This is a genomic window from Pseudomonas sp. S3_A09, assembly GCF_054668065.1.
The window spans coordinates 1,507,501-1,562,933 of record NZ_CP162752.1 but is presented as its reverse complement, the minus strand read 5'-3'; the positions used below and the strand labels follow the sequence as shown (position 1 = coordinate 1,562,933).

General features: G+C 60.2%; 57 protein-coding genes and 2 pseudogenes (2 of these 59 only partly in view). 33 read left to right on the top strand and 26 right to left on the bottom strand.

Translation table 11 applies throughout. The annotated features are described in order from the left end of the window. Positions 1–107 carry the 3' portion of an FKBP-type peptidyl-prolyl cis-trans isomerase gene (locus AB4N92_RS07445; RefSeq protein WP_010206497.1) on the top strand. It extends 511 nt beyond the left edge of the window, so the window shows 107 of its 618 coding nt (coding positions 512–618); the start codon falls outside the window, past its left edge; its stop codon occupies positions 105–107. A gap of 135 nt (positions 108–242) precedes the next feature. On the opposite strand, the gene AB4N92_RS07440 is transcribed toward AB4N92_RS07445, so the two are convergent. The 3 genes from AB4N92_RS07440 to AB4N92_RS07430 form a co-directional block, all read right to left on the bottom strand. Continuing rightward, complete coding sequence (locus AB4N92_RS07440) at positions 243–500, bottom strand: PA4570 family protein (protein WP_003194088.1); 258 nt, start codon at positions 498–500, stop codon at positions 243–245. Between the two features lie 161 nt (positions 501–661). After that, positions 662–1,003 carry a zinc ribbon domain-containing protein YjdM gene (locus AB4N92_RS07435; protein ID WP_010206496.1) on the bottom strand — a complete coding sequence of 114 codons (342 nt, stop codon included), beginning with the start codon at positions 1,001–1,003 and terminating at the stop codon, positions 662–664. A gap of 195 nt (positions 1,004–1,198) precedes the next feature. Continuing rightward, positions 1,199–2,167: a polyprenyl synthetase family protein gene (locus tag AB4N92_RS07430; RefSeq protein ID WP_010206495.1), complete on the bottom strand. Its 969-nt coding sequence runs from the start codon at positions 2,165–2,167 to the stop codon at positions 1,199–1,201. A gap of 239 nt (positions 2,168–2,406) precedes the next feature. Between AB4N92_RS07430 and rplU the strand changes: the two genes are divergently transcribed. The 7 genes from rplU to AB4N92_RS07395 all read left to right on the top strand — a co-directional run bounded on the left by rplU (position 2,407) and on the right by AB4N92_RS07395 (position 8,046). Then, positions 2,407–2,721, top strand: coding sequence for a 50S ribosomal protein L21 (gene rplU, locus AB4N92_RS07425; protein WP_007950961.1), 315 nt, complete (start codon positions 2,407–2,409; stop codon positions 2,719–2,721). A 34-nt stretch (positions 2,722–2,755) separates the two neighbouring features. Then, positions 2,756–3,013 carry a 50S ribosomal protein L27 gene (gene rpmA, locus AB4N92_RS07420; RefSeq protein WP_003176049.1) on the top strand — a complete coding sequence of 86 codons (258 nt, stop codon included), beginning with the start codon at positions 2,756–2,758 and terminating at the stop codon, positions 3,011–3,013. A gap of 192 nt (positions 3,014–3,205) precedes the next feature. Then, a complete protein-coding gene (gene cgtA / locus AB4N92_RS07415; RefSeq protein ID WP_010206489.1) occupies positions 3,206–4,429 on the top strand; it encodes an Obg family GTPase CgtA in 1,224 nt (407 codons plus the stop codon). 109 nt (positions 4,430–4,538) lie between these two features. Continuing rightward, the gene (gene proB / locus AB4N92_RS07410) at positions 4,539–5,657 is read left to right on the top strand and encodes a glutamate 5-kinase (protein WP_031290869.1); all 1,119 of its coding nucleotides are present in this window, start codon (positions 4,539–4,541) and stop codon (positions 5,655–5,657) included. A 15-nt stretch (positions 5,658–5,672) separates the two neighbouring features. Further along, positions 5,673–6,137, top strand: a complete 465-nt coding sequence (locus tag AB4N92_RS07405; protein WP_010206487.1) for a CreA family protein — start codon at positions 5,673–5,675, stop codon at positions 6,135–6,137. A 101-nt stretch (positions 6,138–6,238) separates the two neighbouring features. Further along, a complete protein-coding gene (locus tag AB4N92_RS07400) occupies positions 6,239–6,721 on the top strand; it encodes a glutathione peroxidase (protein WP_010206483.1) in 483 nt (160 codons plus the stop codon). A 221-nt stretch (positions 6,722–6,942) separates the two neighbouring features. After that, positions 6,943–8,046: an NADH:flavin oxidoreductase gene (locus AB4N92_RS07395; RefSeq protein ID WP_021492154.1), complete on the top strand. Its 1,104-nt coding sequence runs from the start codon at positions 6,943–6,945 to the stop codon at positions 8,044–8,046. Here AB4N92_RS07395 and AB4N92_RS07390 read toward each other — a convergent pair. Continuing rightward, positions 8,015–9,216: pseudogene (locus AB4N92_RS07390) on the bottom strand (glycosyltransferase family 4 protein). The gene AB4N92_RS07395 and the pseudogene AB4N92_RS07390 overlap by 32 nt on opposite strands. A gap of 54 nt (positions 9,217–9,270) precedes the next feature. Continuing rightward, complete coding sequence (gene cysZ, locus AB4N92_RS07385) at positions 9,271–10,038, bottom strand: sulfate transporter CysZ (RefSeq protein WP_010206475.1); 768 nt, start codon at positions 10,036–10,038, stop codon at positions 9,271–9,273. Between the two features lie 283 nt (positions 10,039–10,321). On the opposite strand from cysZ, the gene trxB reads away from it, so the two are divergent. Then, a complete protein-coding gene (trxB, locus tag AB4N92_RS07380; protein ID WP_010206474.1) occupies positions 10,322–11,284 on the top strand; it encodes a thioredoxin-disulfide reductase in 963 nt (320 codons plus the stop codon). A gap of 186 nt (positions 11,285–11,470) precedes the next feature. Here the strand turns inward: trxB and AB4N92_RS07375 are convergent, their stop codons facing one another. Genes AB4N92_RS07375 through AB4N92_RS07350 form a run of 6 tightly spaced genes read right to left on the bottom strand, consistent with a single transcriptional unit; the run spans position 11,471 to position 14,396 of the window. Then, a complete protein-coding gene (locus AB4N92_RS07375; protein ID WP_010206473.1) occupies positions 11,471–11,809 on the bottom strand; it encodes a HopJ type III effector protein in 339 nt (112 codons plus the stop codon). After that, a complete protein-coding gene (locus tag AB4N92_RS07370) occupies positions 11,802–12,098 on the bottom strand; it encodes a DUF1244 domain-containing protein (RefSeq protein ID WP_010206472.1) in 297 nt (98 codons plus the stop codon). Before AB4N92_RS07370 ends, AB4N92_RS07375 begins: the two co-directional genes overlap by 8 nt. A gap of 23 nt (positions 12,099–12,121) precedes the next feature. After that, positions 12,122–12,493, bottom strand: a complete 372-nt coding sequence (gene folX, locus AB4N92_RS07365) for a dihydroneopterin triphosphate 2'-epimerase (protein WP_003176029.1) — start codon at positions 12,491–12,493, stop codon at positions 12,122–12,124. 2 nt (positions 12,494–12,495) lie between these two features. After that, a complete protein-coding gene (gene folE, locus AB4N92_RS07360; RefSeq protein ID WP_010206467.1) occupies positions 12,496–13,050 on the bottom strand; it encodes a GTP cyclohydrolase I FolE in 555 nt (184 codons plus the stop codon). A gap of 20 nt (positions 13,051–13,070) precedes the next feature. Next, entirely contained in the window at positions 13,071–13,781 is a 711-nt protein-coding gene (folM, locus tag AB4N92_RS07355; RefSeq protein ID WP_042571629.1) for a dihydromonapterin reductase, read from the bottom strand. A gap of 57 nt (positions 13,782–13,838) precedes the next feature. Continuing rightward, positions 13,839–14,396 carry an antibiotic biosynthesis monooxygenase gene (locus AB4N92_RS07350; protein WP_010206465.1) on the bottom strand — a complete coding sequence of 186 codons (558 nt, stop codon included), beginning with the start codon at positions 14,394–14,396 and terminating at the stop codon, positions 13,839–13,841. A gap of 216 nt (positions 14,397–14,612) precedes the next feature. On the opposite strand from AB4N92_RS07350, the gene AB4N92_RS07345 reads away from it, so the two are divergent. Beyond that, entirely contained in the window at positions 14,613–15,563 is a 951-nt protein-coding gene (locus AB4N92_RS07345; RefSeq protein WP_236267048.1) for a MerR family transcriptional regulator, read from the top strand. Positions 15,564–15,565: 2 nt separating this feature from the next. Here the strand turns inward: AB4N92_RS07345 and AB4N92_RS07340 are convergent, their stop codons facing one another. Both AB4N92_RS07340 and AB4N92_RS07335 read right to left on the bottom strand, forming a co-directional pair. After that, positions 15,566–16,171 (bottom strand): hypothetical protein, encoded by a 606-nt coding sequence (locus tag AB4N92_RS07340; protein ID WP_010206462.1) that lies wholly within the window; start codon positions 16,169–16,171, stop codon positions 15,566–15,568. 64 nt (positions 16,172–16,235) lie between these two features. After that, a complete protein-coding gene (locus tag AB4N92_RS07335) occupies positions 16,236–16,703 on the bottom strand; it encodes a PAS domain-containing protein (RefSeq protein ID WP_010206458.1) in 468 nt (155 codons plus the stop codon). Between the two features lie 137 nt (positions 16,704–16,840). On the opposite strand from AB4N92_RS07335, the gene AB4N92_RS07330 reads away from it, so the two are divergent. Then, complete coding sequence (locus AB4N92_RS07330; protein WP_021492149.1) at positions 16,841–17,296, top strand: flavodoxin; 456 nt, start codon at positions 16,841–16,843, stop codon at positions 17,294–17,296. Here AB4N92_RS07330 and AB4N92_RS07325 read toward each other — a convergent pair. Continuing rightward, positions 17,277–18,173 (bottom strand): LysR family transcriptional regulator, encoded by an 897-nt coding sequence (locus AB4N92_RS07325; protein ID WP_137206600.1) that lies wholly within the window; start codon positions 18,171–18,173, stop codon positions 17,277–17,279. The genes AB4N92_RS07330 and AB4N92_RS07325 overlap by 20 nt on opposite strands. Positions 18,174–18,271: 98 nt before the next feature. Between AB4N92_RS07325 and AB4N92_RS07320 the strand changes: the two genes are divergently transcribed. From AB4N92_RS07320 to AB4N92_RS07285, 8 genes are all read left to right on the top strand, one after another. Continuing rightward, positions 18,272–18,643: a CidA/LrgA family protein gene (locus AB4N92_RS07320; RefSeq protein WP_010206454.1), complete on the top strand. Its 372-nt coding sequence runs from the start codon at positions 18,272–18,274 to the stop codon at positions 18,641–18,643. Beyond that, the gene (locus AB4N92_RS07315; protein ID WP_010206453.1) at positions 18,633–19,319 is read left to right on the top strand and encodes an LrgB family protein; all 687 of its coding nucleotides are present in this window, start codon (positions 18,633–18,635) and stop codon (positions 19,317–19,319) included. Before AB4N92_RS07320 ends, AB4N92_RS07315 begins: the two co-directional genes overlap by 11 nt. 149 nt (positions 19,320–19,468) lie before the next feature. Then, a complete protein-coding gene (locus AB4N92_RS07310; protein WP_010206451.1) occupies positions 19,469–20,251 on the top strand; it encodes a class II aldolase/adducin family protein in 783 nt (260 codons plus the stop codon). After that, positions 20,251–21,156, top strand: coding sequence for an alpha/beta fold hydrolase (locus AB4N92_RS07305; RefSeq protein ID WP_236267049.1), 906 nt, complete (start codon positions 20,251–20,253; stop codon positions 21,154–21,156). The genes AB4N92_RS07310 and AB4N92_RS07305 overlap by 1 nt, the downstream gene beginning before the upstream one ends. A 173-nt stretch (positions 21,157–21,329) precedes the next feature. After that, entirely contained in the window at positions 21,330–22,241 is a 912-nt protein-coding gene (locus AB4N92_RS07300) for an SDR family oxidoreductase (RefSeq protein WP_010206449.1), read from the top strand. 483 nt (positions 22,242–22,724) lie between these two features. Beyond that, complete coding sequence (locus tag AB4N92_RS07295) at positions 22,725–24,515, top strand: DUF1302 domain-containing protein (protein WP_080662775.1); 1,791 nt, start codon at positions 22,725–22,727, stop codon at positions 24,513–24,515. Positions 24,516–24,541: 26 nt separating this feature from the next. Next, the gene (locus AB4N92_RS07290; RefSeq protein ID WP_042571625.1) at positions 24,542–25,900 is read left to right on the top strand and encodes a DUF1329 domain-containing protein; all 1,359 of its coding nucleotides are present in this window, start codon (positions 24,542–24,544) and stop codon (positions 25,898–25,900) included. Between the two features lie 168 nt (positions 25,901–26,068). Further along, entirely contained in the window at positions 26,069–28,570 is a 2,502-nt protein-coding gene (locus AB4N92_RS07285; protein WP_236267050.1) for a LuxR C-terminal-related transcriptional regulator, read from the top strand. Here the strand turns inward: AB4N92_RS07285 and AB4N92_RS07280 are convergent. Next, the gene (locus tag AB4N92_RS07280; RefSeq protein ID WP_010206444.1) at positions 28,567–29,442 is read right to left on the bottom strand and encodes a helix-turn-helix domain-containing protein; all 876 of its coding nucleotides are present in this window, start codon (positions 29,440–29,442) and stop codon (positions 28,567–28,569) included. The genes AB4N92_RS07285 and AB4N92_RS07280 overlap by 4 nt on opposite strands. 138 nt (positions 29,443–29,580) lie before the next feature. On the opposite strand from AB4N92_RS07280, the gene AB4N92_RS07275 reads away from it, so the two are divergent. Then, positions 29,581–30,492 carry a DMT family transporter gene (locus AB4N92_RS07275; RefSeq protein WP_010206442.1) on the top strand — a complete coding sequence of 304 codons (912 nt, stop codon included), beginning with the start codon at positions 29,581–29,583 and terminating at the stop codon, positions 30,490–30,492. 71 nt (positions 30,493–30,563) lie between these two features. Here AB4N92_RS07275 and norR read toward each other — a convergent pair whose 3' ends face one another. Next, positions 30,564–32,087 carry a nitric oxide reductase transcriptional regulator NorR gene (gene norR, locus AB4N92_RS07270; protein ID WP_045791643.1) on the bottom strand — a complete coding sequence of 508 codons (1,524 nt, stop codon included), beginning with the start codon at positions 32,085–32,087 and terminating at the stop codon, positions 30,564–30,566. Between the two features lie 147 nt (positions 32,088–32,234). Here norR and hmpA point away from each other — a divergent pair, with 147 nt between their 5' ends. From hmpA to ptaA, 8 genes are all read left to right on the top strand, one after another. Beyond that, positions 32,235–33,416, top strand: a complete 1,182-nt coding sequence (gene hmpA, locus AB4N92_RS07265; RefSeq protein ID WP_460129680.1) for an NO-inducible flavohemoprotein — start codon at positions 32,235–32,237, stop codon at positions 33,414–33,416. A gap of 214 nt (positions 33,417–33,630) precedes the next feature. After that, the gene (locus AB4N92_RS07260) at positions 33,631–34,137 is read left to right on the top strand and encodes a disulfide bond formation protein B (protein WP_010206438.1); all 507 of its coding nucleotides are present in this window, start codon (positions 33,631–33,633) and stop codon (positions 34,135–34,137) included. Between the two features lie 792 nt (positions 34,138–34,929). After that, a complete protein-coding gene (cyoA, locus tag AB4N92_RS07255; protein ID WP_010206437.1) occupies positions 34,930–35,871 on the top strand; it encodes a ubiquinol oxidase subunit II in 942 nt (313 codons plus the stop codon). Between the two features lie 3 nt (positions 35,872–35,874). Further along, complete coding sequence (gene cyoB / locus AB4N92_RS07250; RefSeq protein ID WP_010206436.1) at positions 35,875–37,893, top strand: cytochrome o ubiquinol oxidase subunit I; 2,019 nt, start codon at positions 35,875–35,877, stop codon at positions 37,891–37,893. A gap of 3 nt (positions 37,894–37,896) precedes the next feature. Next, entirely contained in the window at positions 37,897–38,523 is a 627-nt protein-coding gene (locus AB4N92_RS07245; protein WP_010206435.1) for a cytochrome o ubiquinol oxidase subunit III, read from the top strand. Further along, positions 38,523–38,864 (top strand): cytochrome o ubiquinol oxidase subunit IV, encoded by a 342-nt coding sequence (cyoD, locus tag AB4N92_RS07240; protein ID WP_010206434.1) that lies wholly within the window; start codon positions 38,523–38,525, stop codon positions 38,862–38,864. The genes AB4N92_RS07245 and cyoD overlap by 1 nt, the downstream gene beginning before the upstream one ends. 11 nt (positions 38,865–38,875) lie before the next feature. Next, a complete protein-coding gene (cyoE, locus tag AB4N92_RS07235) occupies positions 38,876–39,763 on the top strand; it encodes a heme o synthase (protein ID WP_003194050.1) in 888 nt (295 codons plus the stop codon). 145 nt (positions 39,764–39,908) lie between these two features. Continuing rightward, complete coding sequence (gene ptaA / locus AB4N92_RS07230; RefSeq protein ID WP_042571620.1) at positions 39,909–41,003, top strand: pyoverdine biosynthesis transaminase PtaA; 1,095 nt, start codon at positions 39,909–39,911, stop codon at positions 41,001–41,003. Positions 41,004–41,134: 131 nt separating this feature from the next. Here the strand turns inward: ptaA and AB4N92_RS07225 are convergent, their stop codons facing one another. After that, positions 41,135–41,854, bottom strand: a complete 720-nt coding sequence (locus tag AB4N92_RS07225) for a hypothetical protein (protein WP_010206432.1) — start codon at positions 41,852–41,854, stop codon at positions 41,135–41,137. Positions 41,855–42,053: 199 nt separating this feature from the next. Here AB4N92_RS07225 and AB4N92_RS07220 point away from each other — a divergent pair. Continuing rightward, positions 42,054–42,170 (top strand): annotated as a pseudogene (locus AB4N92_RS07220) (hypothetical protein); the annotation flags it as partial. A 27-nt stretch (positions 42,171–42,197) separates the two neighbouring features. Here AB4N92_RS07220 and AB4N92_RS07215 read toward each other — a convergent pair. Together AB4N92_RS07215 and AB4N92_RS07210 are read right to left on the bottom strand one after the other, a co-directional pair. After that, entirely contained in the window at positions 42,198–43,448 is a 1,251-nt protein-coding gene (locus AB4N92_RS07215) for a 2-aminoadipate transaminase (RefSeq protein ID WP_047543870.1), read from the bottom strand. An 83-nt stretch (positions 43,449–43,531) separates the two neighbouring features. Beyond that, on the bottom strand, positions 43,532–44,431 hold the full coding sequence (locus AB4N92_RS07210) for a LysR substrate-binding domain-containing protein (RefSeq protein WP_010206430.1): 900 nt from the start codon (positions 44,429–44,431) through the stop codon (positions 43,532–43,534). A 144-nt stretch (positions 44,432–44,575) separates the two neighbouring features. Here AB4N92_RS07210 and AB4N92_RS07205 point away from each other — a divergent pair, with 144 nt between their 5' ends. Next, the gene (locus AB4N92_RS07205; protein ID WP_010206426.1) at positions 44,576–45,604 is read left to right on the top strand and encodes an amino acid ABC transporter substrate-binding protein; all 1,029 of its coding nucleotides are present in this window, start codon (positions 44,576–44,578) and stop codon (positions 45,602–45,604) included. Positions 45,605–45,616: 12 nt separating this feature from the next. On the opposite strand, the gene AB4N92_RS07200 is transcribed toward AB4N92_RS07205, so the two are convergent. The 5 genes from AB4N92_RS07200 to AB4N92_RS07180 form a co-directional block, all read right to left on the bottom strand. Further along, positions 45,617–46,630 carry a sensor domain-containing diguanylate cyclase gene (locus tag AB4N92_RS07200; RefSeq protein WP_031290864.1) on the bottom strand — a complete coding sequence of 338 codons (1,014 nt, stop codon included), beginning with the start codon at positions 46,628–46,630 and terminating at the stop codon, positions 45,617–45,619. A 137-nt stretch (positions 46,631–46,767) separates the two neighbouring features. Beyond that, positions 46,768–48,654: an alkaline phosphatase D family protein gene (locus AB4N92_RS07195; RefSeq protein WP_010206424.1), complete on the bottom strand. Its 1,887-nt coding sequence runs from the start codon at positions 48,652–48,654 to the stop codon at positions 46,768–46,770. Between the two features lie 592 nt (positions 48,655–49,246). Continuing rightward, positions 49,247–51,490: an ATP-binding protein gene (locus tag AB4N92_RS07190; protein WP_460129670.1), complete on the bottom strand. Its 2,244-nt coding sequence runs from the start codon at positions 51,488–51,490 to the stop codon at positions 49,247–49,249. After that, positions 51,487–52,101, bottom strand: coding sequence for a biliverdin-producing heme oxygenase (locus AB4N92_RS07185; protein ID WP_010206418.1), 615 nt, complete (start codon positions 52,099–52,101; stop codon positions 51,487–51,489). The genes AB4N92_RS07190 and AB4N92_RS07185 overlap by 4 nt, the downstream gene beginning before the upstream one ends. Positions 52,102–52,296: 195 nt before the next feature. Further along, positions 52,297–52,677, bottom strand: coding sequence for a response regulator (locus tag AB4N92_RS07180; RefSeq protein WP_010206417.1), 381 nt, complete (start codon positions 52,675–52,677; stop codon positions 52,297–52,299). Positions 52,678–52,886: 209 nt separating this feature from the next. On the opposite strand from AB4N92_RS07180, the gene AB4N92_RS07175 reads away from it, so the two are divergent. Continuing rightward, the gene (locus tag AB4N92_RS07175; protein ID WP_236298241.1) at positions 52,887–53,318 is read left to right on the top strand and encodes a bleomycin resistance protein; all 432 of its coding nucleotides are present in this window, start codon (positions 52,887–52,889) and stop codon (positions 53,316–53,318) included. A 43-nt stretch (positions 53,319–53,361) separates the two neighbouring features. After that, positions 53,362–53,739 carry a c-type cytochrome gene (locus AB4N92_RS07170; RefSeq protein WP_010206414.1) on the top strand — a complete coding sequence of 126 codons (378 nt, stop codon included), beginning with the start codon at positions 53,362–53,364 and terminating at the stop codon, positions 53,737–53,739. Between the two features lie 291 nt (positions 53,740–54,030). Here AB4N92_RS07170 and AB4N92_RS07165 read toward each other — a convergent pair whose 3' ends face one another. Further along, positions 54,031–54,402, bottom strand: a complete 372-nt coding sequence (locus AB4N92_RS07165; protein ID WP_010206413.1) for a PH domain-containing protein — start codon at positions 54,400–54,402, stop codon at positions 54,031–54,033. A 127-nt stretch (positions 54,403–54,529) separates the two neighbouring features. Between AB4N92_RS07165 and AB4N92_RS07160 the strand changes: the two genes are divergently transcribed. Then, positions 54,530–55,165, top strand: a complete 636-nt coding sequence (locus AB4N92_RS07160; RefSeq protein ID WP_069673208.1) for a LysE family translocator — start codon at positions 54,530–54,532, stop codon at positions 55,163–55,165. Positions 55,166–55,173: 8 nt separating this feature from the next. Here the strand turns inward: AB4N92_RS07160 and AB4N92_RS07155 are convergent, their stop codons facing one another. Next, positions 55,174–55,433, bottom strand: partial view of a hypothetical protein gene (locus AB4N92_RS07155; RefSeq protein WP_236267730.1) — the 3' portion only. 70 nt of this gene lie beyond the right edge of the window; only the last 260 of its 330 coding nucleotides appear in the window; its start codon lies off the right edge, out of view; the stop codon is at positions 55,174–55,176.

The following is a 55,433-nucleotide window of genomic DNA, read 5'->3' as shown; positions in this document are numbered from 1 at the left end:
GGCGCCTTTACGTGCCGAGCGAACTGGCTTACGGCGCTCAAGGCGTTGGCAGCATCCCGCCGCACAGCGTTCTGGTGTTCGACGTCGAACTGCTCGACGTTCTGTAAGACCTGTTGTTGATTACCTGTAGGAGCGAGCTTGCTCGCGAAAAACGTTAACGATAACGCCGCGCGTCTGGTGTAGCGCGGCGGTTTCAAGTTCTTCGCGGGCAAGCTCGCTCCTACAGTGTTTTGCGCGGTCGCTCATGGATGGAACTTGCCATTCAGCTCCGTCGCCGGGCGCAACGCTCGGGCATAGCAGAACAGAAACAGATTGCGCACCACTTCCTTCAACACACCGGGTTCGCTCGAACTCAGCCCGTTGACGTCCAGGTCACCCTGGTCCTGCAGTTCGTTCAGCGCTTCTTCTTCCAGCACCGCACAGACTTCACCGGTTTCCCGATGCAGGATCCGCAGGTAAGGGTGTGGTCGGTCCAGCCAGGCGTCTATCAAATAAGTCATGGGTCTCATCTCCTTGATGGGTTTCAATGAGAATAATTCTTATTCGTAGAATAGCAAGTGCCTATTGGCGGTTTCTGGTTTTTTCTGTGTGGATATTGCGCGGGATCAAACGGGAGGGCGAAACGCCATCCCGCGGCGGGCGCGGGATGGAGGCAATACGTTCAGACTTTGCGCACGAACTCGGATTTGAGCTTCATCGGACCGATACCGTCGATTTTGCAGTCGATATCGTGGTCGCCATCGCACAGGCGGATGTTCTTGACCTTGGTGCCGACCTTCACGACCAGGGAAGTGCCCTTGACCTTGAGGTCTTTGATCACGGTGATGGTGTCGCCGTCCTGCAGTACATTGCCGACGGAGTCTTTCTTCACGGTTTCGTCGCTGGCCGCTTCGGCCTCGCTATTGGCGGACCACTCATGGGCGCATTCCGGGCAGATCAGCTGGGCGCCGTCTTCGTAGGTGTATTCGGAATTGCATTTCGGGCAGGGTGGCAACGTGCTCACTAAAGCTCCTTAAAGGTCAGGATGGCTAAAGTCGCACATTATATAGGGAATTGTAGGGAGGCAGGGCGCGGTCTTGGATGGGTAATACAAACTAAATGTGGGAGGGGCTTGCCCCCGATGGCGGTATTCCAGTCGATACAGTTGGCGACTGATACTCCGCTATCGGGGGCAAGCCCCCGCCCACATTTGGTATTTCTAGTGCGTACGCGCGACCGCAAACTCACTCAGCTCGACCAAGGCGTCCCGGTATTCGCTGGCGGGAAGGGCTTCCAGGCACTGAATGGCACGGGCCACGTAGTCACGCGCCAGTTGAGCGGTGTACTCCAGGGAACCCGATGCTTCCACGGCGGCGCGGATGGCCTCCAGGTCTTCGATCCCGCCTTTCTGGATCGCCTTGCGCACCAGGGCGGCCTGTTCCGGCGTGCCTTCGCGCATGGTGTAGATCAATGGCAGGGTTGGCTTGCCTTCAGCCAGGTCGTCACCGACGTTCTTGCCCAGGGTTTCGGCGTCGCCCTTGTAGTCGAGCAGGTCGTCCACCAGTTGGAACGCCACGCCCAGGTGGTCGCCAAAGGTACGCAGGGCTTCGGCCTGCTCGGCCGTTGCGCCGCACAACGCAGCGGCGCTGTGGGTGGAGGCTTCGAAGAGCATCGCGGTTTTGCCGCGAATCACTTCCATGTAGGTTTCTTCGGTGGTACTGGCGTCGCGGACCTTCGACAGTTGCAACACTTCGCCTTCGGCGATGATGCGTGTGGCCTGCGAAAGAATCTTCATCACCGGCATCGAGCCGAGTTCAACCATCATTTCGAACGAGCGCGAGTACAGGAAGTCACCTACCAGCACGCTTGGAGCGTTGCCCCACATCGCATTGGCGGTCTCGCGGCCACGGCGCATGCCGGACATGTCGACCACGTCGTCATGCAGCAGGGTGGCGGTATGCAGGAATTCGATAGTGGCGGCCAGCAGGCGCAGGTCATCGCCTTCGCGACCCAGGGCCTTGCCGCACAGCAGCACTAATAAAGGACGCAGGCGCTTACCGCCCGCCGACGTAATATAGTCGCCAATTTTGGAGACCAGCGGCACTTTAGAAGTCAGCTGCTTCTTGATGATGCCGTCGACGGCGCTAAAATCGTCCGCGACCGCGCGGTAGAAAGCTTGGGGTTGCATCAGCGACAGTCGCTCCAGAAGGGTTGCGCGGCATGCTAGGACCCAGGCCCCCCAGTGTCAAGGCGCGATAGACGGCCCCTTGCAACACCCATTTACCTTGCGTACAATCGCGCACCCTGAACTTCCTGGGCAGCACCTGCCTTACGCAATTGCATTTGGGACGTCCATCCCATGCAGCCATGCCAGCCAATACCTCTTCTTATAAAGCGCTGGGTGAGCAGGATTATCGGAGAAATACCATGTCGTACGCAGTAATTGTTACTGGTGGCAAGCAATACAAAGTCGCCCCAGGTGAATACCTGAAGATCGAAAAACTGGAAGTCGCTACCGGCGAATCCGTTACTTTTGATCGCGTTCTGTTGGTCGCCAATGGCGATGACGTGAACATCGGCGCTCCAGTTGTTGCTGGCGCTACCGTTGTGGCTGAAGTGATCTCCCAAGGTCGTCACGATAAAGTCCGCATCATCAAGTTCCGTCGTCGTAAGCACCACATGAAGCGTATGGGCCACCGCCAGTGGTACACCGAGATCAAAATCACCGGTATTCAGGCTTAATTTCAGCCTAATTCCTCACTAGGAGAATTGACTCATGGCACACAAAAAAGCTGGTGGTAGTACCCGTAACGGTCGCGACTCAGAAGCCAAACGCCTTGGCGTTAAGATGTATGGCGGCCAGAAAATCATTCCGGGCAACATCATCGTGCGTCAGCGCGGCACCCAATTCCACGCCGGTTACGGTGTAGGCATGGGTAAAGATCACACCCTCTTCGCGAAAATCGAAGGCGTGATCAAGTTTGAAGTAAAAGGCGCGTTCAACCGCCGTTACGTGAGCGTTGTCGCAGCTTAATTGCGAGATCGCTGGAAAAGCCCTGTCTTGCGACGGGGCTTTTTCGTTTGTGGAGTGAGTCTCTTGCAAAGCTGTTTGTAATGGGCTCAGGCGCTGGTTTGCGGTCGCTGATTGAGGTCGCTGCGCTCATTTTTGCAAGAGTCTTATGTCTTGGTTTCTTAAGCTCGTCCATGCGACGAGAGGCGTTTTGTTATGAAGTTCGTTGATGAAGTTTCCATCCGAGTAAAAGCAGGCGACGGCGGTAACGGTTGCATGAGTTTCCGTCGCGAAAAATTCATCGAAAACGGTGGCCCCAACGGCGGTGACGGCGGTGACGGCGGTTCCATCTACATGATGGCCGACGAAAACCTCAACACCCTGGTCGACTACCGTTACACCCGGCACTTCGATGCCGAGCGTGGCTCCAACGGCGGCAGCACCGACTGCACCGGTAAAAAAGGCGAAGACCTGGTACTGCGCGTACCGGTCGGCACCACGATCATCGACTCTGCCACCCAGGAAGTGATCGGCGACCTGACCAAGGCTGGCCAGAAACTGATGGTGGTGCAGGGCGGCTGGCACGGTCTGGGTAACACCCGATTCAAGTCCAGTACCAACCGTGCGCCACGCCAGACCACGCCAGGCAAGCCGGGCGAGCAGCGTGACCTCAAGCTGGAAATGAAAGTACTCGCTGACGTGGGCCTGTTGGGTCTGCCGAACGCTGGTAAAAGTACCTTCATCCGTTCGGTCTCGGCCGCCAAGCCGAAAGTCGCCGACTACCCGTTCACTACCCTGGTGCCAAACCTGGGTGTGGTCAGCGTCGACCGCTGGAAAAGCTTTGTGATCGCCGACATTCCCGGCCTGATCGAAGGCGCTTCCGATGGCGCAGGTTTGGGGATTCGCTTCCTCAAGCACTTGTCGCGTACCCGTCTGCTGCTGCACCTCGTCGACATGGCCCCGTTGGATGACACCAGCGCGCCGGACGCCGCCGAAGTGATTGTCAGCGAGCTGACCAAGTTCAGCCCGTCCCTGGCTGAGCGTGATCGCTGGCTGGTGCTGAACAAGTGCGACCAGATTCTTGAAGAAGAGCACGAAGAGCGCGTCAAGGAAATCGTTGACCGCCTGGAGTGGGAAGGTCCGGTCTACGTGATCTCGGCTATCGCCAAAGAAGGCACCGAGCGCCTGACCCGCGACATCATGCGTTACCTCGAAGACCGCGCCGACCGCCTGGCGGCCGACCCGGTGTTCAAGGCCGAACTGGCCGAACTCGACCAGCGCATCGAAGACGAAGCCCGTGCCCAGTTGCAAGCCCTGGACGACCAGCGTGCCTTGCGCCGCAGCGGCGTGAAGTCGGTCCATGACATCGGCGACGATGATTGGGACGAGGAAGATGTGGATGATGAAGACGGTCCGGAAATCATTTACGTGCGTGATTGATCCGTTGCGATAAACTTGAACGCCGCTCCCTGGAGCGGCGTTTTAGTATCCGGGTTTAACGTTATGGGCCGCGCTGGGTCGCGCAGCCCTCAATCTAAGGTTGAAGATGATGCGGAGCAAAGTGACAGGTGCGCAGCGCTGGGTCGTAAAGATCGGCAGTGCGTTGCTGACGGCGGATGGCAAGGGGCTGGATCGTGCAGCCATGAGCGTCTGGGTCGAGCAGATGGTGGCCTTGCATGAGGCCGGTGTGGAGTTGGTGCTGGTGTCGTCCGGAGCGGTTGCCGCCGGGATGAGCCGCCTCGGTTGGACCGCGCGACCCAGCGCGATGCACGAACTGCAAGCCGCCGCCGCCATCGGCCAGATGGGCCTGGTGCAAGCCTGGGAATCCAGCTTCGCCGATCACGGCCGCCACACGGCGCAGATCCTGCTGACCCACGACGACCTGTCCGACCGCAAGCGCTACCTCAACGCCCGCAGCACCTTGCGCGCCCTGGTGGAGCTCAAGGTCATTCCGGTGATCAACGAGAACGACACCGTGGTCACCGACGAAATCCGTTTCGGCGACAACGACACCCTGGCCGCCCTGGTGGCCAACCTGGTGGAAGCCGATCTGCTGGTGATCCTTACCGACCGCGACGGCATGTTCGACGCCGACCCACGCAACAACCCCGACGCGCAGTTGATCTACGAAGCCCGCGCCGATGACCCGGCACTGGACGCCGTGGCCGGCAGCGTTGGCGGCGCTCTGGGCCGTGGCGGCATGCAGACCAAGCTGCGCGCGGCGCGCCTGGCGGCACGTTCCGGTGCGCACACCATCATCGTCGGCGGGCGCATCGAGCGCGTGCTGGACCGCCTGAAGGCCGGTGAGCGCATCGGTACGCTGTTGTCGCCAGAGCGCGGCATGTTGGCGGCGCGCAAACAGTGGCTGGCCGGTCATCTGCAAACCCGTGGCACCCTGGTGCTGGACGATGGCGCAGTGTCTGCACTGTCCCAAGGCAACAAAAGCCTGCTGCCGGTCGGCGTCAAGTTGGTGCAGGGCAGTTTCCGCCGTGGCGAGATGGTGGTATGCGTGGCGCCGGATGGTCGTGAGATTGCCCGCGGCCTGGCCAATTACAGCGCCCTCGAAGCACAGAAAATCATTGGACAATCCTCTGATGCGATTGTCGGACTCTTGGGTTACATGGCCGAACCAGAACTGGTTCACCGCGATAACCTGATCCTGGTCTAAACAAAGGAATACACAATGCGTGTCATGAAAGGATTGCTCGGCCTGCTGCTGGCCATGCCGTTGTTGGCCTGCGCCGAAGAAGTCGGCCAGGTGTCTACGGTGTTCAAGTTTGTCGGCCCCAACGACCGGATCGTCGTTGAAGCCTTTGATGACCCCAAGGTCGACGGCGTGACGTGCTACCTGTCTCGCGCCAAGACCGGCGGCGTCAAAGGCGGCCTGGGCCTGGCCGAAGACCGCGCTGAAGCCTCGATCGCCTGCCGTCAGGTTGGCCCGATCCGCTTCAAGGGCGAGCTCAAGGATGGCGACGAAGTGTTCAAGGAGCGCACCTCCCTGGTGTTCAAGACCATGCAGGTGGTGCGCTTCCTCGACAAGAAGCGCAACACCCTGGTTTACCTGGTATACAGCGACCGCCTGATCGAAGGCAGCCCGCAGAACGCCGTGACAGCGATTCCGATTTTGCCCTGGCCGACCGCTCAGTAACCTGCAGGCGAGTTTTGCAACGGGCGTCTATGATTGCAGGCTTGCGGGTTGTAATCTCGACGTGCCGCAATGCGAAGAACATGGGATATCTGGAGTTCGTCATGAGTGCTTTCCACGACCTGAAACTCAAAGCTTTGGACGGACAAGAGCTGCCGCTGGCGCCCTTCAAGGGGCGGGTGGTACTGGTGGTCAACGTGGCCTCCAAATGTGGCTTGACCCCGCAATACGCCGCGCTGGAAAACCTCTACCAGCAATACAAGGACCAAGGCTTTATCGTGCTTGGCCTGCCGTGCAATCAATTTGCAGGCCAGGAACCGGGCACCGAGGAAGAAATCCAGGAATTCTGCAGCCTGAATTACGGGGTGACCTTCCCGTTGGGCAGCAAGCTTGAAGTCAATGGGCCTGATCGTCATCAGCTGTACCGCTTGCTGGCAGGCGAGGGGGCCGAGTTTCCTGGGGATATCACCTGGAACTTCGAGAAGTTCTTGCTGGGCAAGGATGGGCGAGTGCTTGCACGATTCTCCCCGCGCACCGCGCCGGATGATCCGACGATCGTCCAGGCCATCGAAAAAGCCCTGACCTGAATACTTCCCCTTGTAGCACCGAGCTTGCTCGCGAAAAGCCTGAGCGCGCTACGTTCACCCAGAATGTCCCGGGTTATCGTTGGCGATTTTCGCGAGCAAGCTCGCGCCTACCGTGATCAAGGCGCTTTTACCCTTTAATCACTCAGATCAATAGTGCTGTTCAGGTTCGCCCACGGTCAATATTATCCACATCATAAACCCCGTCTTCCGTGGAGTGCCCCATGCCCGTCCAAGCCTTGTTCAAACCCTTCCAGCTCGGTGCATTGCAACTGTCGACCCGTGTCGTCATGGCGCCGATGACCCGTTCGTTCTCGCCTGGTGGCGTACCCAGTTCCAGCGTGATCGAGTACTACCGCCGACGCGCCGCTGCCGGCGTGGGCCTGATCATCACCGAAGGCACCGTGGTCGGCCATCAAGCCTCGAATGGTTACCCCAACGTGCCGCACTTCTACGGTGAAGCTGCTCTGGCTGGCTGGAAGAACGTCGTCGACGCGGTACACGCCGAAGGCGGCAAGATCGTCCCGCAGCTGTGGCATGTGGGCAGCGTGCGTCGGATCGGCACCGAGCCGGATGCCAGCGTGCCGGCCTATGGCCCGATGGAAAAACTCAAGGATGGCAATGTGGTCGTGCACGGCATGACCCATCAAGACATCAAGGAGGTGATCAATGCCTTCGCCCAAGCCGCCAAGGATGCCCAGAGCATCGGCATGGACGGCGTTGAAATCCACGGCGCCCATGGCTATTTGGTCGATCAGTTCTTCTGGGAAGGCAGCAACCAGCGGACTGACGAATACGGCGGCAGCCTGGCCAACCGTTCGCGTTTTGCCATTGAGCTGATCCAGGCCACCCGCGCCGCGGTCGGCCCGCAATTTCCGATCATCTTCCGTTTCTCCCAATGGAAGCAGCAGGACTACACCGCGCGCCTGGTGCAAACCCCAGAAGCCCTGGGCGAATTCCTCAAGCCACTGGCCGACGCGGGCGTGGATATTTTCCACTGCTCCACGCGTCGTTTCTGGGAGCCGGAGTTCGAAGGTTCCGACCTTAACCTGGCCGGCTGGACACGTCTGCTCACCGGCAAGCCGACCATCACCGTGGGCAGCGTCGGCCTGGACGGCGAGTTCCTGCAGTTCATGGTCAACACCGACAAGGTCGCGCAACCGGCCAGCCTGGAGAAACTGCTGGAGCGCTTGAACAACGATGAGTTCGACCTGGTCGCTGTGGGCCGTGCGCTGTTGGTCGATCCGGATTGGGCGGTGAAGGTGCGTGAAGGCCGTGAGGGCGACATTCTGCCGTTCAGTCGTGAGGCGTTGACGACCCTGGTGTAAGCGGCGACAGGGCGGGCACCGGGTGCCCGTCCTTGCAGACCCCGCGCAGTTGTCGCTCAAACTGCTCGATAATCGCCGGCCAACCCTGGCGGCTCGCATGTTGACGCGCATTCAGGCGCATGCGGCGCAGACTTTCAGCGTCCTCCAGCAGCCAGTTGGCCGCCTCGCAAAACGCGTTCTCGTCCCCCGGCATCGCCAATACACCGTTGTAGCCATGGCGAATATGCTGGGTCGCGGCGGCTTGGTCGTAGGCCACCACACCCAGCCCCGACGCCATTGCTTCCAGCACAACGTTGCCGAAGGTTTCGGTCAGACTGGGGAACAGAAACACATCGCCTGACGCGTAATGCCGCGCCAGTTCCTCACCGCGCAAGGTCCCGCAGAAGATCGCCTCTGGCAGCTCCTTCTCCATCGTCGCGCGTTGCGGGCCATCACCGACGATGATCAGTTTCATCTGGCGCAGTGGATAGGTGTCCTGCAACGTCTCGAAGCAGCGCTTGAGCAGCCCCAGGTTTTTTCCTGGGCCAGCCGGCCCACATAGAGCACGGCGGTTTGCTCGCTGTTTAATGCCCAGCTTTTCCGCAGCGCGTTATCGCGTTTGGCGGGATGGAACAGCTGGCTGTCCACGCCGCGTGACAACATGCCCAGGCGCTCGAAATGCCGGCGTTCCAGCTCCAGGCGCTGGCTGGCGCTGGGCACCAGGGTCAGGGTCGAGCGGTTATGAAACCAGCGCAGGTAGTGGGTGACCATCCGGCTCAGCAGGCTCAAGCCGTATTGGTTGGAGTACTGCTGGAAGTTGGTGTGAAAACCGCTGACCACGCTGATCCCCAGGCGGCGTGCGGCGCGCAGGGCGGACAGGCCCAGTGGCCCCTCCGTGGCGATGTACAGCACGTCCGGGCGCTGACGGGTCCAGCGCCGCAGCAACTTGTGCATCGACGACTGCCCCCATTGCAGGCCTGGATAACCCGGCAGCGGCCAGCCACGGCACAGCAGCAACGCATCGTCGCTGGGGCGGCTCTGGTCGACGCCTTGGCGCGGGCGCACCAGTTCGACTTGATGGCCACGGGCACGCAAACCCTCGCACAGGCGACCAAGGGTATTGGCCACCCCGTTGATCTCTGGCGGGAAGGTTTCGGTAATAAGGGTGATGTGAAGCGAAGCTGTCGTCATGACCCACAGTCTCGCCGTGGGCCATGTCGTCATTGTGTCATCGAGATGATGGATTTATGACTGGGTCACTTTCTGCTGCTGTGCCATCGCCTCGGCCCCTTGTTCACGTACCCAGAACAACGTGGCTCCCGCCACCGCGGCCGGCATCATCAACAGGTTGACCACCGGCACCAGCAGCACCAGGTAGACGATCCCGCCGAAGCTCATGCTCTGCCAGCGTTTCTGCCGCAACCAGGCGAGCATTTCGTTCCAGCCCAGTTTGTGGTTGTCCGCCGGGTAGTCGATGTATTGGATCGCCATCATCCACACGCCGAACAGCAACCACAGGGGGGCGGCGATCAGGTTGACCACCGGAATGAACGACAGGATAAACAGGCCGATGGCCCGGGGCAGGAAATAGCCCAGCTTGCGCATCTCGCGAGCCAGGGTGCGCGGGACCATGGCGATCAACTCGCCCCAGCTGAAGGCCGGGAAGTCATCGGTGCCGCGCACCACCACTTCTACTTTCTCCGAGAGAAAGCCGTTGAAGGGCGCTGCGATGATGTTGGCGAGCATGGTGAAGGTGAAAAACACCATCAGCACCACCAGCACGACGAACAGGGGCCAGAGCAGGTAATTCAGAAAACCCAGCCAGCTCGGCAGCGTCGGCATCAGATGGTCGACCCACAAACTGAACTGATGGCCGGCGAAATAGATCAAGCCGACGAACAACACCAGGTTGATCGCCAGCGGCAGCAGCACAAACAGGCGCAAGCTGGGACTCAACACCAGTTTGAGGCCTTCGCGCAGGTATTGCGGGCCGGAAAGAGCGGGGGCGGGCATGGAGAACTCCGAACAAGGGGACGAACGCGCCGACCTTACCGGCTTTGCATCTTGGGCGAAAGCGGCGACATCAGCAGTAACAAAGGCATCGATCAATCTAGCCGACTGCATAGAGACCACCTATGAGCTGGATTGTTATTCCGTATTTCCTTAATCTTGCCCCCCTCGATACGCTGCACCCATTATTTTTCAGGGCCTGCGAGTTCAAGCCTTCCCCAAGTGCTTCGTGGTCCCTTTTTTATTCCAGCCGCCTTGTAGTCCAGGTGGTCGATAGGAGTGAGTCATGTCTGATACCCGTCATTCGCGAGTGATTATTCTCGGTTCCGGCCCTGCCGGTTACAGCGCTGCCGTTTACGCTGCCCGGGCCAACCTCAAGCCACTGCTGATCACCGGCATGCAGGCGGGTGGTCAGCTGACCACCACCACCGAAGTCGACAACTGGCCGGGCGACGTCCACGGCCTCACCGGCCCGGTGCTCATGGAGCGTATGAAAGAACACGCCGAGCGCTTCGAAACCGAGATCGTGTTTGATCACATCAACCAGGTCGATTTCTCCAAGAAGCCTTACAGCCTGACCGGCGACAGCGGCGTGTACACCTGTGACGCGTTGATCATCGCTACCGGCGCCAGCGCCCGTTACCTGGGCCTGCCGTCGGAAGAAGCGTTCATGGGCAAGGGCGTTTCCGCCTGCGCGACCTGCGACGGTTTCTTCTACCGCAACAAGCCAGTCGCCGTGGTCGGTGGTGGCAACACTGCCGTGGAAGAAGCACTGTACCTGGCCAACATCGCCAGCACCGTGACCCTGGTTCACCGCCGCGAGACCTTCCGCGCCGAGAAGATCCTGATCGACAAGCTGCACGCCCGTGTGGCTGAAGGCAAGATCATCCTCAAGCTCAACGCCACCCTGGACGAAGTCCTGGGCGACAACATGGGCGTGACCGGTGCCCGCCTGAAGAACAACGACGGCAGCTTCGACGAGCTGAAAGTCGACGGCGTGTTTATCGCCATCGGCCACACTCCGAACACTTCGCTGTTCGAGGGCGTGCTGGAAGCCAAAGACGGTTACCTGGTCGTTCAGGGCGGCCGCGAAGGCAATGCCACTGCCACCAACATCGAAGGTATCTTCGCTGCCGGTGACGTGGCCGACCACGTCTACCGCCAGGCCATCACCTCGGCCGGCGCCGGTTGCATGGCGGCACTGGATGCCGAGCGTTACCTCGACGGTTTGAAGGACGCTTCGTTCTAAACCGTTGAAACGAAAAAACCGGCTGAGAGGCCGGTTTTTTTATGCGCGCAATTCAAGTCGCACCACAGTTTCGATGTGTCAACCCAATCACTGTGGGAGCTGGCTTGCCTGCGATAGCGTCGTGTCAGCCACCACGGCCATCGCGGGCAAGCCCGGCTCCCACATTAACCGGGTTATCAAATTGAATCAGCGGCGGGTCAGTGGCTGCGCGGCAAACTTCACCCCAGCCAGCCCATGCTTGATCAGCGCCCGGATATTGCCATGGTCGCTGCCCTCAGGCGTCGCCAGCACCGAACGGTAATGCTCGCCAAACGCCAGCAGCGCTTCCTGGTCGCTCAGGCCTTCCAACAGGGCCAAACCCAAGGTCTTGCACGAGCCTTCGTTCTGCCCAGCGGCGTTTTCCACGTCGCCGTTGGTAAAGGCTTGTGGCTGGTAGTCATAACCTGCGGCGACAAAGGCCAGCGTATCGGCAAAAACATGTTCGCCGCTGTCGAGGCTGGCGCGCAGGGTGTTCAAATCAGTCATGGGTTTTTCCTTTGGCGAACGCCGCCTGTTGGTCGGCGCTGGCTTCTTTCTGGTATTGGGCTTTCCACTCGGCGTACGGCATGCCGTACACCACTTCACGGGCGTCATCGAGGCTCAGCTCGATCTGGCGCTCGTCGGCCTCGGCCTTGTACCACTTGGACAAGCAGTTACGGCAGAAGCCCGAGAGGTTCATCAGGTCGATATTCTGCACATCCTTTCGGCTGTCCAGGTGCGCCACCAGCCTGCGGAAGGCAGCGGCTTCGAGTTCGAGGCGTTGTTGGTCGTTCATAGGGCTCACTGACAATTCAGGGGTTAGCGGCTGGCCGCCAGGGTAATCGACACCGACTCGGCAAAGCGCAGCGCATGGGGCTTGTCCACTTCGACTTCGGCGTACAGCACCGACTCATTGCTCATCACCAGGTCCAGCAGCTCCTGGGTCAGGCGCTCCAGCAAGGCAAAGCGGTTGCCCTCGACGTGGGCAATGATCGCCTTGGTGATGGTGCGGTAATTCAAGGCGTGGTCAATGTCATTGTCGCGCACGGCTTCCTGGGCGGCATACAGGATGGTCAGGTTGATCAGCACATCCTGCTTGTTGAGGATCTCGTCCTCGTTGATGCCGATGTAAGTGCGCAGGCACAGGTCCTTGACCCGGATGCGCGCCATGCCTGGTTGAAGTTGTGGCATTGCTACTTGCTCCGTCCGATCAGTTGCAGGAACTCCATGCGCGTGGTGTTCGACTCGCGGAACGCGCCGAGCATCACCGAGGTGTTCATGGTTGAATTCTGTTTTTCCACACCGCGCATCATCATGCACATGTGCTGGGCTTCGATCACCACGGCCACGCCGGCGGCCTGGGTCACGTCCTGGATTGCGTCGGCGATTTGCCGCGTGAGGTTTTCCTGGATCTGCAGGCGCCGAGCGTACATGTCGACGATGCGCGCCAGCTTCGACAGGCCCAACACCTTGCCGGTGGGGATGTAGGCCACGTGGGCCTTGCCGATGAAGGGCAGCAGGTGGTGTTCGCACAGCGAGTACAACTCGATGTCCTTGAGGATCACCATCTCGTCATTGTCAGAGGTGAACAGCGCGCCGTTGACGATGTCTTCAAGGCTCTGCTCGTAGCCGTGACACAGGTACTGCATGGCCTTGGCAGCGCGCTTGGGCGTATCGAGCAAGCCTTCGCGCTCCGGGTCTTCGCCCAGGCCTTTGAGGATTTCGCGGTAGTGGTGGGGCAGGGTCATACAACATCCTCACAAACGGCTTACTTGATATGCCGCCCGCCGTTGACGGTCAGGGTGGTACCGGTGACATAAGGGTTGTCCAGCAGGTAACGCATGCTCTGGTAGATCACCTCGGGCCCGGGCTCGATGCCCAGTGCCGACTTGGCCAGCACCTTGGCGCGATAGTCTGCGTCGTCGCCGTCGTTGAACATCACCATCGCCGGCGCGATGCCGTTGACCTTGATCAGCGGCGCGAACTGCGCGGCAAACGACAACGTGAGGCTGTCGAGCCCGGCTTTGGTGGCGCAATACGCGATGTGCTGGCGGCTGCCCTTGCGCACCACGTCATCGCTGATGTGCACAATGTCGGCGGGGGAAGAGCGTTGCAACAAGGGTGAACAATGCAGGTTGATCAGGTACGGCGCAAGCATGTGCACGCTGAACATGTCGGTAAAGGCGCGGCTTTCGTCGTCGGGCGTTTCGGCGATCCAGGCCGAGGCGTTGTGAATGATCGCGCGCAGGCTCTGGGTATGGGTGTTCAATTCAGCGATAAACGCCAGGATACCGGCCTCACTGGAGAAATCGGCAAACAGCCCCACCGCACCACGTGCGCGCAGGGCTTGCACGCCGGGTCTCTCGCTGCGGTAGCTGAAAATCACCGGGTGGCCTTCATCCAGCAGGCGCTGGGCGCAATGCAGGCCGACACGCTGGCCGGCGCCGGTGATCAGGATCGGGGCGTTCGTTGCAGTCATGGGAGGCTCGAGTCGCTGGCAGATTGAAACTATACCAGCGACCGGGCGCCCCTGTACTCACGCGGCGGCTTCAGCGACCTTGCGTGGCGGGGAGGGATGCAGCCAATTGGCTAACAGATGCGTCGACAGCGGGATGAACCAGTACACCATCAGCGGCGTCAGGGCCATGGTGCTGACCAGTACGCGCGGCGCCAGGTCGAGTCCGTTGAGCAAGGGCCCCAGGACAAAGTTGAACAGCAGCGACACCGGGAAAAACGCCAGCCAGATCGCCACTGCCTGCTTCCAGCGTGGAGGGCGGGCGCCGACTGCGCCAAACCAGCCATCGATACCACGTACGCGGTGCTCGGACGGGTCTGCAAACAGCTCGCTGCCACGGCTCAACCAGGCGCTGCGGGAAGCTGAAAACTCCCAGGCATGCAGAGTCTGTTCATCGGCGAAGCGGAAAATGATCTGGAATTCATCATCGTTGGGCGGCGGTGCAAGGACACCCGAGCCCAGGTAGCCGGGAAAGTCCGTGGCCAATTGCTCGCCTTCGCGCAGCCAGGCCATCAGTTCTTCGTAGCGCCCTTTGGCCACGCGGCGCGCAACCATCAAGGTGACGGGAGAGGTAGACATTGTGTATCTCCAAATAAGGGGGCACGTGACCGGGTAGGTACGGCACCAGGTGCAGTCGCGGGGTGATGCGGCTGCGCCTTGAAAAAGCAGGCAAGGATTATTCCTGTTTTAGTGAAATACGCCAGACACTTCTGTCGGTTCGCCGCGCAGCTTGAATCGTTCAACCGAAAAAGCGTTAAATGGGACCCATATCGACATGGATGTTCTTGACCTCTGATGCCCGAAACTATTGCTCCGCAGCGCGAAACAACCACTGACCGCACCGCTGTTTCCGATGATCTTTTGCCGATTCGCGAAGTCGCTCGGCTAACGGGCGTCAACCCGGTCACCCTGCGGGCGTGGGAGAGACGGTACGGCCTCATCCAGCCGATCCGCACCGAAAGTGGGCATCGTTTGTACTCGCGCACCGATATCGACACGGTGCACCGCATTCTCGACTGGATCGAACGCGGCGTCGCGGTGAGCAAAGTGGGCAGGATCCTCGCGCGCGGCGAGCCGCTCCGCGAACCCGGTACGGTTTCTGAAGATGGCGTGGAGTGGGCTCAGTGGCACGGGCAATTGCGCAACGCAATCAGCGCGTTCGATGACTGCCAACTGGATCGGCTGTACGGCCAGATTTTTTCCGCCTACCCCCTCGCCGTGGTCTTTCAAGACATTCTCATGCCGCTCTGGCAGGAATTGTTGCGTCATCAAGGGCGCTTCGGCCAGGCCAGCGAGTGGCTGTTCTTCGATAATTTCTTGCGTTCACGCACCGCGCAACGTCTGCAGGTGTTAGCCGCCGCGCCGCTGCCTCGGGTTCTGCTGGCAGCCATTGCCGGGGAATGCCGCGAGCTGGAGGTGTTGGTGGCAGGCCTGCTGCTGACCGGTGAAAAGCTCGCTGTAAAGATCCTGGGGGTGGGCCAGCCATTCGACGAACTGACACTGGTCTGTGAGAAGACCCATCCGCAAGCCTTGGTGCTGTTTTCCAATCGCGCCCCCAGCAATGAACTGCCGTCGCGGCTCAAGCGGCTGGCGCTGACCATCGATTGTCCATTGCTGCTGGCCGGTGACGCCGCGGACTTGGTGCAGGAGCGCCTCGCTGGCTCGTCAATCGGCTGCCTGGGCAATGATGGCCCGCTGATGCAGCGGCGCTTGCAGCAATTCCTGAGCGGTAGCCTGGATACCTGATATCAAGCGTGCACTTCAGGATGAGCGAGGCGGTGCTGGTGCAGGATGAACTGGCGCAGGCGCTCGGTTTCATCGGCGACGTCTTGGCTGAGCCGATAAGCGAACAGGCCGCGTGCGGTTTCCCGTTCGAACGTTCCGCGCACCGCGATGCGTTCGTAACCCGAAGGGCTGAACCATAGGGAAAAGGTTTTCGGCGGCTTGATCCGGCCGCGAATTTCTACCAGCACACCCTTGAATGACACCTCATGTACCCACAGCGCGCCCGGGTTGCCCCTGACATTTTCCAACGCCACCGGGGTCTCGAGTGCGAGGCGCCACGGCCGGATCATTGGCCCGTCCTCGAAAATACTCGGCACGCCCAGGCGCAGGTGAACGGCATGAAACTCATCTTCCACCAAGTGCAGTGGGAAGGTGAGCTGCTGATTGTCGAACTGCGCCTGGATGGTGACGTGGTCGTGGGCCGCCAGGCGAGTGAGGAGGTCGCGAATCTGCGCACCGCCGTTGACCGTCAAGCTCGACGATGCATCACGCAGGTTCAATTGCGGATTGTGCTGCAGGGTCTGGATGAAATCCAACTCGTCCTGCGTCAGGAGTGCATCGCGTCGCATGGGGCTTGCTCAACGGGGGGCGGGAGGTGCTAAAACGCCATTATCCTCTTAATGAGCGTTTTTTCTAATTTTTGTTAGATCCACTCGTCGCTTTGAGTGCCGCCAGTTCAGCCTTGAGTTCTGCGACTTGCGCCTCCAGTTGAGCCACGCGCTGCTGGGCTTTGACCTGAACCGTCACGTCTTTTTGCACGCCGACGAAATACGTTTGTTTGTCCGCCGGGTTGTAAGTGGTGGACAGCGACAGCTCATTCCAGAAGTGCGTGCCGTCCTTGCGGTAGTTGCGCAAGGTTTCGCGGCAGCTTTCGCCGGCGCTGAGGGCCTCGCGAATGGCGATCAGAGCGGGCTGGTCGCGGTCACCGGACTGCAGGAAACGGCAATCCTGGTAGAGGATCTCGTCGCGGGTGTAGCCGGTGAGGCGCTCGAAGGCCGGATTGACGTAGATCAGCGGCAGGTCCTTGCCTTCCCGTTCGGCGATAACGATGCCGTCATTCGAGGCATCAATGACCATTTGCATCAATTGGGCATTAATCATTCAGGTGGATCCATCCATTTGAGGAGTCGCAAGTTTAAGACAGCGTGGCAATCTTTCCAGCGGGCGTGACGTTTTTTTGTAGGGGGCGGTCGAGCTGCTAATATCCCACGCTTTCGCTCAACCACAGGATCAGATTGATGAAAGTCGCCATCCTTTCCGGCTCGGTCTACGGCACTGCTGAAGAAGTCGCCCGCCACGCTGCCGATATCCTCAATGCCGCCGGTTTCGAGGCCTGGCATAACGCTCGCGCCAGCCTGGCGGATGTACAGGCGTTTGCGCCGGACGCATTTCTGGCGGTGACCTCCACCACGGGCATGGGCGAGTTACCCGACAATCTGCAACCTCTGTACTCCAGCATTCGCGACCAACTGCCCGCCGCCTGGCGCGGCCTGCCGGGTGCGGTAATCGGCCTGGGCGACGCCAGCTATGGCGATACCTTCTGCGGCGGCGGCGAGCAAATGCGCGAGCTGTTTAGCGAACTGGGCGTGCGCGAAGTGCTGCCGATGCTGCGCCTGGACGCCAGCGAAAGCGTCACCCCGGAAGCCGATGCCGAACCGTGGCTGGCCGAGCTGGTCACTGCACTGCGCGGCTGACCGGAAACTCGCGCAACAACGCCAGCCAGGCCTGGGCGGCTTTTGACAGATACGCGCCCTCACGCCAGGTAAACGCAATGTCCCAGCGCAGGTAGTCGGGCGCCTTCAAGGTGAGGCGCACCACGCCCGGTCGCAACAGTCCACGGGCGACCACGCTGGGCAGCAGCACCACGCCCTGGCCGGCTGCGACCAGGGCGGCGAGGAAGTCAGCCTGGCCGCTGCGGCCGATTTCCCTCGGGGTGAAGCCCACCTGCTGGCAGGCCTGGATCAACCGATCATTGAGCACAAAGCTGCGCTGGTACATCAGAAACGGGGTGTCCGCCAGTTCCTCCAGGCGCACTTGGGCATTCTGCGCCAGGGGATGATCCATCGGCAGCAGGGCGTCGAGCGGTTCATCGCAGAAGGCTTGTCGGGCGAAGGCCGGATCACTTGAGTTCAGGCAGCCGCCGACATCCAGTTCACCATTGAGAATCGCCTGTTCGATCGTGCGACTGCCACCTTCCAGCAACTGGATGGTGACGTTCGGGTAGCGCCTGCGGTACTCGGCAAACAGCCCGGCGAACAAGATATCGCCCGCCAGTAGCGGCAAACCCAGGCGCAACTCGCCACGGGTCAGTTGCTGCATATCATCCAGCTCACTGAGCAATTCCGTCTGCAAACGCAGCATGGCTTCAGCCCGTTGCAGCACCACCTCCCCGGCGGCGGTCAGGCGGATGTGCGAACCGGTACGTTCCAACAGCGGCGTGCCCAGGCTTTGTTCCAATTGCGCGACTTGTTTACTGACGGCGGATTGACTGATGTGCAGGGTTTTCCCGGCCTGAGTGAAGCCGCCCCGGTGGATCACTTCGACAAAGCTGCGCAGTTGTTTGAATTCCATGCCTTCAATTCCAAAGTGGAATAGCTGACAGTCTAACAATTCGCTGTGGGGATGGGGCAGGTCTCTCTAAAATGAAGGCCTGCGAGGACCCAAAGCCCATGAAACGTTTCACCCGTTTGTTGATTGAACTGATCGCACTGCTGGCCATTTACCTGCTCGGTTGCCAGCTGGCCGTATGGCTGACGCTGCCGATCCCCGGTGGCGTGGTGGGTTTGGGACTGCTGCTGGCAACCTTCGCCAGCGGACTGATCAAGCCGGCTGCCCTGCAATTGGGGGCCGGTGTGTTGATGGCTGAGATGCTGCTGTTCTTCATTCCCGCGCTGATGAGCCTGCTGGACTATGGCGGCCTGTTGCGCAATGACGGCTGGCGCATCCTGCTGGTGATTGGCCTCAGCACCCTGGCAGTCATGCTGGTGACCGCGTTCACCGTCGAACTGGTGTGCCGTTGGAAGCTGCGCCATGAAGTTTGAACTGATGCCGGTGTTCTGGCTCGCCTTGACCTTGAGTGCTTATATCTTCAGCCGCTGGATCTACCGCCGCACCGGGCGTTACCTATTGTCACCACTGATCCTGGTACCGGTGCTATTGCTGGCCGTGGCCGTGCCGATGAACACCGCCTACGCCGAATACTCTGCCGACACCCATTGGCTGATGCTTGTGCTTGGCCCGGTGACAGTGGCGTTCGCGGTGCCGATCTGGCAACAGCGCAAGTTGCTGGCGCGTTACTGGTCGGCCTTGTTGCTGGGCATGATCGCGGGCAGCGCAGCGTCCATTGCCACCTCGTTCGGTTTGGCCAAGGCCCTGGCGTTGGATCCCTCGGTAGCCCTGTCCCTAGTGCCACGCTCCATCACGACACCGTTCGCCATGCCGGTGTCCTCCGACCTTGGCGGCGTGCCGGAACTGACGGCTGTGTTTGTGATGTTCACCGGCGTGTTCGGCGCCATGCTCGGCGGTGTGCTGCTGAAGTGGTTGCCGCTGCGCACACCCTTGGCGCGCGGTGCGTTATTCGGCGTGGGCGCCCACGGCGCGGGCGTGAGCCGTGCCCATGAGGTGGGCGGCGAAGAGGGCTCCGTCGCAGGCTTGGTGATGGTGCTGACGGGCCTGCTCAACCTGTTCGCCGCGCCTTTATTGGCGGCACTTCTCTGACGTTGCGAGTACGAGATTGAACTATCCTCAACCCTGACTCGCACGGTCATCAAGCTGGCTGCCAAGGCAACTCCGGCAGCCTCAAGGTCTGACTAGACTGGCCCATCACTCAAAAAACAATAAGAAAATGCGCCAAGGAGGTCGTTGCCGTGAGCCTAGCCCCCGTTCTATCGCCACAGAATGTCAAAGATCAGGTCAGCGCCGCCGAGTGGCAAACCCGCGTCGACCTGGCAGCCTGTTATCGCCTGGTGGCGATGCACGGTTGGGACGACCTGATCTTCACCCATATTTCGGCCAAAGTGCCGGGCACCGATGACTTCCTGATCAACCCTTATGGGCTGATGTTCCATGAGATCACCGCATCGAGCCTGGTCAAGGTCGATCAGGCCGGCAACAAGCTGATGGACAGCCCCTATGAGATCAACCCGGCGGGCTATACCATCCACAGCGCCATCCATGAAGTGCGCCACGATGTAACCTGTGTGCTGCACACCCACACCGCCGCAGGGGTCGCAGTGGCGGCGCAGAAACAAGGCGTGTTGCCGATCAGCCAGCAGTCGATATTCGTGCTGTCGAGTCTGGCCTATCACGCCTACGAAGGCGTGGCGCTGAACCACGAAGAGAAGGCCCGCTTGCAGGCCGACCTGGGCGAAAACAATTTCCTGATGCTGCACAACCACGGCTTGCTGACCTGCGGCAGCACCATCGCCGACACCTTCTTGATGATGTTCACCTTCCAGCGCGCCTGCGACATCCAGGTGTTGGCGCAAAGCGGTGGCGTTGAACTGATCAACATCGGGCCGCAGATTCTCGCCGGCGCCAAGGCAATGGTGGCGGCGGTCACAAAGAGCGCACAAGGCATGGGGGGCGCGCTGGCCTGGCCGGCGTTGCTGCGCAAACTGGACAGCCTCGATCCCGGGTATAAAACCTGATGCCACTCACCGAGATCCCGCTCAGCGCCTGGCGCAAACGCAGCCAGACGTTAGACTTCCACGGCCACACCCTTCGTTACTGGGTGGCGGGGCAGGGCGAACCGTTGCTGCTGATCCATGGCTTTCCCACCGCCAGCTGGGACTGGCACTACCTGTGGCAGCCCCTGGCCCAGCGCAATCTGGTGATTGCCTGCGACATGCTCGGTTTCGGCGACTCGGCCAAGCCACTGGATCACGGTTATTGCCTGCTGGAACAGGCAGATTTGCAGCAGGCACTGCTGGCACATTTGCGCGTAGAGCAGCCGGTGCATGTGCTGGCACACGACTACGGTGACAGCGTCGCCCAGGAACTGCTGGCCCGGCATTACGAAGGGCGCTTTCACATGGCCAGTTGCGTGTTTCTCAACGGTGGGCTGTTTCCCGAAACCCATCGCCCGGCACTGGTGCAAAAACTCTTGCTCAGCCCGTTGGGCTGGATGATCGGCCGCGCCTTCGGGCGCAATGCCTTGGCGAACAGTTTCAGCCAGATCTTCGGCCCCAATACCCGCCCCAGCGAAAGCGCCCTGGATGATTTCTGGAGCCTGATCGACTGCCATGACGGCACACGCATCCTGCACAAACTCATTGCGTATATCCCTCAGCGCGGGCGTATGCGTGAGCGTTGGGTGGCGGCGATGCAACGCGATGGAGTGCCGCTGCGAGTGATCGATGGCGAGATGGACCCGATCTCGGGCGCTCATATGGTGGAGCGTTATTGCGAGTTGGTGCCCCACGCCGACACGGTGCTGTTGGCCAATATCGGGCACTACCCGCAGATCGAGGCGCCGGTGCAGGTGCTCAAGCATTACCTGGCGTTTCGCGAGCGCATTGCTGGCCCGGTGAGGGAGCTGGCGTACCTGCGATAGCGTCGCGGCGATTCAACTCAAAGGTCGAGGCGCTTGCATCGTCGTTACGCCCGTTCCCACATGATCATCCCTCTGCCTTATCGAGCACCATTCAGGCTCAGCCGTGGTTATTGTGACCATGGCCCCCGTGCCTGACACTCGACCCATTCCCATTGTCGCCATTGGAGTTCGGTATGAGTGAGTCAGTGCAGTTTCAGGATAAGGTCGTGATCGTCACCGGTGCCGGCGGCGGGTTGGGCCGTGCCCATGCGCTGCTGTTCGCCAAACATGGCGCAAAAGTGCTGGTCAACGACCTGGGCGGTTCCACCCAGGGCGAAGGCGCCAGTGCCTCGGCCGCCGACCGCGTGGTGGCGGAGATTCGCGAAGCCGGCGGCATCGCCGAAGCCAATCATGACTCTGTCACCGACGGTGACAGGATTGTGCAGAATGCCCTCGACGCCTTTGGCCGTATCGATGTGGTGGTCAACAACGCTGGCATTCTGCGCGACAAGACCTTCCACAAAATGGACGACAGCGACTGGGACCTGGTTTACCGGGTGCACGTCGAAGGCGCCTACAAAGTCACCCGCGCCGCCTGGCCCCATCTGCGTGAGCAGGGTTACGGCCGGGTGATCTTCACCGCGTCCACCTCGGGCATCTATGGCAACTTCGGCCAGTCCAACTACGGCATGGCCAAGCTGGGTCTGTATGGGCTGACGCGCACCCTGGCGCTGGAAGGCCGCAAGAACAACATCCTGGTCAACGCCATTGCTCCCACCGGCGGCACGCGCATGACCGAAGGCCTGATCCCGCCGCAGGTGTTCGAGCGCCTCAAGCCGGAGTTGGTCAGCCCATTGGTGGTGTACCTGGGCAGCGAAGCCTGCCAGGAAACCTCGGGGTTGTTTGAAGTCGGCGGCGGCTGGATTGGCAAGACCCGCTGGGAGCGCAGCCTGGGCGTGGGCTTTGATCCGGAGGCGGGCTTCTCGCCCGATGACGTGGCGGCGCATTGGCAACAGATCTGCGACTTCGAGGGGGCAGCGCACCCCAAGGACAATATCGAAGCGCTGAAGGAGATGATGGCCAATTTGCAGAGATACAGCCTGTGATCGTTGCTTGAAAAAGCTTGAATCCTACGGGGCGCTGATGGCGCCCCGTTTTATTCCAGGCATAAAAAAGGCCGCTGCATAGGCAGCGGCCGAAGTAGACGTTGGATCAAGGAGCGACAAATCAACGTCAGTGAACACCGGTAATAGACTGAAAACAGTCATCAATCTATGTAAATCTGGCTTTCCTTCCGGTTGAGGAAGCGGGCCGTTTGCCCTGAAAGCCCGATAAGAATAGCCGCTTGTAACAAAATGAGTAATGCCGATTCGTGACAAGGACTGTTGCTGAATCAGCAACAGTTTCGACGTTCTCCATACATTCCCCTGATAACCCGCCATCCATCCAATGCATGCCTGCGCCCGGAGCCCCGGCCAGAGCGCTCAGTCATCCTTTTGAGTGACAACACGAATCCCTCCTTGGTGCGCTTATCGCTCCTGATGGGCGGCAGTAGGGTGGGGCCTTCTGTCACTCACCGGGGAAGACGCATGACAAGAACAACAATGCGCGCCATCTTCAGGCCACAGGCGCTGGCCGCTGCGGTTGCGTTGGGTTGCTGTGCTCAGGCACAGGCTGTTTCATTCAACATTGGCGAGATCGAAGGGCAATTCGATTCTTCGCTGTCGGTGGGTGCGAGCTGGGGCATGCGCGACGCCGATAAAAAGCTGGTGGGCACCGTCAACGGCGGTACCGGCCAGGCGTCTACCGGTGATGACGGGCGCTTGAACTTCAAGAAGGGCGAAACCTTCTCCAAGATCTTCAAGGGCCTGCATGACCTTGAGTTGAAGTACGGCGACACGGGTGTGTTCGTGCGCGGCAAGTACTGGTACGACTTTGAACTGAAGGATGAAGACCGCGAGTTCAAACCGATCAGTGACCACAACCGCAAGGAAGGCGCCAAGTCCAGCGGTGCGCAGATTCTGGATGCCTTCGTCTATCACAACTATTCGCTGGGTGATCTGCCGGGCACCGTGCGAGCGGGCAAGCAGGTGGTGAGCTGGGGCGAAAGTACCTTCATCGGTAACTCCATCAACAGCATCAACCCGATTGATGTGTCGGCGTTCCGCCGTCCGGGGGCCGAGATCAAGGAAGGGCTGATTCCGGTCAACATGCTGTTCGCGTCCCAGAGCCTGACCAATCAGCTGACGGTCGAAGGTTTCTACCAGTTGGAGTGGGACCAGACGGTGCTGGATAACTGCGGGACCTTCTTTGGTGGCGACGTGGCAGCGGACGGCTGCACCAACAACTACACCGTCGGGAACCCGGCAATCAGGCCATTGCAGCCTGTGGCGGCGGCGTTCGGCCAAGGATTTGGCGCGACCAGTGAAGGGGTCATCGTACGTCGCGCCGGCGACCGTGATGCACGGGATTCCGGCCAGTTCGGCGCCGCCCTGCGCTGGCTGGGGGACGACACCGAGTACGGCCTGTACTTCATGAACTACCACAGCCGCACGCCAACGGTGGGGACCATCACCAACAACACCAGCCTGGCCACCCTGGGTGCTATTTCCGGCACCGCCAACGGCATCGTGCCCGGCTCCGGCGCGGGCTTGGTCCAGAGCCTCATGCTCGGCCGTGGCCAGTACTACTTGGATTACCCGGAAGACATCCGCTTGTTCGGCGCCAGCTTCTCCACCACCTTGCCCACCGGCACCGCGTGGACCGGTGAGATCAGCTACCGGCCCAATGCCCCGGTGCAACTCAATACTACCGATCTGACCCTGGCCCTGATCAACCCCGTCGCCGGCCAGCTGGCCTCACCCATCCGCAGCAACTTCGGCGACGACAACAAAGGCTATCGCCGTAAAGAGATCACCCAGATCCAAAGCTCCATGACCCAGTTCTTCGACCAGGTCCTGGGCGCCGAGCGCCTTACGGTGGTCGGTGAAGCGGCCATCGTGCACGTCGCAGGCCTGGAAGATAAAAGCAAACTGCGTTACGGCCGGGACTCGGTGTACGGCGCCTACGGTTTCCAGGGTGACACCGACGGTTTTGTCACCTCCACTTCCTGGGGTTATCGCGCGCGGGCGATCCTCGACTACAACAACGTGATTGCCGGGATCAACCTCAAGCCCAACCTGTCTTGGTCCCATGACGTCGCCGGTTATGGCCCCAATGGCCTGTTCAACAAGGGCGCCAAGGCCATCAGCGCAGGGGTCGACGCGGACTACCGCAACACCTACACCGCCAGCCTCAGCTACACCGACTTCTTTGGCGGCGACTACAACACCCTGACCGACCGCGACTTCCTCGCCCTCAGCTTCGGCGTGAACTTCTGATCTGGCTTAAACAAGGACAAACATCCATGCGTAAGACAATTGCAGTGTTGGCCCTGAGCCTGTTGGCCGCCAACGTGATGGCAGCGGTGTCGCCGGAAGAGGCGGCCAAGCTGGGCACCACCCTGACCCCGGTGGGCGCCGAAAAAGCCGGCAACGCCGACGGCTCGATTCCGGCGTGGACCGGCGGCATTCCGAAAAATGCCGGTGCGGTGGACAGCAAGGGCTTCCTGGCCGACCCGTTCGCCAGTGAAAAACCGCTGTTTGTGATCACCGCAGCCACCGTCGACAAGTACAAGGACAAACTCTCCGACGGCCAGGTGGCGATGTTCAAGCGCTATCCCGAGACCTATAAGATCCCGGTGTACCCAAGTCACCGCACGGTCAACCTGCCGCCGGAGATTTACGAGTCGATCAAGCGCAGTGCGCTGAACGTCAAGCCGATCAACGATGGCAACGGCCTGGAAAACTTCACCGGCAATCGCTACTACGCCTTCCCGATTCCCAAGAATGGCGTGGAAGTGCTGTGGAACCACATCACCCGTTACCACGGCGGCAACTTGCGGCGCATCATTACCCAGGCCACGCCGCAGACCAACGGCAGCTACACGCCGATCCGCTTCGAAGAGGAAGTGGCGGTGCCGCAGTTGATCCCGGACATGGACCCGGCCAAGGCGGCCAACGTGCTGACCTTCTTCAAGCAGTCGGTGACGGCCCCGGCGCGCCTGGCGGGCAACGTGCTGCTGGTGCATGAAACCCTCGACCAGGTAAAGGAGCCGCGCCTGGCGTGGATCTACAACGCCGGCCAGCGTCGCGTACGCCGCGCACCGCAAGTGGCGTATGACGGTCCGGGCACGGCCTCCGACGGTCTGCGCACCTCGGACAACTTCGACATGTTTTCCGGTGCCCCGGACCGCTACGACTGGAAGCTGGTCGGCAAGAAGGAGATGTACATTCCCTACAACAGCTACAAGCTCGACCAGCCGACACTCAAGTACGACGACATCATCAAGGCCGGCCACATCAATCAGGACCTGACTCGCTATGAGCTGCACCGCGTGTGGGAGGTGGTGGGCACGGTCAAGCCGAGTGAGCGGCATATCTACGCCAAGCGCCACATGTACATCGATGAAGACAGCTGGCAGGTGGCGCTGGTGGATCACTACGACGGCCGTGGCCAACTGTGGCGTGTCGCCGAGGGGCATGCGCAGTTCTACTACAACCACCAGACCCCGGCGTATACCGTGGAAACGCTGTACGACATTATCGCCGGGCGCTATATCGCGCTGGGCATGAAGAACGAGGAGAAGAGCAGTTTTGTGTTCGGTTTCAATGCCAAGGCGGCGGACTACACGCCAGCGGCATTGAGGGCTGAAGGCGTGCGCTGATCCCGATGTGAAATGCCCCCCACTGTGCGAGCGTGTTCGCACAGTGGGGGGTGTATGCCTTGAATTTTATGCCCGCCAATCACCCTGCTGAATACTTCTTCAACAACCGCCGACCACAGGACTAGGGTAGGCGCCAGGTTGCATAACAATAAAAAGCAGGATGCAGCAATGACCGCCATGACCCGCTGCCTGGACCGTCCTGGATTCATGCCTCGGCTGTCCGCCCACCATCTGTTGCGCCCACGCTTGGCCGAGCCTTTGCTGGCGGCGCAGGTGAGGGTCAAGTTGTTGTGCGCGCCCGCTGGCAGTGGCAAAAGTGCGTTGTTCGCCGAATGCGCGCTACAGGCACCCAAGGATTGCCCGGTGCACTGGTTGCCGCTCAACGGTATTGCCCTGAGCCCCCTCGATCTTTGCCAGCGCCTGGCGCAGAACCTCGACCTGCCGTTCATCGATGAAGCGACACTGCTGTCGGACCTTGCGCGTTGGCAGGCCCCGGCGTGGGTGTTCCTTGATGACTTCTGCCGTTTGCCCGCGCCGGACACCGACGCCTTGCTCGATCGCCTGTTCACCGCCAGCAGCCCGGCGCTGACTTGGTGGCTGGGCACGCGGCGGCGCCCGCTGTGCAATTGGCCACGGCTGCTGCTTGACGATGAATTGCTGGAGTGCGGCGCAGACCTGGCGTTCAGCCCGGTCGAGATCCAGCAGCTGCTCACTCATGCGCCAGGGCAGTCGGTCGACCAGGTGCTGCAGTTCAGCGCCGGCTGGTGTGCCGGTGCACGCATTGCCTTGCTGGGTGACGGCCACCCGGAAAAGACCTTGCTCGATTACTTGCAACACGAACTGTTCAGTACCTTGCCACCCGAACTGGCCGAAGCCTGGCGCGTACTGGCCCATCTGCCGCGCTTCAATGCGGGATTGTGCGAGCACCTGTTCGGCTTTGGCGACGGTGATCAATATCTGCACGATCTGCAGGCCCTCGGCGCGTTTATCCAGCCCTGGGAAGACACCGAGTGGCTGCAGGTCTTTCCACCACTCGCCGATTTGCTGCGTGATGAGCCTTGGCCGGCCAAACGTTCATGGCACCGTCGCGCCTGCCAATGGTTCACCGCCGAACAGGACTGGCAGGCTGCGTTTGAACACGCACTGCTCGCCGAAGAATATGAAGTGGCGGTGAGCCTGTTGCAGCACTTCAGTTTCGAGGACCTGTTCCGCCAGCAGAACGCGATGCTGCTGTTGCGCCTGCATGAACAGCATGGCGATGAACTGATGCTCGGCTCGGCGCAGTTGGTCGGGTTGCTGACGGCGGCGTTGCTGTTCGCCGGGCGCTTCGAGCAAGCCGCGCAATGCATCCACCAACTGGCGCGGTTCGCGCCGCAGCCGACGGCGGCGAAACAGCGTTATCTGCTGGCCCGCTGGCAGGCGCAGTGGGGCTGGTTGCTGCATCTGGGCGGTGATGCCGAGCGCTCGCGGGAGCATTTCCTCGAAGCGCTACACGCCTTGCCCGACAGCGCCTGGACGTCGCGACTGATGTGCCTCTCGGGCCTGACCCAGCAAGCCTTGCTGCGCGGTGAGCTGGACGTGGCCCAAGGCCTGAGCCGCGAAGCCTTGTGCCTGGCCCGCGCCCATGGCTCGTTGCTGCTCGAGGCCTTGTTGGAGCTGGACCACGCGCAACTGCTGGAACAGCGTGGTGCCCCCTACCGGGCCCAGAGCCTGTTGGAAAATGTGCAGGCGATGTTGCTCAAGCAGCGCCTCAAGGCCGGGCCCTTGGTCGGGCGCATCGCCTTGAGGCGGGGGCATCTGGCGTTGCGCCAGGGGCAGGACAGCCTGGCTGCCGAGTGTTTCGAGGCGGGCTTGAAGATGTGCCTGCACAGCCAGGACAAGCGCGTGCTCTATGGGTTTCTCGGCCTGGCATTGCTGGCCGCCAACCGCGGTGACTACGCCCAGGCCTTTGTGCAGCTGCGCGACGCCGAACGGTTGATGCAACAACGTCAGGTGCCGGACACGGTGTATCGCGCGGTGTTGCTGCTGGTCAGTGGGCATTTCTGGTTGCAGCAGGGCCGTGCCGAACTGACGGTGGAAGCGGTGCGCCGCGTGCTTCGCCACTTTCGTGGGCCCCAGGCCAAACAGGCCCCGCCCGCCACCCTGGAATTGGTGCCGCGCCTGGAGTATCTGCTGGTGCTGGCTGAAGTGAAGCTGGGGGGTGCCGATCAACCCGTGGCACGGCTCACGGCCTTGCTGGAAGCCGCCCATCAGCGCGGCATGCTCTGCCTGGAAACCGAACTGCGCCTGGTGCTGGGCGAAGTGGCCTGGCAAGTCGGCGACTGTGCGCTGGCGCGCCGCTCGCTGCAAACCGGGCTGGAGTTGGCCGCGCGTTGCCAGGTGCAACAGGCGATTCGCGAACTGCGGTTGCGATCGCCGGGGTTGTTGAGTGAACTGGGCATGGAGCCGCAAGCGCCCGTCTCGGGTGCGGTAGAGAGTCCACTCAGTCAGCGCGAGCTGGAGGTGCTGCAGTTGATCGCGCTGGGCAACTCCAACCTGGAAATCGCCGACCGCCTGTTTATCTCCCTGCATACGGTCAAGACCCACGCGCGGCGTATCCACAGCAAGCTCGGTGTGGAGCGACGCACGCAAGCAGTGGCCAAGGCCAAGACCCTGGGGTTGATGGCCTAGGCGCAGAACGCCTGGCGGTATTCGCCGGGGGTGGCACCCATGGCCTGGCGAAAGCGATGGGTAAAGTGGCTGGCGCTGGAGAACCCGCACATCAAGGCGATTTCACCCAAGGGCAGGGCGCCACTGCGCAGCAGTGCCTGGGCGCGGGTGAGGCGGCGCGCCAACAGGTATTGATGGGGCGGCAGGCCGAAGCTTTGGCGGAACATCCGTGCGAAATGGTATTCCGACAGCGCGCACATCCCGGCCAATTGACCCAGGCTGATCGGGTCTTCCAGATGCTGGTCAATGTACTCCGCCAACCGCCGTCGCTGATGTGCCGCCAGCCCGCCTTTCAACCTCAGCCCTTCGCGGGCGCCGACCTGGCTGAGCAGGGTGTGGCTGAGCATTTCATGGGCCAGGCTGCTGGTCAGTAGGCGCTCGGCGGGCTCGTGCCAGTTCAGTGCGATCAACTGGTGAAAGCGCCGGGCCTGGCTGGCATCTTCCAGAAAGGTGCTTTCGCGCAGTTGCAGGGCGCGCGGTTCGCGGTCGAGCAAGGTGACGCAGCCCAGGGCGAATTGCTCCGGGCTGAAGTACACATGGGCCAGGCGGATTTCGCCGTTGATCACCCAGGCTGACTGATGCTCGGCGGGCAGGATGCACAACTTGTCCGGCCCGCCCTTGGTGCCTGGCTGGTCGCGCCGAAACGTGCCGGTGCCGCCGCCGATGTAGCACGACAAGGTGTGATGACTGGGCGCCTGGTAATCCTGGGCATCGTGATGGTTGCTCCACAAGGCCGCAGACAAGCCGTCACCGAGCTCGGCGCAGGCTTCAAGGCGTGCATTGGGCGAGCGGTTAAGGGCTTGAAAGACTTGCAGGGATTCCAGATCAGGCATGGTTCGTACTCTCCGACGCCTTGCATCCTACTCCGCGCGGCGGACGCTGTGCGCCCACCGCCCGACAAAAGCGCAAGATTGTGCAAGAGCGCGCGATGGGTCGCAGGCCACACTGTGGCTCAATCGATGGAGCCCGCTATGAACCTTTCCCTGTATTTACTCACCGTGTTGATCTGGGGCACCACCTGGATTGCCCTCAAGTGGCAACTGGGCGTGGTGGCAATCCCCGTGTCCATCGTTTATCGCTTTGGCTTGGCGGCGCTGGTGTTGTTTGCGCTGTTGTTGCTCAGCCGTAAGTTGCAGGTGATGAACCGGCGTGGGCACTTGATCTGCCTGGCCCAGGGGCTGTGCCTGTTCTGCGTCAACTTCATATGTTTTCTGACGGCCAGCCAGTGGATTCCCAGTGGGTTGGTGGCGGTGGTGTTTTCCACGGCCACGCTGTGGAACGCGCTGAATGCCCGGGTGTTTTTCGGCCAGCGGGTGGCGCGTAATGTGTTGATGGGCGGCGGGCTCGGCTTGATGGGCTTGGGCCTGCTGTTCTGGCCGGAACTGGTGGGGCATGCCGCCAGCCCGCAGACCTTGCTCGGTTTGGGGTTGGCGTTGCTCGGGACCCTGTGTTTCTCGGCGGGCAACCTGTTGTCGAGCCTGCAACAGAAGGCCGGGCTCAGGCCGCTGACCACCAATGCCTGGGGCATGGCGTATGGCGCGGCGATGCTTGCGACCTATTGTGTGGTACGCGGGATTCCCTTCGAAATGGACTGGAGTGCACGCTACATCGGCGCGCTGTGGTACCTGGTGATCCCAGGTTCGGTCATCGGCTTTACCGCGTACCTGACCCTGGTCGGGCGCATGGGACCGGAGCGCGCCGCTTATTGCACCGTGCTGTTCCCGGTGGTGGCGCTGAATGTGTCGGCGTATGCCGAGGGGTATCAGTGGACGGCGCCGGCATTGGCGGGGTTGGTGTTGGTGATGGTGGGGAATGTGTTGGTGTTTCGGCGGGTGAGGGTGGTTCAGGCTGTGAATCCGGTCCTCCAGGCAAAACAAATTTAATGTGGGAGCAGGCAAGCCAGTGCCCACATTCGAATAGTGTTGTCTCCTGCATTTGACCAGGGTTGTTGGGGTTATTTGAGGCCTAGGCGTTTGGCCATGCGGCCGAGGTTGGCGCGGTCCAGGCCGAGTTCGCGGGCGGCGCTGGCCCAGTTGTGCTGGTGGCGTTCCAGGCAGGCGCTGATCACCTGGCGCTGATACTGCTCGGTGGCCTGGCGCAGGTCGCCGGTCACGACGGGTGCGCTGCGGGTTTGCTCTTCGATCAACGGTGCGCTGACATCGGGCAGGTCCAGGTCCTGGGCATTCAAGCTGAGAATCTTCGGACGCTCGCGACAGTTGCCCAGGGCTTTCAGCGCGCTACGTCCGATCAAATGCTCCAGTTCCCTCACGTTGCCCGGCCAGTTATAGGCCAGCAGTGCCGCCTGGGCGTCGCTGGTCAGGCGCAGGCTGCCCAGGCCCATGCGTGAGCGGTTCTGTTCGAGGAAGAAACCGGCCAGCAGCAACACATCGCGCCCGCGTTCACGCAGCGCCGGTACTTGCAGCGGGTACACGCTGAGGCGGTGATAGAAGTCGGCGCGGTAGCGGCCATTGCGCACTTCATCGGCGAGGTCGCGGTTGGTGGCGGCGATCAGGCGCACATCCACCTGGTGCTCCTTGTCCGAGCCCAGGCGTTGCAATTGGCCGCTTTGCAGCACTCGCAGCAGCTTGGCTTGCACGGTGAGTGACAGCTCGCCCACCTCATCGAGGAACAGCGTGCCGCCATTGGCCAGTTCGAACTTGCCGCGGCGTTCGTTCAACGCGCCGGTAAAGGCGCCGCGCACATGGCCGAACAGCTCGCTCTCCACCAGGGTTTCCGGCAGGGCGGCGCAGTTCAGGCTGATCAGCGGTTTATCGGCGCGCGTCGAGGCGGCGTGGATGGCCTGAGCCACCAGTTCTTTGCCCACCCCGGTTTCGCCGGTGATCAGTACGGTGAGGTCACTGCCACCCACCAGCTTGATCTCCTCCACCAGGCGCTTGTGGGGTTTGCTTTGGCCGATCATTTCCTTGTGCTGCTGGCCGCTCGCCTCGCGGTAGATTTCGGCGCGCAGGGTCAGGCGCTCGATACGTTCGGCGACGTTGACGGTGGCGGCGGCGAGGCTGGCGAAGGCTTGCAGGGCATCCAGTTCCACGCGTTCAAAGCGCTCGGTGTCGAGGGCGTCCAATGTCAGCAGACCCCAGGGCTGATCGTCGACGAACAGTGGGCAACCCATGCAATCGTGGACTTCCAGGTGTCCGTGCAATCCATCGACCAAGCCGTCGTAGGGGTCGGGCAATTCGCTGTCACTGTCGAACCGCGTGGGTCCTGGGCTGCTCAGTAACACGGCAAAACGCGGGTGTTCGCTGACCTTGAAGCGTCTGCCCAGGGTGTCGGCGCTTAAACCGTCGACCGCCAGCGGCACCAGCCATTCGCCGTCCAGGCGCAACAGCGCGGCGGCGTCACAGGGGAGCAGGGCGCGCATGGCCTGTAATAGACGGCGATAACGCTCGCCTTCGGGCAGTTCACGGGACAGGTCGGCGACCAGGGGCAGCAGGGTGGTGAGCAGCGATTGCGCAGTCATAATGACTCCTTGTAGTCCTTATGACTATAAGGTCTAGGAGGTCAGACTGACTACATATTAATTAAGTTGTTGAAAATATTGGATTTATTAGTTGGCACGAATACTGAGTAGGTAAAGGCAATCAGTAAAAAAGCCCAGGAGGCTCTCATGCTTAGTGCCCAAGACCGTGCCATCGTCAAATCCACCGTGCCCCTGCTGGAAAGCGGCGGCGAAGCGCTGATCACCCATTTCTACCGCATGATGCTGTCTGAGTACCCGCAAGTTCGCCCGCTGTTCAACCAGGCCCACCAGGCCAGCGGCGACCAGCCCCGTGCCCTGGCCAACGGCGTGTTGATGTACGCGCGGCACATCGACCAGCTCGACCAACTGGGCGACCTGGTGGCCAAGATCATCAACAAGCACGTGGCCTTGCAGATCCTGCCGGAGCATTACCCGATCGTCGGTGCCTGTCTGCTGCGCGCGATTTCCGAAGTATTGGGCAGCGAGATTGCGACCCCCGAGGTCATGAGTGCCTGGGGCGCGGCCTATGGCCAGCTGGCGGATATCCTGATCGGCGCCGAGACGGCGATCTATGAAGAGAAAGCCCAGGCGCCCGGTGGCTGGCGAGGGGCGCGGCCGTTCCTGTTGGTCAAGCGTGTGGAGGAGAGTGACGAGATCATCTCCTTCTACTTTGCCCCGGCTGACAACGGCCCGATCCTCGCTGCCGCGCCAGGCCAATACATCGGCATGAAACTGCTGCTCGATGGTGAGGAAGTGCGCCGCAACTATTCCCTGTCGGCCCTGACCGACGCCGGCGTGTACCGCATCAGCGTCAAGCGCGAAGCCGGCGGGCGGGTGTCCAACTACCTGCATGACCAGATGCAGGTGGGGGCGACCATTGACCTGTTCCCGCCTTCGGGTGAGTTCACCTTGGCGGCCAGCGACAAACCGCTGGTGTTGATCAGCGGTGGGGTGGGCATCACGCCGACCTTGCCGATGCTCGAAGCGGCCCTGGCCACCGAGCGTCCGGTGCACTTTATCCACTGCGCACGTAACGGCGGGGTGCATGCGTTCCGTGATTGGGTGGATGCCCTGGCGGCCAAACACCCGCAGCTCAAGCGCTACTACTGCTACGCCGAAGATGACGGTGTAAGCCCCGCGGCGGACAAGGTCGGCCTGCTAAGCCAGGACCAACTGGCCGCCTGGTTGCCAGAGCAGCGTGACATCGACGCCTATTTCCTGGGCCCTAAAGGCTTCATGGCCGCGATCAAACGCCACCTCCAGGCCCTGGGTGTACCCGAGAAACAAAGCCGCTACGAGTTCTTCGGCCCGGCTGCGGCACTGGAATAAGGTTCGGCGTTAAACCGAGTCGGCATCGTCGCGGGCAAGCCCGGCTCCCACGGGGAAATGCGACCCCCCCTGTGGGCGCTGGGCTTGCCCGCGATGGCGTCCGTACTGCCACAACATTTCTCCAGATTAATCCCCCGTTAACCCCTCTCTGTTTAAACCACTCCCTGTGTGTAAACTTGCGGCCATTGGCACAACCAAACAAAGGGAAGCGGATATGAGTGACGAATTGCGTTTAGGCAGGGAGCGGCGCTTTCTGGTGTTGCTGGGCATCATCTGCCTGGCGCTGATCGGCGGTGCGCTTTATATGCAGGTGGTGTTGGGCGAGGCGCCATGCCCGCTGTGCATCCTGCAGCGCTACGCCTTATTGCTGATCGCGATTTTTGCGTTCATTGGCGCGGCCATGCGCACCAAAGGGGCTCTCACGTTTTTCGAAGGGCTGGTGATACTCAGCGCCCTCGGCGGTGTGGCCGCAGCCGGTCACCACGTCTACACCCAGTTCTTCCCGCAGGTCAGCTGCGGCATTGATGTGCTGCAACCGATCGTCGACGACCTGCCCCTCGCCAAGGTGTTCCCCCTGGGCTTCCAGGTCGATGGCTTCTGCAGCACCCCGTATCCGCCGGTGCTGGGTCTGTCCCTGGCGCAGTGGGCGCTGGTCGCGTTCGTGCTGACCGTGATCCTGGTGCCGTTGGGCATTTACCGGAATCGCCAGCGCAAAGCCTGAGCCCGTCCCTGAAACGCCCCGGTCCTTCTTGAGGGAAGACCGGGGCGTTTTTGCTTGTAGGGATTTGTGAACAGAACGTGACACCGGACAATTTTGGGTGCGCGCAGTGTGCGACATGTTGTCACACGGAAGCGTCCGCAGGACGTTTCTGACCCGCCGAACTGCCGCCAAAATTTGCATAAAACCGCCAAGATGTGCTGTCAGTTCGTGGTGGCGACAGGGCCGCGAACCTCACGCCGCGCCAGCAATTGCGTGATGTCCGAATGCCTTGTTTTATGGGGGCTTGCATCGGTTTGGCTTGCCCTTACACCCCGTAAGGGCTGCGGCGGATGGGCCTATAACACGGCAATTTTTGTGGTTTTTGTTGAGAATCTAACGCGATAAGATCGCGAACCTTTGCAATATTGGTGAAGGATTATTGCTGTAATCGATAAAAATTATTTCTTTATAAGACATGGTTTATACATCGCTAGCTAACTACAATCGCCCGCACTGAATGTCCTGCGCTGTTCAATATTTGAGCACAGGAGCGGTCGAGGGGCAGATGGATGGCTCTGTGCGACCCCAAGGTTCCGGCAGCCTTTCAACTATCCGCACCAAATGGAATTGGTCTGTAACAAGGCCTTTAACCACGAAATCGAATAAGAACTCACCGCAGGTCCGTGAAACGCCCCCTTATGGCGTGCCGGGCAGGCTCTTATTCAATCGAAGAGAAATGCCAACCCTTGGCAGGGTGAAGTGTTGGCGATCAAAACCCAACTGCATTGCGCAAGCTGCTTTAGAGGTCGTGAGATGAGTAAAAACAGGTACCCCCGATTACTAGGCTTTTTGCCGCTGCTTGGCATGATGTTAATGCTGGGAGGCTGCAAGTGGACCTTGATGGACCCAAAAGGACAGATCGGTCTGGATCAACGAAACCTGATCATCACCGCCACCCTGCTGATGCTGTTGGTCGTGGTGCCTGTGATCATCATGACCTTCGCCTTCGCCTGGAAATACCGCGCGTCGAACACCAACGCGACCTACGCGCCGAAGTGGTCGCACTCCACCAAGATCGAAATCGCGGTGTGGCTGGTACCGATCCTCATCATCATCGCCCTGGGTTACATCACCTATAAGTCGACCCATGAGCTGGACCCGTACCGTCCGCTGGAGTCCGACGTCAAGCCGATCAATATCGAAGTGGTCGCGCTGGACTGGAAGTGGCTGTTCATCTACCCGGACCTGGGTATCGCCACGGTCAACGAGATCCAGTTCCCGGAGAACACTCCGCTTAATTTCCGGATCACCTCCGACGCCGTGATGAACTCGTTCTTCATCCCAGCCCTGGGCGGTCAGATCTACGCGATGGCAGGCATGCAGACCCGACTGCACCTGATCGCCAACGAAAAAGCTGAAATGGAAGGCATCTCCGCAAACTACAGCGGCGCTGGCTTCACCGGCATGAAATTCAAAGCGATCTCGACGAGCCAGGAAGGTTTCAACGCCTGGGTAGCCGAAGTCAAGGCCGCACCTAAACAGCTTGATCAAGCTGAATACGATGCCCTGACCAAACCGAGCCAGAACAACCCAGTCGCTCTGTACTCCGCGTATGAGCCGAACCTGTTTCAGAAAATCGTCGACAAGTACGAAGGTATGAAGCCAGGCAAGCCGGTCAAGCACGAGAAGAAAGAAGTGGCCGCGGTTGAAGGTTCTGACACGGGCTCGCATTCAACTGCTGGGGCAGAGGAGTAAACGATGTTTGGTAAATTAAGTTGGGATGCGGTCCCGTTCCACGAGCCGATCGTAATGGTGACCATCGCCATGATCGCGCTGGGTGGTCTGGCACTGTTTGCAGGTATCACGTACTTCAAGAAGTGGACCTACCTGTGGACCGAGTGGTTGACGTCGGTCGACCACAAGAAAATCGGCGTCATGTACGTCATCGTTGCCATGGTCATGCTGCTGCGTGGTTTTGCCGACGCCATCATGATGCGTACCCAGTTGGCCATGGCCACCGAGGGTTCGCCTGGCTACCTGCCACCTGAACACTATGACCAGATCTTCACCGCTCACGGTGTGATCATGATCATCTTCATGGCGATGCCATTCTTCACCGGCCTGATGAACCTTGCCTTGCCGCTGCAGATTGGTGCCCGTGACGTTGCCTACCCGTTCCTGAACTCCCTGAGCTTCTGGCTGCTGGTTTCCGGCGTGGTGCTGATCAACGTGTCCCTGGGCGTCGGCGAGTTCGCCAAGACCGGTTGGGTTGCGTATCCGCCATTGTCGGGCCTGCAATACAGCCCTGGCGTGGGTGTGGACTACTACATCTGGGCGCTACAGTTATCAGGACTCGGGACGACATTGACGGGGGTCAACTTCCTGGCCACCGTCCTGAAAATGCGCGCCCCTGGCATGAAACTGATGGACATGCCGATCTTCACCTGGACCTGCACCTGGGCCAACGTCCTGATCGTGGCTTCGTTCCCGATCCTGGCCGCTACCATGGCGCTGCTGTCGCTTGACCGTTACCTGGATTTCCACATTTTCACCAACGAACTTGGTGGCAATCCAATGATGTACGTGAACCTGTTCTGGGCATGGGGTCACCCTGAGGTGTACATCCTGATCCTGCCAGCGTTCGGTATCTTCTCCGAAGTGATCTCGACCTTTACCGGCAAGCGCCTGTTCGGTCACCACTCGATGGTCTATGCATCGGGCGCAATCTCCGTACTGGGCTTCATGGTTTGGCTGCACCACTTCTTCACCATGGGTTCGGGCGCCAGCGTCAACGCCTTCTTCGGCCTGGCGACGATGCTGATTTCCATCCCGACGGGGGTGAAGCTATTCAACTGGCTGTTCACCATCTACCACGGTCGTCTGCGCATGACCAGCCAGGTCCTGTGGACCCTGGGCTTCATGGTGACCTTCGCCATCGGCGGCATGACCGGTGTACTGCTGGCCATCCCGGGTGCTGACTTCGTCCTGCACAACAGCCTGTTCGTGATCGCTCACTTCCACAACGTGATCATCGGTGGTGCGGTATTCGGTTACATCGCTGGCTTCAGCTTCTACTTCCCGAAAGCGTTCGGCTTCAAGCTGCACGAAGGTTGGGGCAAGGCTGCATTCTGGTTCTGGATCTCGGGCTTCTTCGTCGCGTTCATGCCGCTCTATGCTCTGGGCTTCATGGGCATGACCCGTCGTCTGAACGCTACTACCAACCCTGAGTGGGTGCCGTACCTGTACGTCGCCATGTTCGGTGCGGTGATGATCGCTGTGGGTATCGCTTGCCAGCTGATCCAGCTGTACGTGAGTGTCCGTGACCGTAAGCAGAACGCTTGCGAATCCGGTGACCCATGGAATGGCCACACCCTGGAATGGTCGACTTCGTCGCCACCGCCGTTCTACAACTTCGCCGTGATCCCGACTGCGAACACCATTGATGCGTTCACCGAAGCCAAGGAAGACGGTACTGCGTACCAGCGTCCTAAGCACTACGAACCTATCCACATGCCAAGCAACACCGCCACTGGCGTGGTGATGGGTGCGCTGTTGACCGTGTTTGGTTTCGCGATGATCTGGCACATCTGGTGGCTGGCAATCGCGAGCCTGGTGGGCACTATCGGTTACTTCATCATTCACGCTGCCCGTGATGATCAAGGCTACATGGTGCCGGTCGAAACGATCGAACGCATCGAAGCCGAGCAGCACGCTCGCCTGGTAGCCGAGAAGAAGATTCCGGCCAACCGTGTAGAAACCTCGTTGGAACAGGCTTAAACCATGTCGAACTTAGTGACCAATGCTGGACACGCCCATGTCGATGACCATGGGCACGATGACCATCACCACGACTCGGGGCCGATGACCGTTTTCGGTTTCTGGCTCTACCTGATGACCGACTGCATTTTGTTTGCGTCGATCTTCGCGGTGTACGCGGTACTGGTAAACAACGTAGCGGGTGGCCCGTCGGGCCACGACATCTTCGAACTGCCTTACGTGCTCGGCGAAACCGCCTTGCTGTTGTTCAGTTCGATCACCTACGGCTTCGCCATGTTGGCCTTCTACAAGGGCAACAAGAAAGGCGTACTGAGCTGGTTGGCCCTGACCTTCCTGTTCGGTCTGGGCTTCATCGGCATGGAGATCAACGAGTTCCACCTGCTGATCTCCGAAGGCTACGGCCCGCACCGTTCCGGCTTCCTGTCCGCGTTCTTCACGCTGGTAGGCACCCACGGTCTGCACGTAACGGCTGGCCTGCTGTGGATGGCGGTGATGATGTATCAGGTCAATAAACACGGCCTGACCAACACCAACAAGACTCGCCTGAGCTGCCTGAGCCTGTTCTGGCACTTCCTGGACGTGGTCTGGATCTGCGTCTTCACCGTTGTTTACCTGATGGGGACTCTGTAATGGCTAATGCACACTCCCATGACCATGACAGCCATGATGCGAGCCACGGCAGCGTTAAGTCGTACGCCATCGGCTTCATCCTGTCGGTAATCCTGACGCTCATCCCGTTCGGTCTGGTGATGTACCCGACTCTGCCGAAGTCGATCACTTTGATGATCGTACTGGCGTTCGCGGTGATTCAGGTTCTGGTTCACCTGGTGTACTTCCTGCACCTGGACCGTTCCAAAGAGCAGCGCGACAACGTGATTGCGTTCGTGTTCGCAGGGTTGGTAATCCTGCTGCTGGTTGGCCTGTCGATATGGATCATGTTCAGCATCCATACGTTCATGATGGCGAAGTGAGGTAAGACCCGATGTCGCTTAAGCACTTTATCCAAATCACCAAACCGGGGATCATTTTCGGTAACGTGCTTTCTGTGGCGGGCGGTTTCTTCCTGGCCTCCAAGGGACATGTCGATCTGGCCATCTTCCTGGCTGCAATGATCGGCACTTCCCTGGTGGTAGCTTCCGGATGTGTGTTCAACAACTGCATCGACCGTGACATCGATATCAAGATGGAGCGCACCAAGAATCGCGTGCTGGTCCAGGGCCTCATCTCCCTGAAGCTGGCACTGATCTACGCGACCGTCCTCGGTGTTGCCGGTGTGGCGTTGTTGTACAAGGTGGCCAATCCGCTGGCGGCGCTGTTTGCCGTGATCGGCTTTGTCATCTACGTCGGCCTCTACAGCCTGTACCTCAAGCGCAAGTCGGTTCACGGCACGCTGGTGGGCAGTCTGTCGGGGGCGATGCCGCCGGTGATTGGTTATGTGGCTGTGACCAATAGCTTCGACATGGCCGCGCTGACGCTACTGGTGATGTTCAGCCTGTGGCAGATGCCGCATTCGTACGCCATCGCGATTTTCCGCTTCAATGACTACCTGGCTGCTTCGATTCCGGTCTTGCCGGTAAAACGCGGCATCCAGGTCGCCAAGAAACACATCCTGCTGTACATCCTGGCCTTCCTTGTGGCGACCTTGATGTTGACCTTCAGTGGCTACGCCGGCATGAGCTACCTTGCCGTCGCCGCCGCCATGGGCATGTACTGGTTGTACATGGCCTGGACCGGCTACAAGGCGGTGGATGACACCGTCTGGGCACGCAAGCTGTTCGTGTTCTCGATCTTCACCATCACCGCGCTCAGCGTGATGATGTCCCTGGATTTCCAAGTGCCGAAAGAGCTGTTGCTGACCTACGCTCACTGAGTGGTCCCGCAGTGAAAAAGCCCCGCCGTCGAGAGACGCGCGGGGCTTTTTCTTGGGTGTGGTTTTAAATCTGCGCAGGGTTTTCTCGTCATACCCCTCTGTACGAGTTGTGCGAATCCATCACCCCTCTACCAGGATTAGCCCTATGGTCAGCGTCAGTCGTCGGTCCCTTCTCGCCCTGGGCGCAGCCCTGCCATTGCTGGGGCGCCTCGATTGGGCGGTTGCAGCGCCGCCGCCGGAAAAGCCTGACAAGGTGCGGCTCAATTACAACGAAAGCCCTTACGGCCCCTCAGGCGCTGCGCGTGAGGCGATGCAGCGGGGTATCGCTACCGCTGGGTTTTATCCTTACGACTCTATGTATGCGTTGGCAGGACTGTTCGCCCAGCAGCAGGGGATTGCCGAAGAGCAGGTGGCGGTCTTTGCGGGTTCGATGGCGGCCTTGCGCTATGCGGTGCTGGCGTTCACCACTGAGAGCCGCGGCCTGGTGATGGCCATGCCGTCCTACGAGGTGCCGCGCCAAGCGGCGCGGTCGAACAAGGCACCTGTGAAGGAAGTCAGCCTGGGGGCCGACCACGCCCACGACATCCCGGCCATGCTTGCCGCCGATCCACAGGCCGGCATGCTCTACGTGTGCAACCCCAACAATCCTACTGGCACCATCACACCGACCGAGGCCATCCGCCACGCGTTGGCGAACAAGCCCAAAGGCAGCGTGCTGGTGGTGGACGAGGCTTACATCGACTTCGCCGACGTGCCCAGCGTGGTCAGTTGGGTGAAGGACCACGACGACCTGCTGGTACTGCGCACGTTCTCGAAAATCTACGGCATGGCCGGTGCCCGCCTGGGTTTGGCGATCGGCCACCCGGCGCTGCTGGAGCGGCTGGCCGTGTTTGGCGGCGACAACGTGCCGGCGGGCACCAGCTTGCTCGGCGGCCTTGCCAGCCTGGAAGACGTGAAGCTGTTGCCGCAACGCAAGGCCCTCAATAATCAACTGCGTGATGAGACCGTGGCGTGGTTGAAGGGGCGTGGTTTCACTTGCACGGCGTCACAGGCGAACTGTTTCATGATCGATGTGAAACAACCGTCGGAGCAAGTGATCGAGAAACTGGCGACGCAGGGCGTGATGATCGGCCGGGTGTTTGAAAGCTGGCCGCAGTGGGTGCGGGTGACGGTGGGCGATAAGCGGGAGATGGCTCGGTTTCGCGAGGTGTTTGCAGCGCAGGTCGAACGCGCGGGTTAACCCCCTGCAAAACAAATGTGGGAGCTGGCTTGCCTGCGATCGCATCACCTCGGTTTCGCTGATTGACCGAGGGGCTGTATCACAGGCAAGCCAGCTCCCACATTTGATTCTGCGGTGCAGCTTGCTTCGGGTTACTGCTGCGCGATGCTGTAACCCTCAAACGCCGTCTGCTGCTGCAATGCAGTGATCACGCTCTTGCGGCTCAGCGGCTGTTCAGCGCCTGCGTTATCCACAAAGCTCTCCACCTCCAGCTCCGCTTCATCGCCTTCACCCACAAAGCTGAAACCCAGGAATTCGAACGCCTCGCGGTCCACGTTCAGCTTCGAACGCGGCGTGCGCAGCGGCAGCGTGACGCTGATGCCATCTTTGCTGATCACAAACACTTCGGCTTCTTTCTTCGGCCGTGATGCCTTGCTCTTGCCGGCGCTCGGGTTGCTGATGGCCTGGTGGCTCTGGTTCAGCACTTTCAATGCCAGGCCGTAGACCAACTCCTGGAACTCGGGGTCGTCCTTGAAGCAGGACAGAATGCGGCTGATCGAAAACTGGCTGCTCAAGTTTTCCAGCGCAGCGTTATCGGCGGCTTCGGCGTCCTTGAGTTGCTTGAGCTGGCCCATCAGGTCGTAGGCCTTGTCGTCGTCAAAAGCATCGTGGGCTTGACGGATGGCCACGCGCAGTTCGCGGATCTGATCGCTTTCCTTGGACGTGTGAAAAGCGTCCAGCACCATCTCGCTGATGATCTTGGCCGCTGGCAGATGCTGTGAAAGATTGATGGCGTTTTCGTATTCGGCTTTGGAAGGCAAGGCGACTACGGATTCTTCGGGGGCGGATTTTTCGGTGTAAGAATCGGACATTGAAATTTCACTACTTCAGTAAACGAGGACAAAAAAGCGTCGGGCATTTTCAGGGGGGAGGGAGGTCAGGTCAAGGCAGCACAATGCCCTCAGGTTCTGCTGATCCATATCAACAGGCGCCTTGGGGACACTCGCTACAACAACGCTGGGGCTTAGCCCGCCCCAGCGATTCGCTTGATGACGCATAAAAACAACTGCAGACCTGACCATGCCGGCTGTGTCCAGAGCCCCCGCCGCGCCGCCCGCCGACCTGTTCACCCGTCGTGGTGGCCTGGGTTACATGCAGTTCTGCAGCGACTGCCATCTCAACGCCGGCACGGTGGAAACCGGTCGATGCGCGTGATTAATCCAACTGCTTGAGGCAAGCTTCGAACATGGTCAGGCCTTCCTCCAGCACCGCGGGCTCGATGGTCAGCGGTGCCAGCAGGCGGATGATATGCCGCGACTTGCCGCTGGGCATCAGCAACAAACCGGCGTCCCGCGCCAGGCCGAGCAACTGGGTGAGCTGTTTCGGCGCGGGTGTGCCGTCAGCGTTGGCCAGTTCGATGCCGCGCATGGAGCCCACGCCGGTCAGGCGGCCGAGGTAAGGTGTCAGGCCGTGTGCGCGCCAGGTTTGATAACGGCTGACGATGGCTTCTTCCTGTTGTGAGCCCCAGGCGCTCAGGTGTTCATCGGTCATGGCGTCGAGGGTGGCCAATGCTGCTGCGCACGCAATGGGGTTGCCGGAATAGGTGCCGCCCAGGCCACCTTTGGGCAGGTTGTCCATCAGCGCCTTGCGCCCTACGACTGCGCCCAGCGGCACACCGCCAGCGATGCTTTTACCCAGCAGGATCAAGTCCGGCTCGATCCCCAGGCGCGAGAAAGCAAAACGCTCGCCGGTACGGCCAAAGCCCGATTGGATTTCATCGGCAATCAGCAGAATGTTGTTCTCGTTGCAAAAGCGTCGCAGCGCCTGGGCGAATTCGATATCCAGCGCGAGAAACCCGCCTTCGCCTTGCACCGGCTCGATGATGAAACAGGCCACATCGCTGACGTCGATTTCCACGCTGAACAGGCGGTCCATGGCTTTCAGCGCCTCGGCGCAAGTCACGCCGTTATCGGCGCTAGGGTAGGGCAGGTGATACACAGGCCCCGGTAGTACACCGACCTTCTGCTTATAGGGCGCCACCTTACCGTTGAGGTTGAGCGTGGCCAGGGTACGGCCGTGGAAGGCGCCGTCAAACGCGATCACTGCCGTGCGGCCGGTGGCGCCACGCACGATCTTCAGCGCATTTTCCGCCGCTTCCGCGCCGCTGTTGGTGAGCATGCCGCTGATCGGGTAGTCCACAGGGATAAATGCGGTAAGACGATCCATCAGCTCGACGTAGGGCGCGTGAGGTGCGGCATTAAACGCATAGTGGGTCAGCCTGGTCGCCTGGTCGCGAATCGCCTCGACCACACCGGGATGGCAGTGGCCGAGGTTGAGCACACCAATGCCGCCGACAAAATCGATATAGCGTTTGCCCGAGGTGTCCCAGACCTCAGCGTTTTTACCGTGGCTGAGGCTGATGGGGTGAACGATGGAAATCGACTGGCTAATGGTTTCGTGGCTCATGAATCGGGGACTCGGCAGTGGCGGGCGTGTTTTTATCTAAGCCGGGCGCCCGCCCTTGTCGCAAACGAAATAAAGTCGCCGGGTCATGACTGAAAGTCGGGATGTGCGCCGACATAGTCCACCATCCAGTTGAGGAAGGCTTTCACCTTGGGAATCTCGCCGGCATGTTCGGCGTGGGCGATGAAGTGCGCGCCGCTGCTGGGCATCGCATAGTCCCAGGGAATCATCAGGCTGCCCTGTGCGAGTTCATCAGCCACCAGATACTGCGGCACCAACGCCACGCCATAGCCCGATTGTGCCGCGCGGATGCACATGTAGAACGTGTCGAAGCGCGGGCCGTGGTAGCTGTTCTGCGAGTGCAGGCCCTGTTCCAGGAACCATTCATGCCAGGCTTCCGGGCGCGAGGTGCATTGCAGCAACGTGTGGCGCGACGATGCATGGCTGCCTTCGGCGACGAAACCTGGTGCGCACACCGGCACCACTGCCTCACGGAAAAGCTCAATGCAGGTCGCCCCCGGCCACGAGCCCTGGCCGAAGAAAAACGCGATATCGGCCTTGGCTTGCAACACGTCGAAAGGCTCCAGCTCGTTGCGCACATCCAGGTGGATGTTTGGATGTAGCGCTGCAAAGTCCTTGAGCTTGGGCACCAGCCAGCGGTCGCCGAAGGTTGGCTGGGTGGCGATGCGCAGCACTTCGGTCTCGCCGCCGTAGGTGAGGATATAGCGGCTGGAGATGTCCACCTGGGTGAGGATCTTATGCACTTCGGCCAGGTACAACGACCCGGCCGGCGACAGGTACAAACGCTGGCGCACCCGTTCGAACAAGTTGTGGCAAAGCATCTCTTCCAGCTGCGCCACCTGTTTGCTCACCGCACTTTGGGTCAGGTGCAGCTCTTCGGCAGCGCGAGTGAAACTCAAATGGCGAGCGGCAGCTTCGAAGCATTGCAGGGCTGTCATCGAAGGGGTCAAACGTTTAGAAATCATGCACTTCATTCCAAATCGGAAGGAGCCTTTGCCTAAAGGTCGTTTGTGGCAGTAGCGCAAAGCCGTTGATACTGCCCGGCAGCACTATAAACCGGCGCGGGCTGTGGGGCGCCGAATAATAAGGAATGACAGGGAGAGCCTTGCATGAACCCATTCAAAACCACCTTGGCCGCTATCGGGGCAACCGCCGTGCTGGGCCTGGCGAGCACCGCCGAGGCAGGCACGACACTGGACGCCATCCAGAAAAAAGGCTTTATCCAATGCGGCGTCAGTGACGGGCTGCCGGGCTTTGGCGTACCGGACAGCAAGGGCAAGATGACCGGTATCGATGTGGACGTGTGCCACGCGGTGGCGGCGGCAGTTTTCGGCGATGCGTCGAAAGTGAAGTTCACCCAGTTGACCGCCAAGGAACGTTTCACTGCGTTGCAGTCCGGTGAAATCGACCTGATTTCGCGCAACACCACCTGGACCAGCTCCCGTGATTCGGGCATGGGCTTGGTCTTCACCGGCGTGACTTATTACGACGGTATCGGCTTCCTGGTGAACAACAAGCTGGGCGTCACCGCTGCCAAGCAACTGGACGGCGCCACCGTGTGCATCCAAGCCGGCACCACGACTGAGTTGAACGTCTCGGACTACTTCCGCACCCACGGCATGAAGTACACGCCGATCACCTTCGACACGGCCGACGAAAGCGCCAAGGGGCTGGAAGCCGGGCGTTGCGACGTGCTGACCACCGATCAGTCGGGCCTGTACGCCCAGCGCATCAAGATGGCCCAGCCAGACGAGTTCGTGGTGTTGCCGGAAGTGATCTCCAAGGAACCGCTGGGGCCGTTGGTGCGCAAGGGTGATGACGAATGGTTCAGCATCGTTAAATGGACCTTGTTCGCGATGCTCAATGCCGAGGAAATGGGCATCACCTCGCAGAACGTCGAAGAGCAGGCCAAGACCACCAAGAACCCGGATGTCGCGCGATTACTGGGGGCGGACGGCGAATACGGCAAGGACCTGAAGCTGCGCAAGGATTGGGTGGTGCAGATCGTCAAGCAGGTGGGCAACTACGGCGAAGTGTTCGAGCGTAACATCGGCCAGGGCAGCGTGCTGAAGATCAAGCGCGGGCTTAATGCGCTGTGGAACAACGGCGGTATCCAGTACGCGCCGCCGGTTCGCTGACACGCCGGGGTGTTATTCGGACACCCCATCCTTCCCCGCTGCCTTGGCGCGATACAACGCCTGGTCGGCGCGCACCATCAGGGCGGCGGGGGGCTCATCCGTTTGACGCTCGGCCACACCCAGGCTCAGGGTGACCTTGAAGTCGTCCCTGTGCGGGCTGTTCTTCAACTTCAGACGGATATTCGCCGCCATTGTTTTTGCGATCTCCAACGAGGTTTTGGGCAGGATCAGCACAAACTCATCGCCACCCCATCGGGCTAACAGGTCATCAGGGCGGATACAGCGTTGCAGGCATTCAGCCACCTGCACCAGCGTCTGATCGCCCACACCGTGACCGCATCGGTCATTGATCGACTTGAAGTCGTCGATATCCATCGCAATCAGTGCCAGTGGCAGGCGAAAGCGCTGAGCGCGGTCGCACTCTTGCAGCAACACTTTTTCCAGACGGTAGCGATTGGCGACGAGGGTCAGGGCGTCCCGTTCGGCCAGGAAGCGATTTTCATCCAACTGCAGTTGCAACTGTTGATTGACCCGTGACAGCTCGCGGGTGCGTTCGGCCACCAGTGCTTCAAGGGATTGGTTGCGCCGTTCCAGCTGTTCGACTGAGCTTTTGCGCAGGTCTATATCGCGGTGGGCACCCACCATACGCGCCACCGAGCCGTCAGCATTGCGCGCAATCACGTAGCCGCGGTCTTCAATCCACAGGTAGCTGCCATCTTTTTTGCGGCAACGGTATTCGGCTTGGTAGTGGGGCGCGCGGCGGTGGATGTAGTCGTCAAACAGCTTCATCACCTGGGAGTAGTCGTCTGGGTGTATCACGTTTTCCCACGTGAACACGTTGTTCTCCAGTGCGTGGCGGTGATAGCCCAGCATTTCGTACCAGCCTGGGTTGCGATAGACGAACCCGGTGTTGGCGTTCCAATCCCAGATCCCGTCGCTGACCAGTTCCAGAACGGTGTGCAGCATGTCGGCGTTGAAGTGAGAGAAATCTTGCTCTAACGGATTATTGCCGGAGATATCGGTCATCTGCGCATTCCTTGCCTGGGCAGGCGCATAAGGCCTGCCGATGTTTACGCCGATACTCCGTGGCTGGCGCTACTGTACAACGGGACTGGAGGCCTTTGAATAGGGCAGATGTGCGGCTTACGATTGATGGCTATTGGCTATTTATTCGGCGCCACCATCCTTGTCTGCGCCCGCCCATCCGCGTTGTGCTGGTAAATCGCCTCAGGCCGGCCCAGCTCATTGAAAAACACCTGGCCAATCCCCGCCGAATTCCACAGCCGCTCGCCGGCTTCGGCATGCTCCGGAATATGCGGCACCACCTGCATGGTGCGTCGGCGCGTGAACCAATTGAGGGGCGAACGCGGCGAGTAGAGCCAACGGTTGAGGCGATCGAACCACTCCAGTAAGCGTGGTGGGAATTCGTTCTTGATACCGCTGCTGGTGATCTGCCAGATCCTGGGACCAGCATTGCGATAACGAATCAGTACTTCGTAAACAAACGAGTAGTGCACGTCACCGGAGAGGATCACGTAGTTACCCGGCGTGCGCGAGTGGCGGAAGATATTGAGGATCACCTGGGCAGCGCCGCGATGGGCCATCCAGTTTTCCGCATCGACGAGCAAGGGGTAGCCGCACCAGCTGAAGACTTTCTGTACGGTCTCGATCAGCTTGACGCCAAAGATTGGCGCGGGCGAGACGATGATGGCCGAGGGGTGGTCCAGCAGTTCCTGTTGCAGTTCGCTCAAGGCTTCCCAGTCCAGCAAGCCGGAGGGTTGCTTGAGGGTGAACTCGCTGCGCCAGCGGCGCGTGCGAGTATCGAGCACCACCAGGGCAGGGGTGGTGGGCAGTACGTAGTGCCAGCGTTGAAATTTCAGCAGTGCCTCGAGCAGTTCATCCTGTGCAGTGGCGTCCAGATGGTTGGCGTGCGGCTGAGCAGTGAGCGCTTGGGTCTGGTTGATCAGTTCGCCAAATACATCCGGTTGGTTGCCCCAACCTTGGCACAGCAGGTAGGCCAACAGCGCGTTGCCGATGATGCGCTTGGAAAAGGGGTGGCCGTACGCAGTCTCTTCCCATTGGGCGCTGAGGTTCCAGTCATCGGTGATGTCGTGATCATCAAAGATCATCAGGGTGGACAGGTGAGCGAAGACCCGCGCGACGCCTGGCAGGCCATCGCGGAATCGTTCTATCTGGACCTGTTCACGGGCGTAACGCTGCTGTCGTTCTGCATTGAGCTGCGGAGGTTGAGGCGCGATCAGCGTCCAGGGCGTCGGCGACCACACCAGCAAATACATCGCGATGACTTCGGCGAAGGTCACCAGGTGATTGTCGGCAGTGCTGCTGGTAAAGATCGGCTTTTTCACGCCCCCGAAGAAGCGTTCGCGCAGGGTTTCGTTGCTGTCCAGCGCCGGCAGCAAGTCGGCGCGATGGTAATAGCTGGCGCTGTGTCCATAGAGGCTGGCGCTGTCATCTACCACCGCGCCCTCCAGGTATTCATCGAACAAACCCAGACGTGCAATCAAGGCATGTATCGCCCGTAGCATCGGCCCAGCTACATCGTCGGCGTAGACTTGGTCGCCGCTCATCATCAGCAGCGCCGGGCGGTCGGCCGGGCTTTGGGCATCGGCCAGCAGGCGGTCGACACACAGCAGACCCTCGTCGGCGCTGTGATGGGGTTTGCGGCATGAGCCGTGTACCAACTGATGGATGCGGCTGTGCAAAACGAAACTTGGGAGGCAGGCGTTGGCGTACAGCAGGTGCGGTGCCCAGTCGGCGATGCCGGTGTTGTCGAACGACAGGTCGTAGCTGATCGCCACGTCCAGGGGCAGCGCGTCGTCCAGCGTCACATCGATCAGGTGGATAAAGGCATTGCGCCCCACGCGTACGACCTGGCATTGGTCTGGCGAGATAACCCGTGTTTGTGCAGGCAACGTCAGCGTCAATTCCAGTGCGCGACTCCCCACCAACCACAACACCAGGCGCCGTGGTTCGAGGCGTCGCAGCAGTGGGCCAGCCAGTACGGCGGGCAGTGTGTCGGTGTTCGGCATGCAGATGAGGTTTCCAGGATGGTTTGAACCGGCAAGGTTAATCCAGTGAATGTCATGGTTTTGTTAAGGAAGAGGACGAAGGGCCGTGCACTGCCCTTCGTATGCAGCGGTTAGAGCAATCGGCCTTGGCCGAGGCTGTCCAGTCCACTGCCGCTTCTGCGGCGACCGTTGTTCGTCGTACGATCAGGGTCGGCGGCGTTCAGGTCTGTTGCATCAGTGCTGCGCTTCCTGCGCTGGGGCTCTGCATCATCCTGCTGCAGGGGGGGAATTGAACGCTGCCCAGTGTGTGATTGATAGCGCTAAGCATGGATGTTTCCTTCTATTGAGTAGTGGCTTACTTCGCCTGTTGGGGCGAAGTGAGGCCAACCTTATAGGGGACGAAACGGGTCAGCTATAAACGCGCTGCTGCAAGATATGACCAGGGGGGTTGGCGCTTTCAGACGTCATCTGAGGGGCTGTTCGTGCAATTCTCTAGCCCAGGAGATGTAGCGCCTTGCTTGCGCTTTCGCACAAACGCCACGGGATTTCCCGCCACCACGAGGGTTGGAGGCGGGGGGTATTGCCTGTTTAAAACGTGGCAAGCAAGGGGCACTCAGGTGTGCGAATCGTCAATCACCTTCGGCACCGTGAAACGGAATTCACTGCCCCGACCCACTTCACTCTCTGCAACGATCTTGCCGCCATGGGCTTGGACAATACCTTGCGTAATGTACAGCCCCAGCCCGCTGCCGGTCGGGTTGTTTTCTGTTTGGGTCCAGTAGCGATCGAACACGTGTGGCAGTTGTTCCGGTGCAATACCTTCACCGGAATCGCGCACCGAGAACACGATTTCTTCACCACTGCTCATGGCGCTGATACCGATGTTGCCTTGGCGCGGGGTGAATTTGATGGCGTTGCCAATCAAGTTCGACAACACCTGGAACAGACGCTCCGGGTCGGCGTTGATCTGCAGGCCCGGCTCGGCGTTGAACGACAGGTCGATGCCTTTCTCCATTGCCAGGGGGGCCAGCAACGAGTAGGCCTCATCGAACATCTGGCTCACATCCAGGCTCACCGGTCGCACCACGTAACGCCCAGCCTCGATTTTTGAGGTGTCGAGCAAGTCCTCCAGCAGCACATTCATGCGTCCGGCGGCCTGTTGCATGGTGTCGATGGCCGAGGAAATCCGCCGCGAAGTGTGGGGGCCATCGGAGCTGAAGGCTTGCTGCATCATGCCGCACAGCATGGAGATCACTGTCATCGGGTTGCGCAGGTCGTGGGACACCACCGCCACCAGCTCATCGCGGGCGCGCACGGCTTGTTGTTCGCGCAGCACCTGGCGGGCCAGGTCGTTTTCGAGAGCCGAGCGGCGCAGATCGTTGGCAGCAAAGCGGTCGCCATGGCTCCACTTGGTGGAGATGCCAGCCATTTCCACCTTCCAGATTTCAAACGAAGTGCGTGGGCGAAGTCGCAAGCCTGCGTCGGAGTTTTCCAGGTCCAGCGGTTTTCTCGGGTCGCCGCTCCAGTTGATGTTCTCTTTGACTTCCGGGCGGAACCACAGCACGCCGTTATCCACAGGCTTGGGCAGACTCATTGCCAGCACACCACTGGCCACCTGCTGGAACTCGGCCGCCGGCGGGTACACCGACGACAGTTTATGGCTGGAGAACACCGGCTCGCCGCCCTCTTGCAGCCACTTGTGCAAGGCACGGATCTGCGCCGGTTCCGGGCAGTTGCCGTAACGGTGCAGTTGCTTGTCTTCGATGATCGCCACGCCGCCGGACAGCGTCAGGTCCATCAGCAGCTGACCCTGCTGTGCCAGGCCGTCGAACACGTTCTCTTCCGAGCGCTTCATCGCTTGATCCAGCAAAGCCAGGGCCTCGACTTTCTCTTCACGCTGGCGGCTCAGGTCCAGGGCTTCCATGGCGCTGATCTGCAACGACAGCACCTGGCCGATGGTCTGGCAGGCCGTACGCAGGTCGTTGGGCACCAGCAACGGTTCACGGTTGCCGCAACTGATCAGGCCCCACAGCGTGTCGCCCTTCATCAGCGAGATGCTCATGGACGACAACACGCCCATGTTCTGCATGTACTGGCAATGAATCGGCGACACGCTGCGCAGGGTAGCGAAGCTCAAATCCAGTGGCTGGCCAGTGTCTGGGCGCAGCTTGGGCAGCAGTGGCACGGGCTCGTAGGCCGCATTTGGGATGATGCGTAGCCAATTGGTGCGATACAGCTCGCGCGCTTGCTCGGGGATGTCGGATGCGGGGAAGAACAGCCCGTTGAACAGCTCCATGGACGGTGCCGACGCTTCGGCAATCACCTGGCCATGACCTTCGTCTTCGAAGCGGTAGATGAGCACACGGTCGTAACCGGTCATGGCTTGGATTTCGTTCACGCTGATTTCGTACAGCGCTTGCAGGGTTTTCGCCGACTGCAAACGCTGCAGCATTTTGCCCAAGTCACTGGTGCGCCCCTTCAGCGCCCGGGGGCGGAAATCTTTGAGCAGCGGTTCGAATTCGAGCACCAGCACATTCTGATGGCGATGCAGCAGGCCTTCGAATTCCGCGCCGTTAAACGTGACGTGCAAAGGTGGCGCATCGAAGAACGTATTGTGATCGGCCATGACGGCAACCGCCTTGGCGTGTTCGGCGCCTACCAGCGTGTGCAGCGGCTGGCCCAGCAGCGCCTCGGGAGCATGGCCGAACAGGCTGCCGACGTTGGCACTGACCTGGATGATGTTCAGGTCCGGCTCCGACAACGTCAGCAGCACACCGTGGGGTTGGATCGCTCCGGGAAAGCGGATAGGCTCGTCGGCACAGTTGGCAAGCAGCTCTTCAAAGTCTTCGGGTTTCACAGCAGTACCTCCTGGCTGTCGAGCCATTGCTCAAAGCAGCTGAATGTTGAACGGGCAGCGTTCACCGCGCTCTGTCTGGCCGGCGCGTCCAGTGGTTGGTCGCCGAGGTAGTCGAGAAAGTCTTTCCAGCGCCGACCGGTTTCGACGCCGTAGATATTGAGGAACGCACCGCCGTTGTGGGCATTCACGTTCAGGCGCTGGGTCATTTCCCGACGCAGCACTTGGCCGCCCAGCGTCGCGCCTTCCAAGACATAAAGGGCGCCAAGGCAAGCGGCGGGGGTATCAAGGATTGGGAGTTCGAGACAGCGCGGCAGGGTGCTGACAGCTTGGTCATCCAAACCCAAGGCAGCGAGGTCGCAGACGAGCGTCGGTGTTTTCACACGCAAGACTGCGTCGTATCCATCAGGAATCAAGCCACTTTCGTACAGTGCTGATTCCAACGGCCGATAAAAACCGTAATACGCCTGGAGCAAGCGCTGATACCAATCGGCATCCAGGCCCTCGGAGAAAAACGGCAGGCGCTTTTCCAATGCCACGTGCAACAGGGCCGTGCCTGTGCGCAACGCTTCCAGCAAAGAGGGCGCACCAACGTCATGGGCCTGTGAATGCATTCAGTAAGCTCGAACTGTGGGCCTCTCGGCCATGAATGACGCGTGGAAATGGGCGGCGATTCTACACATCTCAAAGCCTTATTCTATACGCACAAGGCGAGAAGGCTGACCGACGGATCAGAAAAGTCGCTCCTTGCATCATTAATGACCACAGAGCATTGCGCGAAGTTCGGCTTCAGTGATATCGCGACGCTATCAATGCAGGGAAAGACCCTGTTGATTCAGCGCCGTCTGCACACACTCAATCAAATGACCGGTACTCCACGGCTTGGGCAAAAACCGCACCGACGCCCCCAATTGCGAGGCCAGCTTGCTATTGCCGGACGTCAACACCACCGGCACCGTGGGCCAGCGATGCGCGACCACCTTGCTCAAGTCATAGCCGTTAAGCAGACCTGGCATCTGAATATCGCTGACAATCAAGTCCACGGGCTCATCGCCCTGTTCCAGGTAAATCATTCCTTCATCTGCAGAAGGAAACGATGTCACCACTGCGCCGAATTCTTCCAGCACATCCACCATCAACGCCCGAATGATTTCGTCGTCTTCCAACACCAAAATCGATGGCTGAGCCATGATTCTTACTCCACCATCAGGGTTCATACAGGTGGAGTAGAACTCGTCTGGATAGGTTCGATTGGATGTGTTCGAGGCGATGGGTGGTCATAACAATGTCGTTGCAGGATACTGCGCCACCTCAACGACATCGCGCGGTATTCTGCGTGGACCAAAAAACCATGATCTGGATGGGCATGCGCTCTTAACGCTATCGCAAAAGGAATTGTATGTTTGCCCGTAACCCCTTGGTTCCAGAACTCATAGTGACCAACCTCGGCAACAGTCTGGATTTTTGGGTTGAACAGCTGGGTTTTTCCCTCGCTTACCAGCGCGTCGAAGACGGTTTCGCTTACCTCGACCTGGAGGGCGCGCAAATCATGCTGGAGCAATACGATCCCGACGCGGGGCAATGGCTGATCGCACCATTGGACCAACCCTTCGGGCGCGGTACCAATCTGCAAATCGACGTACCCGGCGTTGCCCCCATCCTGCAACGCTTGGCCTCTATTGGCTGGCCGCTGTTCAAGGGGGTTGAAGATGCCTGGTATCGTGCCGGCGACGTAGAGGCGGGGCAGCGGCAGTTCATCGTGCAAGACCCGGACGGTTACCTGGTGCGCTTGGTTGAACGGTTGGGGGAAAGGTCGTTTATACCGGCATAATTGCTCCGGCTTTCGTCGCAGCAACGCTTGAAATGGAGTCTCCGTGAAGTACCGCACTTTGATCACCCTCGCCCTGGTATTCACCGCGGGCCCTGCCTTCGCGGCCGGCGACGCCGAGGCGGGCGGCAAGCTATTCACTAAGACCTGCGGCGGCTGCCACAGCATCGGCGAAGGTGCGCGTGGTGGGTTCGGGCCGCAGCTCAATGGCATCATCGGCAGGCCTGCTGGGACCACCGCGGACTATCAGTATTCCGATGCGATGAAAAACTCCGGTGTGGTCTGGACCCGGGACAAGCTCGCCGCTTACATCGAAGCACCGAAGAAGGTAGTGAGTGGCACGCGGATGATCTTCTGGGGCATCAGCGATCAAGAGAAGATAGACAACATTCTGGCGTACCTTGAGACCTTTCAGCCCAAGTGACTGTTGCGCCGGGAAGGACCTGAGAGCGTGATATTTCCAGCGCTCTCCGCCAGGGTCTTCATCGTTCGCGCTGACTTCGCCGAAGTACCAATGCCCTGACTCGAAGACGATTCCTTCTTCGTTCTCGTGAGTGAAGTGAAAGCCAGCGTCGTGGAAGTCTGGCGGAATGACCAACCCCCATTCACAAGCCAGGCTTCGGTCGGTGATTCTGGTGTGTTTCGCTTTGCACCTGTTGAGCCGCGTAGGCAGTAAAAAGACCCTGGGACGCCAAGGTCTTTTTTTGCCTGTTGATCAGGTCAGAAGATGCCGGGAAATGAGCCGGGAGATTTCGACGATCGAGGTCTTGCCGGTGAATTCAAACCTCACCTTCCCCAACGACGAAAAGTAGATTTCCAACTCGGAATCCAGATCAAACGTCCCGGACGTCTCCACTGAATACGCCACGATGTTCTTGTACGGCAGCGATGTGAAATCCTTCTTGCTACCCGTTATCCCCTGCACATTCACCGCAATAATCCGCTTGGTGGTAAACACCACCCCATCACGCATGGCCTTGTACGCATCCACCACTTCTTCACCGTCCAGCAGCAGGTCGGCGACGCGTTCGGCGTATTCGTTGTTCTGCTTGAGTTTGAAAAAGCCTTTGTTGCTGAAGTCGATCATGGGCCTGCCTCCTGGGTGTATGCCGTTTTGCTCGCGGATCTGTATCTAACGCGGGCATTTTGAACGCCCTACCATGGCGGCCAACCTTACAACCTTGGCCAGATGTTTCAAAAAACGGAGCCCGACCATGCCTGAACTGTCCAACTGGCTGGCTTATGCGCTGATCTCCCTCGGCATGGTGCTGACGCCCGGCCCAAACATGATTTACCTCATTTCCCGCTCGATCTGCCAGGGCCGCACTGCCGGGTATGTGTCCCTGGGCGGTGTAGCGTTGGGGTTTCTGGTTTATATGCTCTGCGCGGCGTTGGGAATCACCGCTTTGGTGATGGCGGTGCCGTTTGCCTATGACGCGCTGCGCTTCGGCGGGGCGTTGTACCTGGCGTACATGGCTTGGCAGGCAATTCGGCCGGGTGGGCGTTCACCGTTCCAGGTGCGGGACCTGCCCAAGGACACCCCGCGCAAGCTGTTCACCATGGGCTTGGTGACCAATTTGCTGAACCCCAAGGTGGCGGTGATGTATTTGTCGTTGTTGCCGCAGTTCATCGACCCGAATGGCCACGGCAGTGTGTTGGCGCAATCGCTGGTGCTGGGCTTCACGCAGATTTTGATCAGCGTGAGCGTTAACGCAGTGATTGCCACGATGGCGGGTTCCATCGCGGTGTTTTTCGTTACCCGGCCGGGATGGCAGGTGGTGCAGCGTTGGTTGATGGGGTCGGTACTGATGGGGTTGGCGGTGCGGATGGCGGTGGATGGGCGGCGCTAAGTCGTACCTTATAGGATGGCTTTCAGATAGTCCTTGAGGGCGCCGAGCGGGGCATTGAGTTCATCCAGTGTCGACGCTTGGTGCGCGTCCACCGCAAGCCGATGCAGCTCGCGCCCCATTACAGTGCCGGCGCCGCCCAGGGCGTCGAGCGCCAGCGTCAGGCATTCATCGAGCTTCGACTGAATCCCCATCAGGTCCCCCTGCCGCACCAACAACCCAAACATCTCGCGGTCATATCTCTCCATCACCGGATCATCCCGTAGAACCG

Excerpts from the sequence above, each read along its gene's own strand:
- AB4N92_RS07440 (WP_003194088.1), bottom strand. The coding sequence starts at position 500 with ATGACTTATTTGATAGACGCCTGGCTGGACCGACCACACCCTTACCTG.
- AB4N92_RS07430 (WP_010206495.1), bottom strand. The coding sequence starts at position 2,167 with ATGCAACCCCAAGCTTTCTACCGCGCGGTCGCGGACGATTTTAGCGCC.
- rplU (WP_007950961.1), top strand. The coding sequence starts at position 2,407 with ATGTCGTACGCAGTAATTGTTACTGGTGGCAAGCAATACAAAGTCGCC.
- rpmA (WP_003176049.1), top strand. The coding sequence starts at position 2,756 with ATGGCACACAAAAAAGCTGGTGGTAGTACCCGTAACGGTCGCGACTCA.
- cgtA (WP_010206489.1), top strand. The coding sequence starts at position 3,206 with ATGAAGTTCGTTGATGAAGTTTCCATCCGAGTAAAAGCAGGCGACGGC.
- proB (WP_031290869.1), top strand. The coding sequence starts at position 4,539 with ATGCGGAGCAAAGTGACAGGTGCGCAGCGCTGGGTCGTAAAGATCGGC.
- AB4N92_RS07405 (WP_010206487.1), top strand. The coding sequence starts at position 5,673 with ATGCGTGTCATGAAAGGATTGCTCGGCCTGCTGCTGGCCATGCCGTTG.
- AB4N92_RS07400 (WP_010206483.1), top strand. The coding sequence starts at position 6,239 with ATGAGTGCTTTCCACGACCTGAAACTCAAAGCTTTGGACGGACAAGAG.
- AB4N92_RS07395 (WP_021492154.1), top strand. The coding sequence starts at position 6,943 with ATGCCCGTCCAAGCCTTGTTCAAACCCTTCCAGCTCGGTGCATTGCAA.
- cysZ (WP_010206475.1), bottom strand. The coding sequence starts at position 10,038 with ATGCCCGCCCCCGCTCTTTCCGGCCCGCAATACCTGCGCGAAGGCCTC.
- trxB (WP_010206474.1), top strand. The coding sequence starts at position 10,322 with ATGTCTGATACCCGTCATTCGCGAGTGATTATTCTCGGTTCCGGCCCT.
- AB4N92_RS07375 (WP_010206473.1), bottom strand. The coding sequence starts at position 11,809 with ATGACTGATTTGAACACCCTGCGCGCCAGCCTCGACAGCGGCGAACAT.
- AB4N92_RS07370 (WP_010206472.1), bottom strand. The coding sequence starts at position 12,098 with ATGAACGACCAACAACGCCTCGAACTCGAAGCCGCTGCCTTCCGCAGG.
- folX (WP_003176029.1), bottom strand. The coding sequence starts at position 12,493 with ATGCCACAACTTCAACCAGGCATGGCGCGCATCCGGGTCAAGGACCTG.
- folE (WP_010206467.1), bottom strand. The coding sequence starts at position 13,050 with ATGACCCTGCCCCACCACTACCGCGAAATCCTCAAAGGCCTGGGCGAA.
- folM (WP_042571629.1), bottom strand. The coding sequence starts at position 13,781 with ATGACTGCAACGAACGCCCCGATCCTGATCACCGGCGCCGGCCAGCGT.
- AB4N92_RS07350 (WP_010206465.1), bottom strand. The coding sequence starts at position 14,396 with ATGTCTACCTCTCCCGTCACCTTGATGGTTGCGCGCCGCGTGGCCAAA.
- AB4N92_RS07345 (WP_236267048.1), top strand. The coding sequence starts at position 14,613 with ATGCCCGAAACTATTGCTCCGCAGCGCGAAACAACCACTGACCGCACC.
- AB4N92_RS07340 (WP_010206462.1), bottom strand. The coding sequence starts at position 16,171 with ATGCGACGCGATGCACTCCTGACGCAGGACGAGTTGGATTTCATCCAG.
- AB4N92_RS07335 (WP_010206458.1), bottom strand. The coding sequence starts at position 16,703 with ATGATTAATGCCCAATTGATGCAAATGGTCATTGATGCCTCGAATGAC.
- AB4N92_RS07330 (WP_021492149.1), top strand. The coding sequence starts at position 16,841 with ATGAAAGTCGCCATCCTTTCCGGCTCGGTCTACGGCACTGCTGAAGAA.
- AB4N92_RS07325 (WP_137206600.1), bottom strand. The coding sequence starts at position 18,173 with ATGGAATTCAAACAACTGCGCAGCTTTGTCGAAGTGATCCACCGGGGC.
- AB4N92_RS07320 (WP_010206454.1), top strand. The coding sequence starts at position 18,272 with ATGAAACGTTTCACCCGTTTGTTGATTGAACTGATCGCACTGCTGGCC.
- AB4N92_RS07315 (WP_010206453.1), top strand. The coding sequence starts at position 18,633 with ATGAAGTTTGAACTGATGCCGGTGTTCTGGCTCGCCTTGACCTTGAGT.
- AB4N92_RS07305 (WP_236267049.1), top strand. The coding sequence starts at position 20,251 with ATGCCACTCACCGAGATCCCGCTCAGCGCCTGGCGCAAACGCAGCCAG.
- AB4N92_RS07300 (WP_010206449.1), top strand. The coding sequence starts at position 21,330 with ATGAGTGAGTCAGTGCAGTTTCAGGATAAGGTCGTGATCGTCACCGGT.
- AB4N92_RS07295 (WP_080662775.1), top strand. The coding sequence starts at position 22,725 with ATGACAAGAACAACAATGCGCGCCATCTTCAGGCCACAGGCGCTGGCC.
- AB4N92_RS07290 (WP_042571625.1), top strand. The coding sequence starts at position 24,542 with ATGCGTAAGACAATTGCAGTGTTGGCCCTGAGCCTGTTGGCCGCCAAC.
- AB4N92_RS07285 (WP_236267050.1), top strand. The coding sequence starts at position 26,069 with ATGACCGCCATGACCCGCTGCCTGGACCGTCCTGGATTCATGCCTCGG.
- AB4N92_RS07280 (WP_010206444.1), bottom strand. The coding sequence starts at position 29,442 with ATGCCTGATCTGGAATCCCTGCAAGTCTTTCAAGCCCTTAACCGCTCG.
- AB4N92_RS07275 (WP_010206442.1), top strand. The coding sequence starts at position 29,581 with ATGAACCTTTCCCTGTATTTACTCACCGTGTTGATCTGGGGCACCACC.
- norR (WP_045791643.1), bottom strand. The coding sequence starts at position 32,087 with ATGACTGCGCAATCGCTGCTCACCACCCTGCTGCCCCTGGTCGCCGAC.
- hmpA (WP_460129680.1), top strand. The coding sequence starts at position 32,235 with ATGCTTAGTGCCCAAGACCGTGCCATCGTCAAATCCACCGTGCCCCTG.
- AB4N92_RS07260 (WP_010206438.1), top strand. The coding sequence starts at position 33,631 with ATGAGTGACGAATTGCGTTTAGGCAGGGAGCGGCGCTTTCTGGTGTTG.
- cyoA (WP_010206437.1), top strand. The coding sequence starts at position 34,930 with ATGAGTAAAAACAGGTACCCCCGATTACTAGGCTTTTTGCCGCTGCTT.
- cyoB (WP_010206436.1), top strand. The coding sequence starts at position 35,875 with ATGTTTGGTAAATTAAGTTGGGATGCGGTCCCGTTCCACGAGCCGATC.
- AB4N92_RS07245 (WP_010206435.1), top strand. The coding sequence starts at position 37,897 with ATGTCGAACTTAGTGACCAATGCTGGACACGCCCATGTCGATGACCAT.
- cyoD (WP_010206434.1), top strand. The coding sequence starts at position 38,523 with ATGGCTAATGCACACTCCCATGACCATGACAGCCATGATGCGAGCCAC.
- cyoE (WP_003194050.1), top strand. The coding sequence starts at position 38,876 with ATGTCGCTTAAGCACTTTATCCAAATCACCAAACCGGGGATCATTTTC.
- ptaA (WP_042571620.1), top strand. The coding sequence starts at position 39,909 with ATGGTCAGCGTCAGTCGTCGGTCCCTTCTCGCCCTGGGCGCAGCCCTG.
- AB4N92_RS07225 (WP_010206432.1), bottom strand. The coding sequence starts at position 41,854 with ATGTCCGATTCTTACACCGAAAAATCCGCCCCCGAAGAATCCGTAGTC.
- AB4N92_RS07215 (WP_047543870.1), bottom strand. The coding sequence starts at position 43,448 with ATGAGCCACGAAACCATTAGCCAGTCGATTTCCATCGTTCACCCCATC.
- AB4N92_RS07210 (WP_010206430.1), bottom strand. The coding sequence starts at position 44,431 with ATGATTTCTAAACGTTTGACCCCTTCGATGACAGCCCTGCAATGCTTC.
- AB4N92_RS07205 (WP_010206426.1), top strand. The coding sequence starts at position 44,576 with ATGAACCCATTCAAAACCACCTTGGCCGCTATCGGGGCAACCGCCGTG.
- AB4N92_RS07200 (WP_031290864.1), bottom strand. The coding sequence starts at position 46,630 with ATGACCGATATCTCCGGCAATAATCCGTTAGAGCAAGATTTCTCTCAC.
- AB4N92_RS07195 (WP_010206424.1), bottom strand. The coding sequence starts at position 48,654 with ATGCCGAACACCGACACACTGCCCGCCGTACTGGCTGGCCCACTGCTG.
- AB4N92_RS07185 (WP_010206418.1), bottom strand. The coding sequence starts at position 52,101 with ATGCATTCACAGGCCCATGACGTTGGTGCGCCCTCTTTGCTGGAAGCG.
- AB4N92_RS07180 (WP_010206417.1), bottom strand. The coding sequence starts at position 52,677 with ATGGCTCAGCCATCGATTTTGGTGTTGGAAGACGACGAAATCATTCGG.
- AB4N92_RS07175 (WP_236298241.1), top strand. The coding sequence starts at position 52,887 with ATGTTTGCCCGTAACCCCTTGGTTCCAGAACTCATAGTGACCAACCTC.
- AB4N92_RS07165 (WP_010206413.1), bottom strand. The coding sequence starts at position 54,402 with ATGATCGACTTCAGCAACAAAGGCTTTTTCAAACTCAAGCAGAACAAC.
- AB4N92_RS07160 (WP_069673208.1), top strand. The coding sequence starts at position 54,530 with ATGCCTGAACTGTCCAACTGGCTGGCTTATGCGCTGATCTCCCTCGGC.